The organism is Shewanella sp. ENK2 (assembly GCF_043568515.1).
Lineage (GTDB): Bacteria > Pseudomonadota > Gammaproteobacteria > Enterobacterales > Shewanellaceae > Shewanella > Shewanella japonica.
The window spans coordinates 2760487-2818157 of sequence record NZ_CP171406.1; the positions used below are offsets into that span (position 1 = coordinate 2760487).

Sequence of the window (57671 nt, forward strand, 5' to 3'; positions counted from 1 at the left end):
GACTTGATGATTGTCATTGACCTTCCATTTACCCTCTACTTGTTGCATTGCTCTAACAGGCAGTGAGAACTCAACAAATTCAGGGCCGTTTAATGTTCCTCCATTGAATAGCGGAGCTTGTGGAGCTGTTTTACTGGCACCTGTATAAACATTGAGATTATCAGGCGCTGCAGCACTGCGGCCTCTTGCAGGAAAACGCTCAATATCAAAATCATCTCGCCCCATACTGACGGTGAAAATCATATCAATACTGTTATCGCGATACATAGGTGTCAGTAGAGATTCAATCATACCGTCATCGAAATCAGCAAAACGAACTGGGATCATCACAGTTTCGATTTGAGCTTGTTTACCATTAACGTCGAACGTCATGCCATCAAGTGCTAATGCAGTTAATCCTGAAGGGTTACTTTGAGTGATGTCTTTGTCTAAAAAGAAAGGGTCAAAGCCAGTGACTAGGATCTTTATTCGAGTTTCTGGTTTAAAGTGAATATCGCTAAGCCCGCGAGATGACTTCTCAAATGCATTAATCAGAATGTCGCGTTGCCAAGGCACTATATTGTAACCAGCATCTGCTGTTTTTAAGGTTTTTCGCATTGCTAAGCGGCTCCAGTAGAGCGCGCGATCATCGTAGTTACCTGCTTTAACATCGGCGACTGCCTGTTGCCAAAGCTTGGTTCCTTGTGATGCCACCATTTGCGTAATGGCCAGTTCATCCGTTGATGAATTGAGCTTATTATCTAATTGTGTATTAAGGTTATCAAAGCGGTTAGCCACATCTGCCATCACTTCCATCACATTAGGAAGGCGCAATTCTTCTACATTTAGGCTGCTTGATTCATTTTGCGCATAGGCGGGATTAACACTGAGCAACATTGCTGCAGCTAATGTGCTTGTGATTAAGGGCTTGAACATGGCTATTCCTTTAGAATGTCTTTGTTATTGTTTAATTTAACACGGCTAGATCGCTAATTCATTATAGATTGTAATGATTCCTGACTACTATAACGTTTGGCGAAGAAGTCTAAAAATGCACTGATATTACTGGCTAGCTGGCGGCGGCTTGAGTAAACCCCATAAACTTTAAATGGTTCCATCGGCCATTCTTGCAACAGTGGCACTAATGTTCCTGCGGCTAACTCTTGCTTGCAACTGGTATTTGATAACATCGCAATGCCAAAGTCATCTTGAGCGAGTCGCTTAACCATACTGGCACTATTAACGCGTACTTTGCGTTTAAAGGTGGCCATTGTTTTACGGCTCCCTTTACCAACAGGCCATATTGGTGCTGATAAGCTTGTTCCTAATAATATCCCACTGTGCTGAGCTAGCTCTTGGGGCGTCGCTGGCGTGCCCGATTTTTTGAGATAACCAGGACTTGCGACTAAAATAGGTTGGCGCTCAAAAAGCAATCGAGCGACTAAGTCAGAGGATTCTAATGGCCCGTACTTGATGGCGATATCATAGCCTTCACCCACTAAGCCTACATTACTGTCGGTAAATTGAACATCCAGCTCAATGTTGGGGTAAAGACGCATGAAGCTACTACATAAGTTAGCAATGACTTCTTGAGAAAATGACACTGGAATTGCGATACGCAAAGACCCCGAAATATCGCTATGGGTATTTTCAATAATGGCCTTGGCAGCATCAATTTCTTGGCTAATCGAATCGCAATGCTGAAAGAATAATGCACCAACTTGGGTTAGGCTTAAATTACGCGTGTCCCGTTGCAATAAACGCACGCCAAGTTGCTCTTCTAATTGAGCTACTTTGCGACTTATGGTTGATTTTGGTTGTCCGATGTCTCGGGCGGCTTGCGAAAAGCCTTTTGCTCTAACTACTGCTGCAAACAGCATCATACCGTTTAAATCAGGCACTTTAGCCTCACTGTCTCAAAAATGGAACAAAGCGTCTTCGACAGTTTAATGGTAATTGGACAGCGAACAAAGTTATATTTACCGACTAAAAATTTTAGAGGCTATAAAAGCAGAGGATCTAAGGATGACTAGCAAAAAGCAGCCCGTAAACAAGACAGTACAACAAGTGGCTGATCCACTATTTTTACAAGCGGAACATTTAGCTAAAGATTTTTCGCTTTTCCCAGCCCATAGTAAGCAGACATTAGCTGAAGAAGTTAAAGGTCTACTTTCTGAAGATGCTATCCAATCGAATTTAAAAGAATTGTCGACACTTGATGTTGACAGTTATGTATCTAAGGTTATTCAACCGACTCAAGATAAAAACCGCCCTAGTGCCAAACGTGTGATTGCAGACCTTAAAGGTAAGCTGATCACTGAAGAGCATTTAGGCTCTTTTTACAGTGCTGAAATTGAATTAAATTTCGGATCTCGTACTCGTCGTGTCGGTTTTATCGCTCAAGAAAGAACCACATCTAATGGCGCTTGGATGCCAGAGCATCACTTAGCGGCATGTAAAGCGATTCGTCATTTTGCTGAATTATCAATGCCAATCGTATACCTCATTGACACTCCAGGTGCTGATGCGGGTGAAGTGGCTAACAGCCAAAACCAAGCACACTCGATTTCAAAAGCGATTGCTGAAAGTGCCAACGTTGATGTTCCAACCGTTGGTATTGTCATTGGTGCAGGTTACTCAGGCGGTGCAATTCCATTAGCTGCAGCCAACATCTTATTGTCATTACGTGATGGTATTTTCAATACTATTCAGCCTCAAGGTTTGCAATCAATTGCCCGTAAATACAACTTGTCTTGGCAGGAATGTGCTAAGTCAGTCGGTGTATCACCAGAAGAGTTACTTTCTGCAGGTTGTATCGACGGTATCGTCGATTTCTCACCATACGATAAAGATGAGCGCCAACATAATTTACGTCGTGCAATTATCAGTGGTATTGAAGCAGTAGAGAAAGCTGCAATTACTTTCGTTCGTGATTCTGATGATTTACGTGAGCATTATGACCGCAGTTTGTCGCGTTTCTTAGACCCATCTAAGAACTTAGCTGCACTGGAAAATAACCAAGGTTTGGCTGTGGCGAATAGCCCGACCATGCACCATAACTTATTTGGCAGTGCATATCGTTACCTACGTTATTTAACCTTACGTAGCCGTATTCATTCTATTTCTGTTGAACAGTATGGTCGCTTGTCGAAAGTCAGTGTGCCTGAAGGTGATTTATTAGCACGTATTCAACAAGAACAAGACAGTGTTTTCCAAGCATGGTTATCAACGCCAGATAAGCTAGTGTACGATGAAGAATTGAATAAGCTTTGGGGCACATTCGACAGTAAACGTAGCGAAATTTCAGCTGAACGTAACGTCATTACTCGTTTCATTCTTGGTGAGCCAAAAGAAAACTATAAAAAAGCACGTAAGGCATTGTTATTCAATATTGGTTGGTCGCTATATCATCGCTGGAAAAGCAATGCTGCGAACAACTTTAAAGGCTTAATCAAGTACCTTGAGTCTTTACCTGCTTCAACAACACAAGCGCCATGGCCTGAGCTTAATCAGTTAACCGTGCTTGATATTGTTGTTAATGATGAGCTGCGTGAAGACTTTATTTGGCAATGTCACAACGTACTTATCTTCAATGCGTTATATGACAATGTGGTTCAAAATTTAGCATCGATTTCTAAAGAAGCGATGATGTCTAAAAGCTTATCGCGTGAATCAGTTGATAAGCTATTACATACCTCTATCGACACTGCATTATCTACTAATGATGATGCCAATGATAAAAGTAAGTTCTACAAGTGGCTTAAATTCTTCATGGGTCAATCGAACCGTGCTGAACTGCTGACTCGTGTCGAGCAATGGAAGAGTGTTGGTTTCCCACAATTAAACGACAGTTTATTCGTGATCTTAACTTACTTCTTTGAACGTTTATTACCAGAATACTTTGACAGTGAAGAAGACCATTCTAAGTACACGGGTGCAATTAACCCTGTGCGCATTGGTCGTCGTAAAGACTTCTGGAACCGTTTGACTATGGGTTACCAAGATTTACTTATCCAAAAAGTTTTACGTGATGAAAAACGTCAAGGCAAAATGGGTTGGGAAAGTGTGATTGCTAAGTTCTTCACAGAATTCGAAGAGCTAAATGGCGACAAAATGTCGGCAAACCAACTTAACTTCCCTGGTTTCCGTTTATCTATTGAAGATGCATTAGATAAAGGCATTCGCCCATGTGGTTTAATCACAGGTCTTGCTGACTTTGAACATGGCGAAAGCAAATTACGTGTAGGTGTTGCGGTATCAAATATTGCATTCCAAGCGGGTGCATTTGATATGGCGAGTGCTGAGAAGTTCAGCGCGCTATTGATTGAATGTGCTAAGCGTAAATTACCTGTCGTTTGTTTCATCAGTTCAGGTGGTATGCAAACTAAAGAAGGTGCAGCGGCGCTATTCTCAATGGCTGTGGTTAATGACCGTATTACCCGTTTTGTTCGTGATAACGAATTACCAGTATTGATGTTTGGTTTTGGTGATTGTACTGGTGGTGCTCAAGCAAGTTTTGTAACGCATCCTTTAGTGCAAACTTACTATCTATCAGGTACAAATATGCCGTTTGCGGGTCAAATGGTTGTTCCTGCTTACTTGCCGTCTACTGCAACGTTATCTAACTACTTATCAAAAGTACCTGGTGCAATGACGGGGTTAGTGCATAACCCATTCAGCGACACACTCGATAGCCACTTATCAAGCATTGATCCATTAATGCCACTACCGACATTACATGCCCATGATGTCATTGCGAAAGCATTATCAAGCTTAGTGCCGGAAGTGAAAGCGATAGAAGAGAAAATCGTTCAAGACGATCCTCGTATGCTGATGAAGCCAATTGACAAAGTCTTGGTTCATGCACGTGGCTGTACAGCGGTTAAATTGATCCGTAAGGCACATGATAATGACATCAATGTTGTTCTTGTTGCTTCAGATCCTGATATGACCTCAGTGCCAGCAGATATGTTGAAAGTTAACGATAAGCTGGTTTGTATTGGTGGTAACACCTCAGATGAAAGTTACTTAAATGCATACTCTGTTCTGAAAGTTGCTGATTACGAAAACGTAGATGCACTTCACCCTGGTATTGGTTTCTTATCTGAAAGCCCGCAGTTTGCTGCATTGTGTGTAAACAATGGCGTTAACTTTGTTGGTCCTAGCGTTCATTCAATGACGACTATGGGTAACAAGTCGAATGCAATTAAGACTTCGCAAGCGCAAAATGTGCCTGTTGTACCTGGTTCACATGGTATTTTGACTAATGCTGAACAAGCAGTGAATGTGGCCATTGAAATTGGTTACCCAGTATTGCTTAAAGCGGTACAAGGTGGTGGCGGTAAAGGTATCCAGGTTGTGACTAAGCCTGAAGACATGATTGGCTTATTCCAAAAAACCTCTACTGAAGCGGCTGCAGCATTTGGTAACGGTGATTTATACCTTGAGAAATACGTGACTTCACTTCGTCACATCGAAGTGCAATTGTTGCGTGATAAGTTTGGTAACACCAAAGTATTGGGTATTCGTGACTGTTCAGTTCAACGTAATAACCAAAAAGTAATCGAAGAGTCTGGTTCAACCATGTTGCCTGAAGAATTGAAGCAACGTGTACTGGAGTATACGCGCGCTTTAGGTGATGCGACTGATTACATGGGCGCTGGTACGGTTGAATTTATTTACAACCTTGATGCTAACGAAGTGTACTTCATGGAAATGAATACACGTCTACAAGTAGAGCATCCAGTTACTGAAGCAACATCAGGTATTGATATTGTTAGCGCTCAGTTCGATATTGCTGCAGGTCGCTCAATTGAAGATTTACAGCCTGTTGAGCAAGGTTACGCGATGGAAGTGCGTGTTACTGCTGAAAAAGCAGCTTTAGACAGCGAAGGTGTACTTCAATTATTGCCAAACCCTGGCATGATAACTGAGTGCGTGATGCCAGAAGGTGAAGGTATTGAGATTATTTCTATCGCTGAAACTGGCAAGGAAGTATCGCCATACTACGATAGCTTAATCGCTCAAATCATTATCCGTGGTGAGTCACGTGAAGATGTTGTCTCTAAGATGTCTGCATATCTAGACAGTGTCGTTATCAAGGGTATTGCGACTAACATTCCATTACTGAAGCTAATTCTGAAAGATGCCACCTTTAACCAAGGTGTTTACGATACGAATTACCTGCCACGTCTAATGGCAGAGCTAGACGTACCTGCATTGGTTGCTGAAATGGAAGCGGCAGCTGAAACTGTTGGTTTAGATACTGAATCACTACGTGTTGCAGAGAGTAATGAACTTAAAGTACTCGCACAAGGTGCTGGTATCTTCTATACCTCTCCAGCGCCAGGTGAGCCTGACTTCGTTAAAGAAGGTGACATTGTCACTGTAGATCAAACTTTAGCGCTTACAGAAGCGATGAAGATGTTCTCACAAGTCACATTAGCCGGCTTTAACCGTCAAAATGCGATTCTTTACCCTGAAAATCAGAAGTACCGTATCGAACGTATTCTGAATGGTAATGGTCAGCAAGTATCACAAGGCGACTTACTGTTTGTTATTTTACCGATTGACGCTGAGTAATAATGGACAAGCCATAATGTAATGTTTATGGCAATGATATAGCAAAAATCCTCAGTTTATGGCTGGGGATTTTTTTATGGAAATTACCAGCAAGTTTTAACCAATAGCATGTTTGTTTTGATACAAATTGGCTTTTTTGTTGCTAATTGCACGAAATTTACCTCGGTTGAGCTAGCCGTTGTCAAAAATGCGGCGTTTTAACATAAAAAATTGAGTTGTTTGAAAAATAAACAATAACTTTTATTTTGTTGTTTTATTTAGAAATATTGTAATTAATGACAATTTTTTTATTCGAAATGTGATAAATTTTGCAAGTCTCATTTGCGCATTTGAAGGTTCCCACTTACAATATGCGCCTTAAATAACCAGATGTGCGGTGTGTCTAGCTTTTTTACATACTCCGTTTACCTCTTAACTAATCATTAAAGTTGAATCATGACCGAATTATCCAAATACAGAAACATTGGTATCTTCGCTCACGTTGACGCGGGTAAAACCACGACCACCGAGCGTATCCTAAAGCTAACCGGTAAGATCCATAAGATCGGTGAAGTACATGATGGTGAATCTACTACTGACTTCATGGAACAGGAAGCTGAGCGCGGTATTACTATTCAGTCAGCAGCAGTAAGCTGTTTCTGGAATGACCACCGTTTTAACGTTATCGACACTCCAGGCCACGTTGACTTCACAGTTGAAGTATATCGTTCGCTTAAAGTTCTTGATGGCGGTGTAGGTGTATTCTGTGGTTCTGGTGGTGTTGAGCCTCAGTCAGAAACTAACTGGCGTTATGCTAACGAATCAGAAGTTGCGCGTATCATCTTCGTAAACAAATTAGACCGTATGGGTGCTGATTTCTTACGTGTTGTTAAGCAAACTCAAGACGTTCTAGCTGCTAATCCATTAGTTATGGTTTTACCGATTGGTATCGAAGACGAATTCTCTGGTGTTGTTGACCTATTAACCCGTAAAGCATGGGTTTGGGATGAAACAGGCCAAGCAGAAAACTACAAGATTGAAGACGTTCCAGCTGACATGGTTGACATGGTAGAAGAATACCGCGAAATGTTAATCGAAACTGCTGTTGAGCAAGACGACGATCTAATGGAAGCTTACATGGAAGGCGAAGAGCCATCTATGGAAGACATCAAGCGTTGTATCCGTAAGGGTACTCGTACAATGGACTTCTTCCCAACATACTGTGGTTCTGCGTTCAAGAACAAAGGTATGCAGCTTCTTCTTGATGCTGTTGTTGATTACTTACCTAACCCAGTTGAAGTTGATCCACAACCTCTTACTGATGAAGAAGGTAATGAAACTGGCGAACACGCAATCGTTGATGCAGATGCTCCATTAAAAGCGCTTGCATTCAAGATTATGGATGACCGTTTCGGTGCACTAACTTTCGTACGTATCTACTCAGGTCGTATTAAGAAAGGTGACACTATCCTTAACTCTGCAACAGGTAAAACTGAGCGTGTTGGCCGTATGGTTGAGATGCAAGCAGATGAGCGTAACGAATTAGATTCAGCTCAAGCTGGTGACATTATCGCTATCGTAGGTATGAAGAATGTTCAAACTGGTCACACTTTATGTGATGTTAAACATCCTTGTACTCTTGAAGCAATGGTATTCCCAGAGCCAGTAATCTCTATCGCTGTAGCACCTAAAGATAAAGGTGGTTCAGAGAAAATGGGTATCGCTATCGGTAAAATGATTGCAGAAGATCCATCTTTCCGCGTAGAAACTGACGAAGATTCAGGCGAAACCATCCTTAAAGGTATGGGTGAGCTTCACTTAGACATTAAAGTAGACATCCTTAAGCGTACTTACGGTGTTGACTTAATTGTTGGTGAGCCTCAAGTTGCTTACCGTGAAACTATCACTAAAGTTACAGAAGATAGCTACACGCATAAGAAACAGTCTGGTGGTTCTGGTCAATTCGGTAAGATCGACTACGTTATCCGTCCAGGTGAGCAAAACTCTGGCTTCACTTTCAGCTCTTCAGTTGTTGGTGGTAACGTACCTAAAGAATTCTGGCCTGCAGTTGAGAAAGGTTTCGCTAGCATGATGAACACCGGTACTGTTGCTGGTTTCCCTGTGTTAGACGTTGAACTAGAACTTACTGATGGTGCTTTCCACGCAGTTGACTCGTCAGCTATCGCGTTCGAAATCGCTGCTAAAGGCGCATTCCGTCAGTCTATGCCTAAAGCCGGTGCACAACTTCTTGAGCCTATCATGAATGTTGACGTATTCAGCCCAGAAGACAACGTAGGTGACGTAATTGGTGACCTTAACCGTCGTCGTGGTATGATCAAAGACCAAATGGCTGGTGTTACTGGTGTTCGTATTAAAGCTGACGTACCGTTATCAGAAATGTTCGGTTACATCGGTTCACTACGTACTATGACATCTGGTCGTGGCCAATTCTCTATGGAATTCGCTCACTACGCACCATGTCCAAACAGTGTTGCTGAAAAAGTAATTGCTGAAGTTAAAGAGCGTGAAGCTAAGAAGTAATTCTTAACTAAACCCTTTAATTAAAAACCGCTGCCTTTGCAGCGGTTTTTTTATGCTTCAAAATTAATACAGACAGCTTATTTATTCGGTTTATGTTAAGAGTAAACATGCAAGTAACACTTATTGATTAAGAAGCTACCTAAAGCTTATTGGAACTTGTCTCTCATAACGCAAAATGTGGCTCAACAATTAATCAAGGAAGAAATATGATTAAGGTAAGGCGCTTTACCACAAGCGAAGTAAAGCCTCTATGACAGCTAAAACTGAAAACCATTCATAACGTTAACCGTCAGCACTATTTGTTAGCTGAGGTGACTACCTGGGCGCCTCATGAGTACAATGAACAGCCATAAAAAATGCCACGGTCATGGGACGGTGGCATTTTATTACGAGCAGTATTCTGACTCAATAAAGCTTAGTTAGTGTGAGTGTTACCCACTAACGCTTCTTTATTATCAGCTTGTGCAACGTGACACTGAACACAGAAGTAATATTTATCATCAAACTTACCGTCTGCACTTAAGTGAGACTCATGCACTGGTGTCGCTTTCATGCGAGCTGCTTTTTCTGTGCTGTGACAGGTTAAGCACCCATTTTTCTTGGTTGTTAGTTTATAAGAGTCTTTATGCGGAATGAGCGGCGGCATATGCACAAAATCTCTTTCTAAAGCTGTACCACGACTTGGGTAAGTCGCTTTAGCTTCTGCAGGTAACGTATCAGTAATGGCTACGTCTCCGGCAAGTGATTTAACATTTACTGGTGCGGCAGCTTCTTGTGCTTGTTGGCCTGAGCAAGCGCTAAGACTGAGCACTATCGCAGCAAGGCTGAGTATTTTCTTCATGATTTACACTCCGTCATATCCATTATGTTTCATCATCAATGGATAGAGAAAATTAGTGATGTTGTCATGCCTCAATATCGTTTAAAGAGGCATGACAGTCAGTCAAATTAGGCTTTAACAATCTTCACAGGACACTTCTTGAAATCCGTTTCTTTAGATAATGGATCAGTCGCATCGAGTAATAACTTGTTTACCAGCTGTCTAGCGTCAAAGAATGGCATAAATACCACGCCGACAGGCGGTTTGTTACGGCCTTTGGTTTCAACACGTGTTTTAACTTCTCCACGTGGAGAAATCACTTTCACTTCATCACCATTTTTAAGACCACGACTACTCGCATCTTTAGGGTGCATGAATACCTGTGCATCTGGATATGACTTGTGCAGCTCAGGTACACGTGCAGTCATACTTGCTGTATGCCAGTGTTCAAGAACACGACCCGTAGACATCCATAAGTCGAATTCTTCATTTGGCTCTTCAGCTGCAGGCTCAAATGGCAGTGCGAAAATAACTGCGCGACCATCAGGCTTACCGTAGAAGTTATAACCTTCACCCGCTTTAACGTATGGGTCACTGCCTTCAACGAAGCGACGAACTGTTTCAGTACCGTTAACAACAGGCCAGCGTTTACCGCGGTTTTCGTGATAGTTTTCAAAGGTATCTAAGTCATGACCATGGCCACGACCAAACTGTGCGTACTCTTCAAACAGACCCTTTTGAAGGTAGAAACCGAATGCATCATTTTCATCGTTGTAGTCGCCTTTACACTCAGAAGTAGGGAATTTATCCACTACACCATTTGCGAACAAGATGTCATATAACGTCTTTTCAGCGTATTCAGGTTTTTTAGCAATTAATTCAGCAGGCCATACTTCTGACACTTTGAAGCGCTTAGAGAACTCAACAAGTTGCCACAAATCAGACTTAGCGCCTTCCGGTGCTTTAACTTGCTGATGCCACATATGAGTACGACGTTCTGCGTTACCGTAAGCCCCTTCTTTTTCTACCCACATTGCTGTTGGAAGAATTAAGTCAGCGGCAGTTGCGGTAACCGTTGGGTATGGATCAGATACCACGATGAAGTTTTCAGGGTTACGGAAACCAGGGTAAATTTCATCATTGATATTAGGACCAGCCTGCATGTTATTGGTACACATAGTCCAGTAACAATTTAACTTGCCATCTTTAAGCATACGGCTTTGAAGAACGGCGTGATAACCTGGTTTAGGCGGGATAGTGCCTTCAGGTAATTGCCATAAATCTTCAGTCATCGCACGATGTTTAGGGTTAGCGACGACCATATCTGCAGGTAGACGATGAGCGAATGTACCGACTTCACGAGCGGTACCACATGCTGATGGTTGTCCTGTTAATGAGAACGGGCTGTTGCCTGGGGTAGCAATTTTACCGGTTAACAAGTGAATGTTATAAAGCATGTTGTTTGCCCAAACACCACGAGTATGTTGGTTAATACCCATGGTCCATAAGCTCATGATCTTGATGTTAGGATCAGCGTAAGCTTTTGCCATTTCCTCAAGATTCTCAACAGGTACACCACTCATTTCTGAAGCGTATTCTGCAGTGTATGTGCTAACGAACTTCGCGTATTCTTCAAACGAGATAGGCTTAGATTTACCATTACCTGGGTTTTTCGCTTTCTGCTCTAATGGATGCTCTGGACGTAAGCCATAACCAATGTCAGTGACACCTTCAGCGAAGTTTGTGTGTTTGTTAACGAAGTCTTTATTAACCGCATCGTTTTGAATGATGTAGTTAGCAATATAGTTCAAGATAACTAGGTCAGACTGTGGCTTAAATACCATTGCGTTGTCGGCAAGCTCGAAGCTGCGGTTTTCAAACGTTGATAAAACGTGAACCTTGCTGCCAGCATGGCTTAAGCGACGGTCAGTTAAGCGAGACCATAAAATTGGATGCATTTCTGCCATGTTCGCGCCCCAAAGCACGAAATGATCTGCCGCTTCGAAGTCGTCATAACTACCCATTGGCTCATCAATGCCAAAAGTACGCATGAAACCACCTACCGCCGATGCCATACAGTGACGAGCGTTAGGATCGATGTTGTTGGTTAAGAAGCCAGCTTTATGCAATTTAGATGCAGCGTAGCCTTCCCAAATTGTCCATTGGCCAGAACCAAACATACCAACTGAAGTTGGTCCTTTTTTGGCGATGCTTTCTTTCCACTTGTCAGCCATAGTGTCTAGAGCAACATCCCAACTAACAGGAGTGAATTCACCTTCTTTGTCATACTTGCCATCTTTCATTCTTAATAATGGCGAAGTTAAACGGTCCTTACCGTACATGATCTTAGAAAGGAAGTAGCCTTTAACACAGTTAAGACCTTTGTTAACAGGGCTTTCTGGGTCACCTTGAGTCGCAACAACTTTACCGCCTTTTGTTCCGACTAATACACTACAACCTACACCACAGAAACGACATGGGGCTTTATCCCATTTAATTTCTGCAGATTTCTCTTCTGCTTGAACCATTTTGATTGGTAAGGCAAGCCCAACAGCCGACGCGGCTGCAGTAGCGGCATTGGCTTTTAGAAACTCGCGACGGCTTATGCTCATGGTGTTTCCTCACTCTTTGCTGTTAGTTGATAACCTTGAAAGGTTAATCATCGTTTTATATGCCAAATAATGGCTTTATTCATCTCTATAATGTTGAGTTTAAACCTCACATTTATCATGGGTATACCTCGCAATGAGTATACTGATAGTTTGTTGTTGTAGATCACATTTTGTAACGTGATCTAAGACACATTTTAGAAGTTACTCAGTCACTTAATTAGGTGATGATAATTTAAGCGATACATTGATTCTAGGCCAAGATGAGAGAATTTGAAGGAAATTAGCGGGATAAAACACATTAAATTAATTGTTTTTATTTTATACAGAGTTTGATTTAAATATAAACATACATCCAATAAGCCCAGTGCCAAGTGGATGGCACATATTCATATCGTATTTGGTATATATTACATAGTGAGTAGTTAACCTAATAACCAGTTAACTCCATATAACCATTGCCTTTATGGCTACCAGAAACCTGAATCGGCCCCTCCCAGTAAGGGATTGAAAGTGACATATTACTGTCAGGGTTGAGTGCTGTTACTGTCAGATCGATTTGTTCGCTTTCAATAGAGAATTGCCAGCTAACGGGATATTTCCCGCTGTCAGTTTGCTGCCAGCTTATTGGTCTCATAGCAATATCGTTCGTTCTCTGGTTAGTGATATTTCGGCCACTACCGTCGGCAAACATTCTCCTAGCACTGAAAAATGCTGGTGTATTTTTGTCTGCTCCACGTAGCTGAAATACCATTAATGCAGAATCATCATCAAGACGGATGGAAAACCAATCCCAACCTTGTTGCGCCTTGGTCAGAAATTGCGAACTCCATTCTCTATCTAACCATGCTTTGCCTGTGACGGTTTCTTGTTTTCCGTTACGAGTAATCGTGCCAGTTAAATCAATAAATGGTTGGCTGTAATAATAAGAGGCAACTGCGCTATCAGCACTTTTTATGCTATAGCCACTTTCGCCCTGTAGTTGCATAGGTGCAGAGCTTGATAAGGATAATTGATAACTAAAGGTATCAGTTGCGACCTTGAGTGTTGCAGGAAACATTGCTGATGATTCACTCATCCATTGCCAATTATCTAGTTTCACTGTGAAAGGGTTTGCTGTTACATCGGCAAATTGGGGGTGACCTCGTGACCATTTTTCCGCGGCTTGATGAGTGTCAATTGATGTTAAAGCTGCATGGGACATGTACATCTGTGATGTTGCCCATTTCGAGTGGTCAGTTTGTTGCTGAAGTGGGGCGGATTCATTGGCTTGATCGTGGCTGCTTTTTACACTCACTTCTGCGTTAGCTATTGCACTCACTACCCCACTTGGCTCTTCACTAGTGAGCGCAATACGAAATTGAGTCCATTGTAGGCCAAGCTGTTCACCAGATTGAGTTTGCATATTGGCAGTTAAATACCACCACTCTTGTCGAAAATCATCATGGCCTAAATGATCTGCTGGGAATGTAAATTGATATCCCGGTTCGACCTTAGTGTATTGAGTCAAACTCGATGAAGCGTCTCCTAATATCCCGCCCATGTTAATTTGAGTCGATTCTGGTTCAGGCTGGCATGCGCTGAGCATTAAAATCGTCATACAACAGAGGCTAATTTTATGAGCAATTGAGTTATTATTTTGCTTGTTATCGTTCATCACAACGCCTCCTGCTGTAAGCTACTAATTAGCGGTTTTCTGGTTTGCCAATATAGTGGAATCGCAATGGCGATAGCGCTGGTTGTTAGTGCGATAGCGACCACTCGAAAATAAGCTGGCCAATCCCATAGCATTGCAATGCTCCAACCAAACGCTTGCAGTGTCACTTTATTAATGAGCAAGTAACCCAAAACCGCTCCTGTAGGAAGCGCAACTAAACAGGTTAGCAATACAATCAACTGCATTTGCACAAAGGTCATTAGACGTAACTCTCTTTTATTAATTCCTAGTGCGTAGAGCTTGGCGAGTGGAGCTTGCCTTGCCTGAATCAGCATTAAACAAGCGCTGAATAACCCTATGGCAGCAACAATCAGAGTTAAACTGTTTAGTACCATGGTTATCGAGAAGGTTTGCTTAAACATGGCAATGGCTTGCTGCTTGATTTTGGCTTGATTGTACATTTGGGCATTAGAGATCAATTTGCTTTCTAACAGCAATGATTCAAGTTGACCGATATCGCCTTGATAACTTGCTGCAATACTTTTGGGTTGCTGTGGTAATTGCAGTTGTTGCCATAAACTTCTATCTATAACGACTTGCCCCTTGGGATTACCATAGTCAAAAAAATGGCTCCAATCGTTGGAAGTTGATGTGTACTGGCATGATTGAAGGGGTCGATGTTGAAACTATCACCAATGTTTAAGCCATATTTTATTGCGATGGGTTCACTGATTAAGATTTGCTTACCCGCGACAAATTCTGACCATAGGTTATCCGTCTGATTCTTCAAAGAGCTTGTGACTTTGGTTGAATAGAGGTCTCGACTCACTAACTCAATTGGCATTCCTTGGTAGGTCGAGGCGATAGTCCACTGCGTGTAAATACCTGAAACCTTTTCTTGTTTTGATAACAAGTCTTGGATTTCAAGAATTTTGTCGCTTGCAGGGCGCATATACAAGTCTGCATGAAGACGACTTTCAAGCCAGTTTTTCAGTGTGATTTCAAAACTGCCCACTAATGTATTCATTGATATATTGGCAGTTAAAGCCAGTAGCATAGCCATCATAGCTAATGATAGCGGGCCGATTAGCTCTTTTGTTTCTGCAATCATGTAATGCCATAACCCAGTAGGAAAGAGGTTGGCCATCCATTCACTGATACGGTAAATCGTCAGTGGTAATAGCAGTGGAATCGCAATGATCACAATCCCCATTAACCCCAAACTGACCTGATACTGTTTAGCAAAGGGAAATGCTAATGCACAGCCAATTAATGCAATGCAGGCAATCATAAATTGCATACGATGGGTTTTGACCAAATGTGATACTTGATTGCTTTTGGCTATCATTCGAGCAAGTGGCTGGTTAGTGAGTTGGCGATAAAGAGGTAAACAGGCCAGTAATCCTGCAAATAAGGTTAATGCCATTGCTTGAACTAACCATTGCCATTGCCATGAACCAGGCATTAAGCGTGCACCGTATAGTTGTTCAAGTGTCATCGCAACCATAGGCTGCAACCAGAGACTTAACTGCAAACCGAGAATGAAGCCAACGACTGAACCGACAAGCACCAGAAAACTGAGCTCAACCACAAGTGCCAGTAATAACATGTGCTTTTGGACACCTAATTGCAGCAGTTGAACTAACAGTTTTTGCCGTTTCATCAAGCTATAACGCACACCGTTGTAGGCGATAAACAGGCCGACAACAAAGGCTAACATACTCATTGCATTTAAATTGAGATGGAAACTACGGGTTAACTCTTGGAGTGCCTGCCCTTGATCTTGTTCTGTTATCGTAGCTTGTTGTAATAATAATTGTGCTTGATTAATTTGAGTTATCAAGCTGCTGGGTTCGTCAAATAAGGCAATATAAGATAACTTTTGAGAATGATTTAGCAGAGACTGCGCAAGAGAGATATCAGCAACAATTGCATTTCCTAAGCCAAACTCATCGTCTAAGCCTACGACTTCAAGTGAAATAGGCGACCCTTGTTCATTTAATGGGTCTTGAAGGTAAAACAGGCCATCTGGGGCGACTTTATCGGCTAAGGATTGGCTCATGAGCAGAATATTTTTAGCGCCGAGTAATTTCGCTAAGGGGATATGTGGGTTAATTGCAGAATCTGTTTTCTGATTAGTGCCACTATGCTGCTGTAGGTTAATTGCTGCAAACAGGTCGCTACCTTGAAGTTGCCAGCGTCGTCCTTCACTATCGACCACTAACCCATTAATAACAGCGAGTGCTTGGCTTATTCCTGCTTGACGAAGGCGAAAGTAAACTTGCTCATCCAGATATTGTTCACCTGTATTAGGTGTGATGAGTAACGAGGCTCGTTGGCTTAAAAGTTCCGTAGCTTCACTGTAACTTCGGACTGCGTTTTCGTTGGTGGATTTAACCCCAATTAATAGCGTAACAGCCAAAATAATACCAAGTAAGATAGCACCAGCTTGTAAAGGTGCATGGCGATAATGCGCAGCAAATACGGCCAAACTATTGTATAAGCTATAGCCTGAAGCAGAGTCTTGCTCTAAACGATAATCAAGTTCGGTTGGTGTGCAGCTTATGGTACCTAGATTCGTACCTGCATCTAGTTGAGGCTTATTGTCTTGATTGCTTCGCTTATCATTCATGCACTTTACCTTGCTCAAGGTGCCAGCGCCTTTGCATAAACGCAGCACAAGTATCGCTGTGCGTTACCATAAGTACTGTTGTGTTAACGGCTTTGGCTAGGTCGCACAACAGTCCCATGACTTGTTGTCCTGCTTTTTCATCAAGATTACCCGTTGGCTCATCAGCTAACAGTAGTGCAGGCTTATGGATTAAGGCTCTTGCAATCGCTACTCGCTGCTGTTGTCCACCAGACAAGGTCTCAACGGGTCGGTTAATGACTTCAGTAAGTGTAAGTTTTTCAATGAGTTCATCACCCCAAATATTCCATTTTTGATTATTCAGCTGAAGCGGAAATCGAATATTATCAATGACATTAAGCGGTGTGAGGAGGTTGAACTGCTGAAATACGACACCTAATTGTTGGCGCCGAAATAATGCCCATTGGTTATCAGTCCAGAGGTGTGTGTCTTGTTCTAGCAGTGTTAACTGACCGGCATCAACACGCTCAAAGCCTGCAATAATGTTAAGCAGGGTACTTTTACCTGTACCACTAGGCCCTGTTAATGCAATGGTATCACCGAGATGTAACCTTAAGTCGACATCATTAAGAACTTGATGACGTTGCTCGCCGTCGGTAAAGCTTTTAGTGACTTGTGATAATTGACAGACAACAGAGGACATAACATGTTCCAGTAATTCTCGTAATAACATCATCATACGGTATTTTTAGCAGAATAGATCTTTATATGCTGCATGCGAGCTTTCGCTTTAGCTAAATGAATCGACATTAAGGTTTGCATGAATAAAAAATTGCAACTTAAGTTGTAGTGGCTGGAAACTCTTACTAGGCTTATAAGAGCGTTTACAAACAGATAAACGAGTCAAATTTAAACAATATTTACAATTGCATTCATAGGGTTAACCGTTATAGTAGAGTGGGTGTTTTTTATACAACGCCGCATCGTGATAGTGAACATGTGCTGATGAGGCTTGTTGCGCCAATGTCAGCATTGAATGTCAGGAAAGTGAAATGTCGTGATGAGCTAAAATTTGACTGAGTAAATGAGACTTATATTTATGGATAAAAATGAGCGCAAGTTACATAGTTTTCGAAGTCGAATATTGGCATATATTGCATTGCCATTAATCCTTATCATGGGATTAGTTTATGGTTTTCATGGCTGGATTAATTATCAAGAATATGAAAGAGATACCTACCTTCGCTTAGAGCAACAAGCCGTTTTATCTGCCAATCATCTTAACTTTGTGATGGACTCGATTCAAAATAATACGCGAGGCCTTTCTGACTATCTCACCTATGTCGACAGCGATGATTTATATGACGATGTTCATAAAATAGAAAACCTGCTTATCAATCGCCTTGGACGCAATCCGAGTATTTTTGGCAGCGCCATTGCCTATCGTCCTAACTTTTTAGCAGAAAAGCTACGCTACGCACCTTACGTTTTTCGCGATGGCAATGAAATAAGCATGCTTGATATTGGTGCTGAGGCTTATGACTATACCGATGGCAGTTGGAGTTGGTGGAGTGATGCAATAGCCAGTACAGAAGGTGTATGGTCAACGCCTTACTTTGATGAAGGTGCGGGCAATATTCTTATGATCACCTATTCAAAAGCGTTTGGTGAAATAGATGATCGCATTGGGGTCGTCACTGCCGATATTGCGTTAGATAACTTACCTAGGTTGATGCAAATTCCCAGTAAGAATTTAGTGGTACTGGATAAAGATGACCAAGTCATTTTTTATGACTCTGAAAATAGTGACTTAAAAGGCAGTAGTGATAAGTGGCTGTCTAAAAGTGGCGTTAATAATGAACTAAGAAACCTGCTGGAAAATAATCTAACAGGCCAAACTAATGCCATTACTGAATCGGGACATCGTTTTTTAGTCAGTGTTGCTAATGTTCCAGTATTAGGCTGGCAGGTGGTTATTGCGACAAGTGACGAAGAGCTAAGTCAGTACTTCTTAACGAACATATCAAGGCTCGCCCTTATTTTATTATTACTATCAATTGCACTGCTTCTAACAAGTATTATTGCTTCTAAACGCTTAAACCGCCCGCTTGAAAACTTAGCAAATGGCATTATTGCATTTGGTGAAGGTAAGGTTAACCGATTAGATACCAGTGGCAATAATATTTTTGAAGTTGCAACCTTAACCAATAAATTCAATCAGCTCGCTGAGTTACTGGCTGAAAGGGAACTCGCATTAAAAGATTCAACCGGAAGTCGCTTTGCCAGTCTCATTGATGGTATGAGTGATAAATCATTTTATTGTTCTTTAGATCCTCAAGGGCAATTAGCGCAAGTGAGTGACGGTGTTCAAAAAGTATTAGGTGTTGACGTTGATACGTTAAAACGAAAATACCAACGCATGTTTACCAATGATCCAATCAATGAACAAAATTGGCATTACACTGAACAAGCATTAACAGGTAAAACCGTTCCGGCTCATCAAGTTGAAATGCTTGCCGATGATGGTCATATCAGACGGCTCGATGTGTTTATGCAGCCATTAATTTCAGATGCTGGCGAATTAATTTCTGTTGAGATGTTATTTACTGATGTGACGGAGCAATTTTCTGCTGCTTTATGGTCCAATGCGGTTATTGAGTCATCACCACAAGCGATGCTAATTGTCGATGAATTAGGGAATATCATCTTTACCAATAGCCGCTGCCAAGAGTTGTTTGGCTATAGCGCTGAACAGATTTTAGCCCTCAATGTTGAGTTACTTTTTCCTGAACGATTTAGGAAAAAACATGAAGCTGTTCGAACTGTCTTTTTAGAGCAAGAGTTAACCCGATTTGCCACCCCTAAAGAAGGCTGGGTAGCTTTAAAGTCAGATAACACCGAAATGCAGGTTGAAATAAACTTAGCATTGTTACCAATACGCCATGAAGGTAGAAAACAAATTGCGGCGACGATTCGAGATCTTACCAGCCAGCTAGCTATCGAACGTAAAATAAAAGACAGTGAAAGCCGTTTTAGAGGGCTGGTGGCTAATATTCCTGGTGCGATTTACCGTACTCGAATCGAAGACCATTGGATAATGGAATATGTCAGCGACAATATCGCTGATATGACAGGTTATTCAGCCATAGATCTCATTGAGAGTAATAAGCTTAGATTTAACACCCTTATTCACCCAGACGATGATGCGGCTTGTTTTACCGCAATCAGTGAGGCGATTAAAACTCAACAAAGTTTTGATGTCGAATATCGAATTTATCATCGAGATGGCAGCATTAAATGGATACATGAGAAAGGTAAAGCCAGTTACGATGAGCAAGATAATCCGCTGTGGTTTGACGGTAGTTTACATGACGTAACAGACAGCAAGCATGCATTGGAAGCGATTAAAAACTCCCAGAAACAGCTCGAAAATATCACCGAGTCATTACCCAACTTAGTTTATCAAATGATTTGGCACTCTGATTCAGAGCGCGAATTTAGCTTTTTATCAGAGGCTTGTGTCAGCATTATTGGCTTCCCTCGTGACATGCTAATGCAAAACTTTGATTTGCTCATTGACAGAATTGTAGATAGCCAGAAACAAACGATTTTGGATGATTTAGCCGGTAAAGGTGTTGATGGCTTGCAATGGGTGACAGAGTTTCAATATCTGCATCCGTCAGGTGAGACTATCTGGTTAGAAGCTGGTGCGAAAGGGCAGTCATGGAATAACGATTCGATTATGTGGAATGGTTATTTAATGAATATCACAGATAGGAAGCAAGCAGAAACACGCTTAGCAGATCGTGAAAAACATTTAAGAGCATTATTAAATACCGCCGAAATGGGCATAGTAAATATTGATGCTTACGGCGTGATTTTGAATTGTAACGAGCACTTTGGCCGCAATATCGGAATAAATTCACATGCGCTAGAAGGAAAATTATTCTTTGAATTTATGGCGCCTGAAGACAAGGTACTAGCAAAAGAGCAGTTTAATAAACTGATCAATAATGAATTTGAAAACTTTAATATTGAACCAAGAATACTGAGCCAATCAGGTGATGTTATTTGGATGGATATGACCTTTGCAGCGCTCAATAATGACCAAGGTGAAGTGACCTCAGCAGTTGTGTCTATGGCCGATATTACCAGCTTAATGACGGTTTCTAATGAGTTAAAAATTGCTAAAGATGAAGCTGATGCAGCAAGCAAAGCTAAAAGTGATTTCTTGGCTAATATGTCCCATGAAATACGCACTCCTATGAATGCCATTATTGGTATGTCACATCTTTGTCTACAGACCAATTTAGATAAGAAACAACATAACTTTGTGGAGAAAATTGAACGTGCATCTAAGTCATTGCTGGGCATTATTAATGACATTTTAGACTTTTCAAAAATTGAAGCTGGCAAAATGGAAATCGAAATCGTGCCATTTCAGCTTGATACATTGTTAGAAGATCTCAGTGATATGTTCGCTGTAAAAGCGGCCGATAAACAGTTGGAGTTATTGTTCTCTGTCGCACCTAATATTCCTAGTCATTTAATGGGCGATCCCCTTAGATTAAGCCAAGTGCTGATTAACTTAATGAACAATGCCATTAAGTTTACCGAGCGTGGTGAAGTCATTCTAACTATCGAAACTTTAGTTCAACAAGGTGATGAGATAGAACTCAAGTTTAGCGTAAGAGACAGTGGAATAGGTCTTACCCCAGAACAATGCAATAAGCTTTTCCAATCCTTTAGCCAAGCTGATAGTTCAACAACCAGAAAGTATGGCGGTACTGGTTTAGGTCTTGCTATTTGTAAGCAACTCGTCGAGTTGATGGATGGACAAATAGGAGTGGAAAGTAAGCGTGGAGTCGGAAGTACATTCTACTTTACTGCGCAGCTCAGCCAAGCCGATGATCTACAGCTAAAGGCAACTCAAGAGCTAGAAGGGATGGAGCTTTTAGTTGTTGATGATAACCAAACCGCACGGGATATTTTACAGACCATGCTTAAAGGTATGGGCTTCAGTGTTTCCTTGGCAAAAGATGGGACTGAAGCAATCTCCATGTGTCATTCAAACAATTACAAATTGGCCTTAATTGACTGGAAAATGCCGGGCATGGATGGTTTGGAAACGGCTGAAACCATAATGAAAGAGAGTGCGAACCCTCCGTTAACGATTATGGTATCAGCTCATGCGACTCCTGAGTTTACTCAGTCAGTAAATGAGCTAGGAATCAACGGTTATATCACCAAGCCCATCAGCGCTTCACGACTACTCGATGCCATAATGTCGGCATTTGGTAAGCAAGGACACATGCCAGTTAGAGCAAAGCCGACCAGCTTAAATGCAGAGTTGCTTGAACAGCTAAATGGCAAAAAAGTGTTATTAGTTGAAGATAATGACATGAACCAAGAAGTCGCAGCAGAGTTTCTACAGCAAGTGGGTATTGAATTAACTATTGCTGATAATGGCCAAATCGCTTTAGACATGGTAGCGAAACAAGATTTTGACTTAGTGCTAATGGATTGCCAAATGCCTGTAATGGACGGCTATACCGCAACAGAGCAAATTAGATTACAGCCAGAATTTGAAAATCTGCCGATTATTGCGATGACTGCTAATGCCATGGCCGGTGATAAAGAGAAATGTATTAACGCTGGAATGAACGATCATGTCGCTAAACCAATAGAAGTCTCTCTTTTATATCAAACCTTGCTTAAATATTTAGGGTCAAACATAGCAACAGAAAACCTAACATTCACCGCAAAGGGTTCAACTAAGACCGATGAAACTTGGCCTCAGCATCCTGACGTCGATGTCGATCGTGGTTTGCAATTAGTGCAAAACTCAGCTCGCCTATATCGCAAAATATTGACCCGATTTGTAGAGGGTAAGCGTCACATTGTTAAAGAGATAACGAATGCTATCGATAGCAATGAACGAGAAGATGCTATCAGGTATGCACATACTCTTAAGGGGTTATCCGGTAATTTAGCTTGCGATAAGTTAACCGCTCAGGCAAAAGAACTTGAAAAGAACTTGATTGACGAAACTGAGCTTTCAGATGAACTTAGTCAATTAGATAGCTTAGTTAGCTCAATTTGCGAAGCTATCGATGTTTGGTTAAATAACAATGAAACTGGCGATGAGGCCACTCAGCTTGAACTTATCAGCGATGAAGTTTTTGCGGAATTACTCGATAAGTTATTGGCGCTGTTAGACGATGGCGACGCATCAGCTACCGATATGATCGACAATCTACAGTTACAGGTGAATCAGCAAACTTGGGCTAAACTTAAGCCCGTAGGTGCAATGATTAAAGGTTACCAGTTTGAAGATGCTGTCGAACATATTGAGAAAATTCGTAAGAGTATTGGTTGATGTGGTTTTTACAGCTTACCGAAAAGTATTTTAAGTCATATTCACTAGGAAGAGTTATAGGGATTTAACATGGAAAAAGCGACGGTGCTGATAGTTGATGATACACCTGAAAATATTGACATTTTAGTTGGTATTTTAGGTAAAGATTACAAGATCAAAGTCGCAATTGATGGTCCTAAAGCGTTAGCTTTGGCTGAAAAATCGGCTCCAGATCTTATTTTGTTAGACGTTATGATGCCTGGCATGAACGGCCATGAAGTTTGCCAGAAACTCAAAAGTGAGCCACTAACCTGCCACATTCCGGTGATATTTGTTACGGCATTATCTGAGACTGAAGATGAAGCACAAGGCTTTGAGTTAGGCGCCGTGGATTATATTACTAAACCTGTCAGCCCCGCAGTGGTAAAGGCGAGAGTAAAAACCCATCTATCTTTGTATGATCAAAAACGCTTACTTGAATCAGAAGTCGCCCAACGTACTAAAGAATTGAGTGAAACTCGATTTGAAATCATTCGCCGTTTAGGTCGAGCAGCAGAATACAAAGATAATGAAACCGGATTACATGTTATTAGAATGAGCCACTACGCTAGATTATTAGCGATTGCATCTGGTCATTCTTCTCGGTTTTGTGAGTTAGTCTATAACGCAGCGCCTATGCATGATATTGGCAAAATAGGCACGCCAGATTCGATATTAAAAAAGCCGGGTAAGTTAGATGCCGATGAGTGGAAAGAGATGCAAGCGCATGCGCAAATCGGTGCTGAAATTATCGGCGATCATGACGACCCTTTATTGCAAATGGCTAAACGCATTGCCATTAGTCATCATGAAAAATGGGACGGCAGTGGTTACCCCCAGGGTTTATCTGGTGAAGATATTCCAATAGAAGGACGTATTATTGCCATTGCCGATGTATTTGATGCACTGACTTCAGCAAGGCCTTATAAAAAAGCGTGGACGGTTGAAGACACGATGGCGCTAATTGAGAAAGAGTCAGGCAAGCATTTCGATCCTGATTTGGTAAAACAGTTTCGTTCAGTACTCGATGATGTGAAAGAAATCAAAGCGAAGCACGAAGAAACTTTTTAATACTGCCGCTATTTAGAATATAAAAAGGCTGCTAACCCTTATTGGATTAGCAGCCTTTTCTATATCACGTTTGATTAGAGCAACTACTTATGCTGTTACTCATCGTCTAATGAATAAGGTAGTGGTACAACTGAAAGTAGGCTATGACTGTCATCGCTAATACGAAGTACAGCATCATTATCAGTGTCGTTTGCTAGGATTGCGGTAAGCAATACTTGGCCATTATACTGAACTGACTCAATGACTTTACCTGCACGGCGATAGTCACCATCCATTTGAACTTCGATTTGAGTTTCGCTATTGACGGTATCGGAGGCTGTTCCAGATAAAATATACAAGGCACGTTTATTACCACCTCGGTATTTCATTCTGGCGATAGTCTCTTGACCCATGTAACAGCCTTTTTCAAAACTAATCCCATTTACAGCTTGTACATTACACATTTGTGGCACAAATTCAGCGCTATGATTAGCGTCAATGTTGGCATAACCCGCTTTTATCTCTAGTGCTTGCCAAGCAGAAGCATTAAGTAATGGCTGCTTAGAAGCTGCAATGACTTTGCTTGCTATATCTTCGTTTAGAATCAATATAAATCGGTCATTATCTTTTAAAATAATCGAGTTATCGACGACAGTTAATTCGTCATTTATCACACCAAATTCTTGTTCAACGAACTGGCTTGCTGTGTTACCTGCTATCCCTATAATACATTTACTCGCACTGATATCAGTTAATTCAGCTTTACTGAAAACAGCATATTTTTGCCACTGAGCCAGACTTAGCGGTAATGCGGATGCTGTGTGAAGGGTGAATAAGCTGTCATTGCATGAGAATGTTCTGAAGCTTGAGATCATTTTCCCTTTTGCATCACAATGAGCTCCCCAACGCCATTGCTGGTCTGTTAGTGAGGTGATATCAGTGGTGACTTGGCCGTGAATAAAGGTTTTACCTTGCTCACCAGTAATTTCAATTAAGCCTAAATGCGTGAGATTGGCGACAAATAAGTCAGGGAAAGTATGTAGAAAGTCCCAATCAGGCTGTGTTGTTGCAAGTGTCATAAACTGATCCTTAAGATGACCATCAAAAGATAGACAGTGAGTGTAACGGAATTCATTAATGCTCAAAAGAAAAAGCTACCTTCAATTGAATGAAGATAGCTTTAGTTCACAATATTTTCGTGATGTTATTGGTCAATTCGTCATCAAGTTTAAATGGGCTGATTGACCGTTTAACTTAACGATTAAAACAATACACGAGTACGAATCGTACCATCAATCGCTTTCAATTCACCAAGAGCTTGTTCAGCTTGATTAGAGTCAACTTCCATCACTACATAACCAATGTCTGCTGTGGTTTGCAGATATTGCGCTGCAATGTTGATACCTTTTTCAGAGAAGGCTTGGTTAATTTTGATCAATACGCCAGGGCGGTTATGGTGAATATGCAGTAGACGTGAAGTGCCTTTGTGTTGTGGCAACGTCACTTCTGGGAAGTTAACTGCAGATACAGTTGAACCATTATCTGAGTATTTAGCTAACTTGCCAGCGACTTCAATACCGATATTTTCTTGCGCTTCAGCGGTGCTACCACCAATGTGCGGAGTAAGAATCACGTTATCTAAGCCTCTTAATGGGCTAACAAATTCATCATCATTAGATTTTGGTTCTACAGGGAATACATCAATCGCAGCACCAGCAAGGTGACCAGACTTTAATGCCTCAGATAGCGCTTCGATATCAACAACGGTGCCACGAGACGCATTAATGAATATGCTTTTTTCACGCATTTGAGCAAACTCAGTAGCGCCAAACATGTCTTTTGTTTGAGGCGTTTCAGGTACATGCAAACTGATTACGTCAGCTTCATTCAATAGGGCTTCTAATGAGTGAATTTGACTTGCGTTACCGAGTGGCAATTTGTCTTCGATATCAAAAAATACGACTTTCATGCCTAAGGTTTCTGCAAGAATACCTAGTTGAGTACCGATATGACCGTAGCCGATAACGCCTAAGGTTTTACCACGAACTTCGTAACTGCCAGCTGCACTCTTCAACCACCCACCACGATGTGCATGAGCATTTCGTTGCGGAATGCCACGCATCAACATGATGATTTCACCCAATACTAATTCTGCTACACTTCGCGTATTAGAAAATGGCGCATTGAATACAGGCACACCTAACTTTTCAGCGGCAGCAATATCGACTTGGTTAGTACCAATACAGAAACAGCCAATAGCCACTAATTTCTCAGCATGATTTAACACATCAGCAGTTAATTGAGTACGGGAACGCAAACCGACAAAATGGGCATCCTTAATGGATTTTAATAGCTCATCTTCTGGTAACGAAGCTTTGTGATATTCAATGTTTGTGTAACCTGCACGCTCTAGTACATCGACCGCAGTTTGGTGGACGCCCTCCAACAGCAGGATTTTGATCTTATCCTTGTCAAGCGAGTGTTTCGCCATGATATGGGTACCCTCTTATCAATAGTTATGCTTATGTTATGCTGATAGTAATGCAAGACCAAAATAGCACTTTTTTAACTGGTTGTAGAGGGCTAGATGGCTAAAGTTAATATTCTAATTCTAGAACAATATCATCTAAGAGGGATTTAGTTTGAATAAGAAAGTTATATGGCTAGTGATTTATTGCAGCGTGCTCTGTTGGTCTGTTATCTCACCTAAGGATATGTTTACTTGGTGGCTTGAAGCGCTTCCTGCGTTATTGGCTATTCCTATCCTATTTTTTACTCGAAATAAATTCCCCTTAACCTCACTGTCTTATCTGTTAATTTTAATCCATTGCTGTGTGCTGTTGGTTGGCGCTAAATACACTTATGCAGAGGTGCCGTTATTCGATTGGTTAGCACAACTGATGGATAGTGATAGAAATAACTACGATAAAGTTGGCCATCTCGCGCAAGGTTTTATACCTGTGATGTTAGCCCGTGAAGTGATGTTGAGAAATCATGTATTACAACCAGGCTATTGGTGCCAGTTTTTATCTGTGTGTTTTGTGTTGGCGTTTTCAGCTTTCTACGAACTCATAGAGTGGTGGGTTGCTTTATTAACGGGTGAAGATGCAGAAGCCTTTTTAGGCACTCAAGGTTACGTTTGGGATACCCAATCTGACATGTTTATGGCATTAGTAGGAGGAATTAGTGCATTAGTGTTGCTTACTGGACTACATAATAAGCAGTTAGCATCACTTAATCGTCACTAATTTTTAGGTAAATAAACTAAATTAGGCAGTGCGGAAAGTTTTTTTATGCTATTAATAGAGGACTTTATAAGGACTTAGATGATTAATTCATACATTAGTATTGCAAAAATACCTTATGGACTAGTTAAAATATACTATCATTGAACATTGTTGTTACATCTTTTCAGCATTTCAGGAAGAAACTCGCTAACGCGAGATGTGATGGATACTTTTCAGGGAGAAAAGTGATGAATTCAAATATTGATGAATTAGTTTTTCTGCACCAAGTCGCAGCGCCATGTCATTTGGCCATTTTAGCTGAGTCTATTGGTCTCAAAACTCGCATAGTTAAACATGCGAGTGAACTAGAGGTTGAGAAAAATACCAATAGTTTTTATCTAATCGCTCAAAAAGGAGCGGCTTTAGACAGTAAAGGTATCCCTTTACTGGTTTCTCGGCTCGTCAATCATGTCCCTGTTGCTTTATATCAAGTTGAGCGTGGCTCGCTTGATCAAGAGTCAGCGCTATTGTTAGGAGTAAGAGGCTTACTTTATGCCGATCAGCGTATGGATCTGATGTTAACAGGGCTGAGAAAAATGGTCGCAGATGAGCTTTGGTATGATAGACCGCTAATTAGTAAGATTTTCCGCAGGCTGGTTCAGAAACTGGATGCAAATATTGATATTCCGCCTGATACGGTTGCTATGCTACAAATGCTAACAAGCCGAGAAAGAACGATTATTCAACTTGTTTCTAGCGGTGCTCGTAATAAAGAAATTGCCCACAGGTTGTGTATTAGTGAGCATACAGTCAAAGCCCACATTTCATCTATTTTCCGTAAAACGCAATCACGCAATCGGGTTGAGTTATTGCGTTGGGCGCAAACTTATCAAGCTCACTTTGAGTTCGCTTAAATCTGTATACTGGTAGAAGTTACAGTTACTGATTTTCCAATAAAATTGCATTCAACAAGTTTGCATAAAAAGGGAGCCAAATGGCTCCCTTTTTCATCACTATATCTACAAATTATTTGTAAAAAGCAATAATTAGTTTTGGTAAATAGTTGCTGTATTAAAGTCGCCAGACTGCGATACATTGATCATATCGTTACTGCCTACTTGCATACCCGTTACTAAGTTATCATTGCCTAGTTGAGAAATGGTTAAGCTGTTGTTAGTACCATCGACAAGGAAATAGCCGTCATCGCCACCAACCCAGTTACCAGCGCCTTCTTGTGCAATATCGATGATATGATCTTCACCAAGAGACACAACATCAGCTAAATTAAATTCGCCTTCTTGTACGATATCAACACTTTGGCCAATCCCAACGACGCTCACAGTGGCTTCGTTGTCAGAGCCGACTTGTTCAAGTGTCGTGCTGTTTTCAAAACCAAAGGTATCTGAATAAGCAAAGTTAGTGTCGCCTTCTTGGCTAACTGAAACTGTATTTTGATCAAGTTCAACAAACACAGCAACTTCATTACTGTTACCTGTTGAGCTAATTTCTACCATGTTATCAGCACCATATGTACCTGAAGCAACGTAGTTATCTTCGCCATCTTGAACGACACTAATCACGTTTAAATCGCCGATTGTTTCGAACTCGGTTAGGTTTGCAATACCTGACTGATCAATATCAATCATGTTGTCATTACCAGAAATTACAGCAATGTTGCTATCACCAACTTGGTTGCCTGTACCATCTTGATAGATGAATACTTCATTACCATTGCCAGTAGCAAACTCAATAACGGCGCTGTTCAAGTCACCGCTTTGATCGATAACAATATCGTTATCTGAGCCCGTTAAGCTTGCAACAACCCCTGTGTTAGCAAAGCCAGATTGTACGATTTCAAAACTGTTATCATTACCTGTGACACCTAATACAGCGCCAAAGTTTTCATCACCTGATTGGTCGACAAATAAATCGTTGTTATTACCAACGTTTGTACCACCTGCAGCAGATACTAAGCCAGCTTGGTTATTGTTACCTTGCTGAGAGATAATGCCGTCATTGTCATTACCTTCTACACGAAAAATTGCCAAGTTAGTTTCACCAACTTGTGTGGTTTGAGTTAAGTTGCTGTCACCCACTTGCTGGATAATGCTGTTGTTTCGAAACCCGTCTTGTACTGTATCAGCGATATTAGATGCGCCTACAGAAGTGGTTTCACTTGTATTCCAAAACCCTGATTGGTCAACAGTAACTTGGTTGTCATTACCATTCACACTTACGTTTGAAATATGCCAGTCATCAACCTGATTGGTTAACACAATATTACCATTACCTTCAGAAGTAATGTATGACTCCTGCCAATCACCTGTCTGTATCACTTCAGCAATTTGGTCATCACCAACTTGAGTGACCTCTGCAACATGACGAGTACCAGATTGACTAACTAAAGCATCTTGCCCTAATCCAGTTTGAACAACAGTCGATTGACTGTTAACTGCTGCAGCGACTTCTGCTGATTTTTCTACAGCAGTGACACCAGGCAGAGATAGGCCAGTAGCGCTGACCGGTAAAGCAAGACTTGCTGTAATAGCGAGAGAAATTAACGATAATTTTGTTTGCGACTTCATTAGACGCTCCCTGTTTGAATATTGATTCAAGTGATAGTGCTGGTAACTACCTTCTCAATAGTAAAATTCGCTTCCTAGCACAGATAATGCATACAGAATTAACCGCTGCAGAATGAGTCCTGACTGCGAGCATGAAGTGAACTTGGTACCCGTACATTTCAAAAAGTCTGTTTGAGAAAATGTCGAAAAGTCCGCATTGAAATCTTCCGTCTTTCTTTGCAAATCTTTGGCATTCTCGTGAACCTTGATGACTTCCTTTATATGAACTGAAACAAGCTACATGGGTTAACTTACGGACAGATACTTGATAGCTCAATCGGAAGAATGGCTACTTTTATTTGCCCTGTTAACAACAATACTTTAGTGCTATTTGTGTTTAAGTTGATGTTTATAAAAGATTTAATTTGTAGTCTTTGGCAGGTTGATATTTTATCTAGACTAATAGGGTTAGTAGTTTATTACTATTTCACGATTCGCCACTTTTAAAACTCCTTTTGCTATGACAACAATCACAATGCAACAACAATTCCGGGTTTCACTTAGTGGAATGTCAACTCGCTTATAAGGCTAATGGATAAGCTACCAGTGTTGAGGTACCGGTTCTGGAATTAATAATGGAAGATAGGAAGCCAGAAAATGATCAAGAAAATGTCACCAATTGCAATCGCAATTACTTCAGTTATGGCGTTAAATGCCGCCCCTGCAATGGCAAAAAATACCGTTGAATATAAAAAGGATCAATTGCTCGTTGTTTATAAAGACAACGTGACTAAATTTGAAAAGTTATCTGCTCAACGCTTAGTTAGCGGTACGTTAACCGATAAAAATTTAGATGGTGTTGATGATAAATTTCAGCATTTATTATCAGGTCGCCTTGCAAAACTGCAACTAAAAAGCGGTAGTGATTTAGATGCTGCAATCAAAATGATCAGCAAGCATCCAGCGGTAAAATATGCAGAGCCAAACTACACATACAGAGCCTTAGGCATGCCGGATGATCCTAGCTTTGTAGACCTATGGGGCCTGCATAATACTGGTCAATCTTCAGGCACCGCAGGGGCTGATATTGATGCCGTTGCTGCTTGGGATATTACTACGGGTAGCGACAGTGTTGTCATTGGCGTCATTGATACTGGTGTTGATTATAATCACCCAGATCTTGTCAGTAATATGTGGGTTAACCCTGGTGAAATTGCAGGTAACGGCATAGATGATGATGGTAATGGGGTCATCGATGATGTACATGGTTATAACCCGATAACTGGATCTGGTGATCCAATGGACGGCAATGGTCATGGTACACATGTTGCGGGTACCATTGGTGCAACAGGTAATAACGGTGTCGGTGTCGTGGGGGTCAACTGGGATGTAACGATGATCGGTTGTAAGTTCCTATCGGACAGTGGTACGGGAACAACCGAAGATGCAATTGCTTGTATTGATTATTTCACAAATCTCAAGGTTAACCATGGCGTTGATGTTAAAGCGACCAATAACTCTTGGGGGGCGGTGGTTTCAGCCAAGCATTAAAAGATTCTATTGATTCAGCTGGTGATCAAGGCATTTTATTTGTTGCTGCAGCGGGTAATGACGCGATTGATAATGACGTTAACCCGCATTACCCATCAAGCTATGACTCTGATGTTGTCATGTCTATTGCGAGTACTGACAGAAATGATGCCATTTCTAGCTTCTCACAATGGGGTTTAACCAGTGTAGATATGGGCGCGCCAGGTTCTGCGATTTTATCTACTTTCCCTAATGATTCGTACGGCACTATATCAGGTACTTCAATGGCGACCCCTCACGTTACGGGTGCAGCTGCTTTAGTATGGTCGGTTGAACCAGATATTACCCCGACAGAAATGAAACAGTTGCTAATGGATTCGGGTGAAGTTAATGGTGATTTAACTGGTATCACGGTTGCGGGTACAAGATTGAATGTGGCTGATGCGTTAGCGGCAGCTGATCCAGACCCATCATTTAAGTTATCAGTGACACCAGCTTCACAATCTGTTGAAGCAGGAAGTGCTGTAAGTTACGACTTCTCTGTAGGCAGTATTGCAGGCTGGAATGATCAAGTAAGCCTAACGGTATCGTCTTCACCAGCGCTTGATGGTGTGAGCTTATCAACAGACACAGCGATGGCTGGTGATGACTTTACATTGGATGTTGCTACCCTTGATGACGCTGCTTGGGGAGACTATGTATTAACTGTTTCTGCTGATGATGGCGTATCTGTTAAAGATAAAGCGGTTGCGCTTACTATTTATCCTGCTGGATTGAATGATTACAGCTATGGTAATGATTCACCTGTTGATATTAGCGATAACAGTCTAATTACCAGCACGATTGAAATTGTAGATCCTGTTCAAATCTTTGATTTAGCTGTTAGCGTTGATATCAGCCACACATGGATTGGCGATTTAATTGTTAGCTTAACATCGCCTGATGGGACTGTTGTGGTATTACATGATCGTGAAGGTGGTAGTGCCGATGATCTTGTTAAAACTTGGAGTCTATCAGACTTTAACGGTGATATAGCAGCGGGTACATGGACACTATCTGTATCAGATAATGCCGCTGGCGATACGGGTACACTTAATAGCTGGGGATTAGATATTTCAGCATTAGGTGAAGCGGCTCCAGCTGCACCTGTTGCCGGTTTTGAATATGATGTTGATGGGCTAATGGTTAGCTTTACGAACACAAGTTCAGATATCAACGATGATATCGTTAGTTATGAGTGGGACTTCGGTGATGGCAGCATGTCATCAGATGAATCTCCAGCATACATGTATGCTGCTGGTGGTATCTATAATGTCTCGTTGGTTGTAACTGATAGTGAAAACCAATCTGACACTGTATCTATGGATGTAGAAGTATTTGATTATTCAATTGATGCAGCGGTGACTCGTACAATGAAGTCTCGTCGAGGTAGTGCTTTAGTTGATCTAACTTGGAGTGGTGCAGTTGGTGACAATGTGGCGATTTATCGTGATGATGTCATGGTAGCGACAACAGCGAATGATGGCCGTTATCGCGATCGCTTTACTAATGCTCCAGCTGAAGTGACATATAAAATCTGTGAAACAGAAACGAGCTTATGTTCTGATCCAATTGTTGCAGCATTTTAATCAACACTAAACAGTAAGATTACTGTAGAAAAAGGGATGGCTTGCCATCCCTTTTTGTTGTTAAAAACTTTATCTGTAAAAGCGTTGATATTAAAAAGCGAGCCAGTAGACTGAAGACAGTTTTTTGATATGGATGACAAGATGAGTATTTGGTTTAGAGAAGTTACCTTAGAGAATTGCGCCAAAATGGACAGTGGGCTCCATGGTAAAGGCACCTTAATGAAAACGTTAGGCATTAAAATTACCGAAATTGGTGATGATTATATGGTTGCAACGATGCCAGCAGACCCTGCAGTTCACAATCCCTTAGGTATTGTTCATGGCGGAGCTAATGTCGCATTGGCGGAAACAGTTGCAAGCTATGCTGCTAATTTTGTTGTCGATTTTGAGAACTTTTATTGTGTGGGCCAAGAGATAAATGCCAATCATTTAAAAGCATCGCGTAAAGGTGAGCTGATTGCTACAACCAAACCTGTTCATATTGGCAAGCGTAGCTCAGTCTGGGAGGTTCTTATAACCAATAGTGCAGGCGAGTTGTGCTGTATTTCTCGAATGACAGCTGCTGTTGTAGCAAGAAAGGCAGGCTAGCAGCATAACTTATGAAGATTAGCTACACTGAAGTAATAAAGACAATTAAGGATTAATGAATGGAATCTGCAACAATATGGGAGTGGGTGGGTTATTTAGCATCTGTAGTGGTGGCTATTTCACTCATGATGTCGAATATTAAAAAGCTTCGCTGGTGGAATTTAATTGGTGCAGCTTTGTTTGTCGCTTACGGACTCGCAATTAGCGCTATACCTGTGGCATTAGTGAACTTTTTTATTGTATTGATTGATATTTATTACTTAGTGAAACTGTATCGAGAGCCCGAACCTGCTTCAAATGATAAGGCCTGATAAGGCAGGATGAATCAACTAGCGTTCTTTTGGCATTGGTAGTGGTGTTACTTGCGCCTTTGATTTGAAACAAGCTTAAGCCTTTTCAGTACCTGGAAAGGCTTTCTTTATTGAGCCAGCGTCTTGGCTAGTTTAAACCATAGTTCCAACTACAGTTCAAACCACAAAAGATTACTCTACAGTCAAATTACACCAGAAAACTGCGTGGTATTTGAGTGGGATTATTAAGTTAAACTATCGCATTTTTTCTGAATCATTTTCGGCAATCTTCTTAGCACATTTTAAGTTTTTTCTTTGTCGGCTCAGAGGCGCCTATTGAAGGAAAAACGCAGCTATTTTTATCAAAACTTTCCTTTTTAATGTGAATGAATCTCAATTACAAACTAATTTACACACTTTTACTATATAAATCAGATATTAATCTTGAATCGTTAATTTCTATTGTTATTATCGCATTTAATCGCTTTAGTTAATTAATTTTCGTCACTATTATTGATTTATCGCAATAAATACTGAGCCAGGAGAGAGCATCATGGCAACCGTCCACGATTTAATTGAAATGTGGCTACAGATAACTAAAAGGAATAAATAGAGAATGACTACTTCACATTATTTAACTAGCCAAAGTGGCGCACCAATAGCTGACGATCAAAATGCATTAACAGCAGGAGAACGAGGCCCCGTTTTACTCCAAGACTGGCATTTAATTGAGAAACTAGCTCATTTCAATCGTGAAAGAATTCCAGAGCGTATTGTTCATGCTAAGGGAACGGGTGTTTACGGTAAATTTACCTTAACCAAAGATTTAAGTGACTACACCATTGCTGAGCACTTCAATGGCGTTGGAAAAGAAACTGAAACATTTGTTCGATTTTCAACAGTAGGCGGTGAGATGGGATCTGCTGATGCAGAGCGCGATCCTCGTGGCTTTGGTTTACGTTTTTATACCAAGCAAGGTAATCACGATATTGTGGGTAACAATACGCCAACTTTCTTTTTAAGAGATGGTATTAAATTCCCTGATTTTATTCATACACAAAAGCGTAATCCACATACAAACCTAAAAAATCCACAAGCCATGTGGGATTTCTGGTCATTAAACCCAGAAGCAATGCATCAAGTGACAATTTTAATGTCAGACCGTGGGATCCCGGCTAATTATCGCCAAATGCACGGCTATGGTTCGCATACGTTTTCTTTCTGGAATGCCAAAGGTGAGCGTTTCTGGGTGAAGTTCCACTTTAAATCGCAACAAGGTGTAGTTAATTTAACTGGCGAGCAAGCGGATAAATTAAAAGGGATTGACCCTGATTCGTCGCAGCGTGATATGGTTGCCGCAATTAACGATAAAAACTTCCCTAAATGGACTGTAAATGTCCAGATTATGCCGGAAGCTGAAGCGAATACTTATGCGATCAATCCATTTGATCTAACAAAAGTATGGCCACATGCTGATTATCCTTTGATTGAAATTGGTGAACTTGAGCTCAATCGCTTACCTGAAAACTACTTTGCAGAAGTTGAGCAAGTGGCTTTAGCACCAAGTAACCTTGTACCAGGTGTGGGCGCGTCTCCAGATAAGATGCTGCAAGCCCGTTTATTTGCTTATGCAGATGCACAGCGTTATCGAATTGGTGCCAACTATAATCAACTTCCAGTTAACTGTCCGCATGCAGCGAAGGCTAACCACCATCAACGTGGCGGCGCGATGGCAGGAACGCAATGCCCTTATAACGGTAACCAAACAGGCGGCGATGCAACACCTAACTATGGTCCAAATTCAGTTGACACGGGCCTACAAGATGCGAGCCAATTTGCTGAGCCACCGCTAAGACTTGACGGGGAAGCTGATAGATATAGCCGTTATGACCAAGATGATTATACTCAAGCAGGTAATCTATATCGCATCTTCAGTGAGGAAGAAAAACAACGCCTTGCGGAAACGATTGCAGGTACACTCGGTCAAGTGACTCAAGATGTTCAGCAAAAAATGCTGGCACATTTCACTAAAGCTGATGCTGACTACGGACAACGCATTAAAGCATTGTTAGAAGCGTAATCATGCCCTTTAATCTTGTTAATGCTTAAATAGTATTAAACAGAGTGTTATGTTCAACATATAAGGGAAGGCAGATGCCTTCCCTTTTTTGCGTTTATTTTTCATTTCTAAGCTGTTAGCCTAATTGTTCTATTCCTTAACGTCATTCCTCTTAGTTGCTTCACTTGTCTTTTTATGCCGATTTAGTGTAAATATTGATTGTAGCGGCGTAATGCTACGCCATTGCAATATTATTGCATTTAAGTTTTTAAATTAATGTTGCGTAATTGTTTATTAACAGGCTTGTAAGCCTTTATATAACTAAGTGTCTTGCTTGTTACAAGAAGCATCTGATACTGTCAAAACAGCTCGATGAAATGTTATACACACTTTCAATCTAGCCAAATAACGACCAATAAATAAAAATTAAACGGGACTCATGTTTTGAACTTAAAAATGCTTGGCTCAATAGCCATTGTTGCAGGTACTGCAATTGGGGGAGGAATGCTAGCGTTGCCGCTAGCGACTGCAGCATTAGGGATTATGCCTGCGATTATGTTACTGGTTGTCATTTGGGGATTATCGGCTTATACCTCTTTACTCATGCTTGAGATTAATTTACGCGCTGGTGTGGGTGATAATGTTCACGGCATAACGGGTAAAACCTTAGGCAAAGTGGGTCAGTTAATTCAAGGTGCTTCATTTTTAAGCCTGCTATTTGCGTTGACAATGGTGTATCTAATGGGCGGTTCTTCATTACTTGAAACCCGTTTAGAGCCGTTATTAGGTGTGGATTTAAATAACCAAGTCTCAGTATTGCTATTTACTTTAATCTTCGGTGGTTTTATTGCTATCGGCGTGACTTGGATTGATAAGGTTTCAAGAGTCTTATTCACCGCTATGGTGGTGTTGCTTGTACTTGTGGTTGCCTTTTTATTGCCAGAAGTGAATATTGTTGCTTCATTGACTAACTTCTCTGCCAATGTCGCTGAAGGCGATAAATTGGATCAACTTTGGTTAGCTGCGATACCTGTGGTATTTACCTCATTTGGTTTCCATGTATGTATTGCAACGATCGTCAGATACCTAGATGGCGATGCGGTATCGTTACGTAAAATATTGCTGATTGGTTCTACAATACCGCTGTTTTGCTACATATTGTGGCTACTTGTGACGCTGGGTACTTTAGGTGGGGAAACCGTTCATGGTTTTGCTGGTTCTTTACCTGATCTCGTTAATGCTCTTCAAGGTGTTGCTCAGTCAGCTATCGTAAGTCAGTTTATCGACTTATTTGCTAACCTTGCGTTGATTACATCATTTTTGGGTGTGACCATGAGTTTGTTTGATTATGTGGCTGAATTAACTCGTGCAAGAGATGATAAAGCGGGCCGAGCTAAAACATGGTTAATCACGTTTGTTCCACCATTGTTATGTGCGCTTTACTATCCTGATGGGTTCTTCCAAGTGTTGGGTTTTGCGGCTATACCGCTAGTTGTCATGATCATATTCTTGCCGATTGCAATGGCATTGAAGCAACGTAAAGCGCAAATGGGTGGCTATGAAGTCGCTGGTGGAAATCTTGCGCTGGGCGTAACAGGGCTCTTAGGTGTGATGATTGTGCTAGCGCAATTAATGGTCGCACTGGGCTAAAATGTAAACGTCAGTTAACGTTTTTTAGAAAGGAATGTAACTGAGTTTGTCTAAGGCTATTATTCCTTTGTTTCAATATGATAAAGTCAGGCTATATGCCTGACTTTTTTATTGGCCTAAAAGTAAGTTTAGTGGTCTGCTTTTGTTCATCTTTTTGCTATTAAATAGGTATAACAAACAACACACTCACTATTGTGAATCAAATGGAATTAACAACATGAAAAAATGGTTATTAAGTGCCGCAATCTTGGCATCTTTTTCTGCACAAGCTGATGAGGGGATGTGGCAACCTTATCAATTACCAGCAATGGCTGATGAACTTAAAGCAAAAGGGTTAGAAATTGATGCAAAATCAATCTCTAAGTTAACGGAATTTCCAATGAATGCTGTGATAAGCCTTGGTGGTTGTACAGCATCATTTGTGTCTCCTAAAGGCTTGGTTGTAACCAATCACCATTGTGCGTATGGCTCAATTCAATACAACTCTACCCCTGAAAAAACCTGCTAAAAGAAGGCTTCTTAGCGAAAACTTACGCAGAGGAATTGCCAGCAACCCCTGGTTCACGAATTTATGTTACCGAGGCGGTAACTGATGTGACTGATAGAGTGAAGTCAGGTCAAATGAATAAAGTCGGTAATGAGTTCTATAAAGGTATCGAGCAACAAGAAAAAGCATTAGTTGCTGAATGTGAAGCTGAAGATGGATATCGTTGTAAAGTTTATAGTTTTCATGGTGGTCTAGAGTATTACCTTGTGAAACAAATGGAAATTCGTGACGTTCGCTTAACCTATAATCCAGCGGGTAGTGTTGGTAAATATGGTGGTGATATCGATAATTGGATGTGGCCTCGCCACACGGGAGATTACTCTTTTTATCGCGCATACGTAGGTAAAGACGGTAAGCCTGCTGACTTTAGTAAGGATAACGTTCCATATGAGCCTAAAAGCTTTTTAAAAGTCTCTGCTAAAGGGGTTAGTGACGGTGATTTTGTAATGGTTGCTGGTTATCCAGGTCGCACTAATCGTTACCGCACTGCTAATGAAGTTGAAAACCAATTTGAATGGGCTTACCCAGAAGGGAAAGTACTTCGTGAGCGCCTAATTGAAATCATCAAAGAGACTGCGCCAGAAGGCAGTGATGAACGAATTAAGTATGAGAGTGCTATCGCTGGGTTAGCTAACTATGCGAAAAACTTTACCTCAATGATTGAGTTTTATGGCAAGTCGACCATGCTTGATGATCGTAAAGCGCTAGAGTTAAAACTGTCGCAGTGGATAAAGGCTGACAGTAAGCGTAAATCACAATATGGCGAAGTCTTAGCACAACTGGATAAGCTAATTAAGCAAAGCCAGCAACAGCAAGAGCGCGATTTAATCATGAGCTATATGGGTTACAGTTCAATGATGTCGACAGCTGAACGTTTATATCGCTTAGCGAACGAGAAAACGCTGGCTGATATGGATCGTGAACCTGGGTATCAAGAGCGAGATATGACTCGCTTTACTTCTGGTATGGAGCGTATTGAGCGTCGATATGCTGCCAGTGTTGATAAAGCAATGTTATTAGACTTAATGAGCCGTTACGCAGCATTACCTCAAGCTGATCGCTTACCAGCATTTGATAAAGCATTCGCTATTGGTAAAAGTGCCGATAACGCTAAATTGAGCAAGACCCTTGATAAGATGTATGCCAAAACTGAACTTTCAGATAAAGCGGTTCGATTGGCGTGGATGGATAAGTCTGTTGCTGAGTTTAAAAAGTCAAAAGATCCGTTTATTCAATATGCTGTTAGCACTTATGATGAAAGAATGAAGCAAGAAAAGGCACGTAAACAACTTGCTGGTGATTTAATGAAGGTGCGCCCTCAATATATGGATGCAATCATCGCGTACAATAAAGAGTTAGGTAAGCCAGTATATGCTGATGCTAACTCAAGTTTACGTGTGACTGTAGGTAATGTGAAAGGTTACAGCCCACAAGATGGACTAGTTGCAGTGCCATTTACTCGCTTAGAAGGTATCCTTGCTAAAGACACTGGTGCAGATCCGTTTGATGCACCAGCTAAACAGCTTGAGCTAATCAAAAACAAACAATATGGCGATTACTACGTTAAATCGTTAGATTCTGTTCCGGTTAACTTCTTATCGACGCTTGACACCACAGGTGGTAACTCTGGCTCTCCAACACTAAATGGCCGTGCTGAATTAGTCGGTCTGTTATTTGATGGTGTGTATGAATCAATTATTGGCGACTGGGGTTACGACCCACAAACTAATCGCTCAATTCAAGTTGATAGCCGCTATATGCTATGGGTGATGAAGTACTTAGATAATGCTGAAAACTTATTGGAAGAGATGGAAATCGTCCATTAAGCAAGTCTTATTTAACAGGCATCTACAGCTTAAGTTGATGCCTTAATAAGCTAATTTCTGCGGCCTCTAATGGCCGCATTTGTTTTTCTGGCAAGTCTAATAATTCACAATTCATCATGCTTAATCTGACCAAATCAATGACAGTATAACCTAAGGCCTTAGCCATTCTTCGGATCTGACGATTCAGCCCTTGAGTCAGTGTGATTTTAAATTGGTTGATTGAAACTGCTTCTACATCGCATGGTTTAGTGGTGACGTCTTTGTAGCTCACCCCATTTGCCATTTTTTCAATAAACTCAGCTGAAAAGTCTCGATCTACAGTAACCAAATACACTTTTTGATGCTCGTAGTCTGGGTGCATTAATTTATGGGTAAGCTCACCATCATTAGTCAGCAATAACAAACCACGGGAATCCTTATCCAATCGTCCAGCAGGATACAGTCTAGGGGCTGCTGGTAGAATATGAATCAGGCTGGAAGGTAAATCGGGTAATAAACGACAATCAATACCAACCGGTTTATGGTACAACCAATATTGCTTGGTTTCGATGGGAGCGATAGGGGCGCCGTCTAATAAAATATTCGGATTGATAGCGTTGGCATTGACCCTATCAAGAGGGCTAGCTAATTGACCATTAAATGTCACTCTTCCTGCCGCAATGAGGCGCTGAGCCTGGCGACGTGAACTGACGCCGCAATGAGCTAGATATTGTTCTAAACGCATGTTTACTGGCAAGGCTAGTTACTCGCAAAGGTCAGTGTAGAGAGCTGGCGCTGCTGCGTTTTTATCATTTTTCGCATAGTTAATCCAAGCAGTACACACCATAAAATATTGGCTTGAGTGAGCACCCACATGACCAGTGAGACCCAACAAATTTCATGAGCCTTATGAGAGCATGGGTCAAAATCCAATGTAGACCAATTCAGTAAATACATCAGTGCGACTGAAAAAATCAGGCCGATGATATTGAAAGCAAATAAGGATGCGGAAAGAGAGCTACTCTTGCGGAAATAATCAATAAAACAAAAGCTGTGTAGCACAAAGGTGCAAATCAAATATCCGGTAGAAAAGAACCGATGTTGTTCTAAAAAGTTGATCGGAAAGATACCAATTAACACAATGAGCACGCCTAATGTCGCCCCGGTTACGGTGATTGTACGGCTATAAAAGTCCTCAAAAACATAATAGCGAGCTAACATAGATAGCATTAAGCAAGCGCCACCAATGACCAAGCCCATATTATAAACGATTGCTAAAGGGGAGGTCATATAATCGCCCAAGGTGTCTGCACGTATACTTAACGGACTGACGCCCAATCGTGCCACTTCAGCGATTAATGCGGTTCCAATTCCTAGTCCACTGATCACAGCCGTCGCTAACGACATGAAAATAATCATTAAATGAAGGTCGTAATGTTTATTTGATTCGATTGAACTTGACATGGGGCCATTGTTAACTAAATGTTTAACTCAGAATATCACTGTTTACGTATTTTAATCAGCAAAAATAACGAAAAAAACCTGATATTGCTCCAGCGTTGCGGCAGCGATATCAGGCTTTAAAGATGTATTGTTGACGTGTATTAGATAGTTTTGATTAAGCTCGCTTACGCAAAATTACAATAGCGATAGCAACAACGGCTAAGATCATGCAGTACCAAGCATTTGAAATTGCAGAAAGTGGACTAATGGCAAACGTCGATGCTATTAGTAGTGCTTGAGCGCCATGTGGAATTAAGCCTTGAATAATACAAGCAAAGATATCCAGTACACTTGCTGCACGTTTAGGCGCAACACCATGCTTTTGAGCAAGCTCTTTAGCAATATCACTGGCGACAACAATCGATACGGTATTGTTAGCAACACAAGTGTTGGTTGCTGCAACAATACTTGCCATCCCTAATTCTGCCGCGCGGGTTGAAGTGCCGCCTTTTGCCTTTGAGAAACGTTTAATCAGTGCTTCGATTTTCTCGCTAACAAACTTCAAGCCACCTTGTTGTTGCATTAACGCAGCTAAACCACCAACTAACATTGAAAGAATGAAGATTTCTTGCATGTTAGTAAAACCAGCATAGATATCTTGACCGAACTGGATAACGCTGTAATCGGCGATAAACAGTCCAGTTGCACCAGCAAGCAATATACCGACAGTTAGCACGACGAAGACGTTTACGCCTGCGACAGCTAAAAATAAGATAGTTAAGTAAGGAATGACATTGATTAAGTCGATTTCTTGTGGCGCAACTTCTGCTTGTCCTTGGCCTGCAAAAGCAAATAAAACCAATGTAATTATCGATGCAGGCAAGGCAAAGATTAAGTTTTCACGGAACTTATCTTTCATCTCACAACCCTGAGTGCGAGTTGAAGCAATTGTAGTGTCAGAAATAATCGATAAGTTATCACCAAATAATGCGCCAGACATAACAGCACCCGCCATTAAGGCATAATCAATTTGTGCTTGGTCGGCAACGCCTAAAGCAATAGGTGCAACGGCGGCAATGGTGCCCATTGATGTACCCATTGCGGTTGCAATAAAGGCGGCGATAACAAAAAAACCTGGAAGCAACATGCTAGATGGGATCATCGAAAGCCCCAAAGCAACAGTTGCATCAACGCCGCCCGTTGCTTTTGCAACAGAGGCGAATGCGCCAGCAAGCAAATAAATAAGACACATTGCAATGATATTGCTATGGCCGATACCCGCAATAAAGGTATCAATAGATTGGTTTAGTTTCTGCTTAGAAAGCAGAAGCGCCAGAATAATCGCTGGTAAAATGGCGATTACACTTGGTAGTTGATAAAACGCAAAGTCTACACCTTGGCTTTGAAAGTAAACGCCCGCGCCAATAAATAATGCAAGAAAAGCAAATAGAGGCAATAAAGCAATAAAGGAGGCTGGGCTCGTTGTTGTTTGTTGTGTCGTCAAGGTTGTCTCTCTTATTGTTTATTTAGTGTCAAAACTGCAGTGTTCTAGTCTTTCGAAGTTCAAAGCTACTTTAGCAAGCTCTGTATTAATAATCAGTATTATGATGACTTCTTAAGTTCTGGCAAGCATAGGAGATCTATAAATCAGTGTCAATCTAGACGTCTAGACTTCTTTGCTTCTCTGGCGACTTTTACATTGTTCGTTATGTTTTGTTTAATTGGGTTAACAATTGAGTGCAAAAACTCAGCGTGGCGATGCTAATTTGAACATAAATTCGTAGGAAAAAAAGCTCGCACTGTGGCGAGCTTTTAAATGAAGACTTAGACAGTCAACCTTATCTTTGAATAAGATTAATCCGCATCGCCTAAAGACAATAATGTCGCATTGCCGCCAATGGCAGTAATGTTATTAGTACGTGTTTTCTCAGTGATAAAGCGAGTAAGGTAATGCGGTCCGCCTGCTTTAGGGCCAGTACCAGATAAACCTTGGCCACCAAAAGGTTGTACACCGACGACAGCGCCAATCTGATTACGGTTGATATACACATTACCCACATCAACTTTATCCGCTAGATTCAGTGCATGGCTTTCGTTACGGCTGTGGATCCCTAAGGTTAACCCAAACCCTGTGCTATTAATTTCATTAATTACCTCTGCAAGGTTGGCAGCCTTGTAACGTATAACGTGCAGTATTGGTCCAAAATGCTCTTTATCAAGTACTTTAATTGAATCAATTTCAACCGCTGTTGGTGCAACAAAGTAACCATTTTCTGTGCCTTCAGGAAGTTGATTTTTCTTAATCAATTTGCCCACTTGGCTGATATGATCAATATGCGCATTGAGGTTAGCTTGAGCTGTTGCATCAATCACAGGCCCTACATCGGTTTTAACTGAACTAGGGTTACCAATACTGAGCTCTTCCATTGCCCCTTGCATGACATCAAGCACACGGTCGGCAATATCTTCTTGTAAGAACAGCACTCGTAACGCTGAGCATCGTTGTCCGGCACTGGTAAATGATGAAGCAACAACATCAGCAACCACTTGCTCAGCCTGTGAAGTAGAATCGACAATCATGGCATTTTGGCCACCAGTTTCAGCAATTAATGGAATAATTGCGCCTTCACGATTTGCTAAAGTACGATTAATTAATTTTGCAGTGCCTGTTGACCCTGTAAAACACACACCACCAATACGTTCATCAGAGGTAATTGCTGCGCCTACCGTGGCGCCTGTACCCGGTAAGAATTGTAAAACATCAGTCGGAATACCCGCTTCGTGAGCTAGTTGTACTGCGCGATAGCCGACAATTGATGTTTGTTCAGCTGGCTTTGCAACTACAGTGTTACCTGCAGCAAGTGCTGCTGTTACTTGGCCTAAGAAAATCGCTAAAGGGAAGTTCCATGGGCTAATACAAACAAAAATTCCACGTCCTTGAATGAATAATTCATTTAGCTCACCCGTTGGGCCAGGGAGTAGTTCTGGTTTAGCCATCATTTTTTTAGCTTGAATGGCGTAGTAGCGACAAAAATCGACGGCTTCACGGACTTCATCAATCCCGTCTTGAATACTTTTTCCCGCTTCGCGGGTACAAAGTGCGATTAACTCTTCACGATTTTCTTCGAGCAAATCCGCCAGTTTTTGAAGAGCGTTGGCACGTTCTTCAACTGGAGTGTGGCTCCAGCTGTGGAACGATGCTTGAGCGGAGCTTAGTGCTAATTCAACGGCTTGGTTATTTGCAAAGGCCACTTTACCAACAGCTTGGTTAGTATCAAAAGGACTGACAACATTAATCGTTTCACCCGTTAGCGTCTCGCCATTAACTAATGGGCCAGCTTGCCATTGAGTTTGACTAAATTTTTCAATTCCTGTGAAAAATGGCTCGGATTCGGAGATGATATTCATGTTGAGTCCTTTAGAGTTTTTACGTTCTTCGCCGAAGATATCTTCCGGCAAGACGATTTTATTATTGGCTAAAGTTTTATAGGATTTGAGTGTGATAACAGGGTGAACCACTAAGCTGTCAATAGGGGTTTTAGGGTCAACTAATTTATGCACAAAAGAAGTGTTGGCACCATTTTCAAGTAGTCTTCTGACTAAGTATGGTAAGAGATCTTTATGCGCACCGATCGGTGCATAAATTCTGACAGCTTTAGCGCCAGCTTCAGCAAGCATGGTGTCATAAAGCTCTTCGCCCATGCCATGTAAACGCTGATATTCATAGTTTCTATCACCGGCCATCGCACTGATACTGGCTACAGTTTGTGCATTATGAGTGGCAAACTGTGGGTAAATAGCTCCACGAGTGGCTTCTGACAATAAGTATCTTGCACAGGCAAGGTATGACACATCAGTACCTGCTTTACGGGTAAATAGTGGGTAACCGCCATCGCCTGCTTGTTGAGCCCATTTTAATTCACTATCCCAGTAAGCGCCTTTTACTAGACGTAATGGGATTTCATCTCCTTGTTCACGAGAAAGCTTCGTCAACCAACATAGAACGGGCAGAGCACGCTTAGAGTAAGCTTGGACGACAATACCTAATAATCCCCATCCTTTAATTTCTTCAGCGTTATACAACTTTTTAAATAGCTTTAACGATAACTCTAAGCGATCCATTTCTTCTGCATCGATAGAAATACCAATATTTAGCTCACGCGCTTGAACACAAAGTTTAATCACAGTGTCATAAAGCTCGCTTAATACTCTATCCTCGTTGGCGACTTCATATCGCGGATGAAGAGCTGAAAGCTTGATCGAAATAGTCGGTAAAGGTGTATTTGATTCTTCATACGACTGAGCGCCTAATTGACGAATGGCATTGCTGTAGTCGAGATAATATTTTTGTGCATCTTTAGCTGTGAATGCGGCTTCACCTAACATGTCGTAGCTGTGGGTATAGCCTTGTTGACGTTTAGCTGTGCTGTTTTTAAGGCCCTCTTGAACGGTTTGCCCTAAAACAAATTGCTTACCCATGATTTTCATTGCGGCATTCATGGCTTGACGAATAACAGGTTCACCTGCGCGATTGATGAGTCGATTTAATAAACTGCTTGGCTTACCATCAATATTCTTATCGAGCTTAACGATTTTACCTGTAAGCATTAATCCCCAGGTGGATGCATTGACTAACAATGAATCGCTTTTCTTAAGGTGTAAATCCCACTTAGCACCAGAAAGCTTATCTTCAATTAACGCATCGGCAGTCGCTGCATCAGGAATACGCAACAGTGCTTCAGCAAGACACATTAAAATAATGCCTTCTTGTGTTTCTAAACTGTATTGCTGCAAAAAGGCATCAATGCCTACCATTAAGCCTTTCTTTTCGTACTGACGAACTTTAGTGACTAATTCATGGGCTCGATTCGTTACTTGTTTAATATCGGTGTCAGATGACGGTACTATCTTCAAGAGTTCAGTAAGATATTGCTCTTCATCAACGATGTAATTATTTGTTATGGCTGAGAATAGCTCATCTAGGCTGGCATTGTCGTAATGGCCGTTTAGTACTTCACTAGCTTTAAACATAATTTTCATTCCGTCTTTAGCTGTTTACTACCTGATGTAAACAAGTTGTTTTATTATGATATTTTTTATTTTGTATACAATGTACGAAAATCGAGGCGATTATAATATTAAAATGTGACATTGAGCAATGTTTGCAAAGAAATGTGATTGTAAATAAAAGTGTCGACTGTTTTATGCTCAATAATTCGGATGATAATGGCTAAGATCCCATCAACATTTTTAGGTAAATGCATCAGAGTTGAGTTCATTGAGGCCTGCTAAAACACGTTAAAAGACAATCAATTACTTTGCGCTGCAAGATATCAAAGCTCGCTTCTTTACGGCTTTTTAGCGTGTTAGTTACTATCACCCGATAGCATGTTTTGGTACAGAGGACTTTGGTCGTACAACCCGTTGAACAGGAATAATGGTAGTGAAATGTAAGGTGGAAAGTTTCAAGATAACTATTTTTAATAGAAATTTACCAGAGGCAAGCAGGAGACAATAAGCAATGCAAAAGTCTCATGCTGTCTACAAATAAAAAAACCAGTGCAAGCACTGGTTTAATCGTTGATTGAATCTAGTCGAGCCGCTTGTCGTAATATAAGCCTGGAGCAATAGATTTCATTTAGCCGTTAAAACTTACATCCAGCGGCTTTTTTGTTTGCGTTGTGGTCTTGGCAAGTAAACCAAGATAATACCAATCAAGGCGCCTAAACCGGCAATCATTGCACCTTGCTGCCACATCTTTGACTGGGCGTTATCTTTCATTGATTGCAGTTGTTGATTACTGCTATCACGCTCATTTATCACTCTTGATAATTCAGACTGTAAAGAAGCAATCTGATTGTTAGCTGATGTCAGTTCCTGAGCAACAGACTCTGAACTTTGATCAAGTTGAGATAAGGTGGTTTTAGTTTTTGCTAACTCAGCTTCTAGTAGCGGTAAGCGATTTCGTAAACTCGTTCCTGTTTCAATTAATTCAGACTTTACCCAGCCTTCACGATTTTTATGATCACGAATTTTACTGTATTCATTTTGAGTTTCATTTAATAAGGTAATCGTTTGACCAGCCTCAATGCTGCCTAAAATACGATATTGGGTACCTGGACCACCGTGGATGTAAATAAACACATCGTCAGTAATGTAATGCGTCTGAGCCATTAAACCTTTTGAGAGCAGTAGCAAAGCTACTATTGTAAGCATTCTGAACACGTTATTTTTCCATACCATTAGAACTATCCGTCATGCTATTTATTTACTGTCTTGATTGCAAGGAAGAACCGCAAAGTCTTATTTAAATAAGCGGGATTACTGATTTTTTGACGACTTTTACGTGTAAATTGCTGCAAAAGTGTCATCAATTAATAACTGGGTGGATTTTTTTATGCTCCATCATCTGTTCGGTTTGTTTTAGGCAATAAAAAGCCAGTCACAAGGACTGGCTTTATTTTGGCTATCTATCTCAGCAATCTTAGCTGAATACACCTTTGATGGTGAAGAAGAACAAGATAGATAATGCAGCGCCGGCTGGTAACGTTACTACCCAAGAAATAACGATGTTACGAACTACACCGATATTAATTGCAGCAATACCACGTGCCATACCCACACCTAATACCGCACCAACTAATGTTTGAGTTGTTGAAATGGGTAAACCAGTACCAGAAGCAATTACCACGGTTGATGCAGCAGCTAATTCAGCGGCAAAACCACGGCTTGGAGTCAAATGAGTAATGTTTTTCCCAATGGTTTGCATGACACGCTTACCAAAGATAGCTAGACCCATTACGATACCGATAGCACCTAGAGGAAGAATCCACCATGCAAGTGCTGCTTTCGATTCAATTGCACCGCCACTATTAACAACAGATACAACTGCAGCTAATGGGCCAATTGCGTTAGCAACGTCATTTGAACCATGAGCAAACGCCATACAACATGCTGTAACAACCATTAAGATTGCGAAGACTTTTTCAACGTTTGCATATTCAGTTTGGCGATTAATATCAGTGCTCATGTTTAAGCGACCAATAGCGACTTTACCGAAAATACCAACACCAATAGCAACAGCAATTGCTAAGCCGTACGCTTCAACGGTTGAGAAGTGTAGACCAACATGTTTTAGACCTTTAGTAATGGTAACAAGTGACATAACGAAGCCAGCAAGTGCCATATAGAAAGGAACGTAACGTCTTGCATTAGCTAAAGGGTCGTCAGTATTAAAAATTAACTTTTGAACACTTTGAAAAATCATGAAAGCAATAAAGCCGGAAATCGCAGGTGTGACCACCCATGAACCGATAATGCCAACAACTTTACCCCATTCAACCGCTTCAGTACCTACACCTACTGCAGCGAAACCAACAATCGCACCAACAATTGAGTGAGTTGTTGATACTGGCCAGCCTAATGCTGATGCCGCAACTAACCATAGACCCGCAGCGAGTAGTGCGCCGATCATGCCGTAAACCAGAAGTTCTGGTGAATCGACGAAGAAGCTAGCGTCAATAATCCCTTTACGAATAGTACTGGTAACTTCGCCACCGGCTAAATAAGCCCCAGCGAACTCGAAGATCATTGCAATAATAATTGCTTGTTTGATTGTGATGGCGTTGGAACCTACTGAGGTACCCATAGCATTAGCAACGTCATTCGCGCCAATACCCCATGCCATCAAAAATCCAAATACAGCCGCAATACCAATTAGCATTGGGCCATTGGTGACTAATACATCAACCATGTTGTTTCCTTGATAACTTTTTTAGTTATGAACTGCGAGCTAACATTAGCTCTAGGCGAGAGCCTACACGCTCAGCTAGATCAGCCAAGCCTCCAACCCATTCGATGATCTTGTACATAAACATGACATCGACAGGATTCAAATCTGCTTCCAAGCTTAGTAGTAAACGACGTACTTGGATCTGCAAATCATCAGAATCAGCTTCAATTAGATCTAATTCATTGATCATCTTGGCTACTAATTCGACTTCACGACCACGGAAACCTGTTTCAAGAAGGTCATCGAGTTCGTTAATTGCTTGCTTAGCAAGAGAGACAGCATCTAAACAACGTTTGAGGTAAGCATTAAACGGTGCTTGAACTGGTTGAGGGAACACTAATTGGCGACCGATAATACGGCCTGAGATGTCTTTAGCTTTGTTGGCAATTTTGTCTTGCTGAGTTAACAACTCAAGCAAGTCAGTACGCTCAACTGGCATAAACAACCCACTAGGAAGGGTGAGACGGATTTCACGCTTTAGCGCGTCAGCGTCATTTTCTAATAAGCTAATTTGCTTACGAACACTTACAGCTTTATCCCAATCTCCAGCAGTGGTTGCTTCAAAGAATGGTACGAGTAAAGATGCACATTCGTGCACTTTATCTATATGCTGTTCTAATGGTTTAAGGGGTGATTTTGCAAACACACCTAAAATAGAGTTTACTGGCATTGCGGTTAACCTATTTAATGATTCCAATGTTGGAAAAACGGGCGCATGTTACCTCAAGCGTCCGCATAATGAAACTGTGTTTTTAATTTAATCTACAGTTAATACGGCTCAGTATATAGAACTGAGTTGCGCAATCCTAAGGGATTTTTATGACAGAAATGTGACATTGTGAATTTATTATGACGCATTGATGAAGATTTAATGACAAGATGAGTAGAAAGTCAATGGACGCAGAGATTGAACTTAAGCTGTTTATGCAGTCGCAACACAATGATTTGCTTGTTAAATTACTTAACGGAATGAGTGATTCAACACCACAAAATATCACAAGTTTAACAAATAAATATTTTGATACAGCCAAGTTACAACTTCGCAGCTGGAAAATGGGCTTGCGTATCAGAAAGGGTGAAAATTTCACCGAGCAAACCATTAAAACAGCTGGAACAGTTTCGGGGGGATTCACTCTCGACCTGAATATAATGTGCCGATTTCCCAAGATACACCCGAGTTGGCGCTTTTTCCGAAAGAAGTATGGCCTGAAGAAGCGGATATTGATGCGCTACAAGCTGAGTTAACCTGCGTATTTGAAACGAACTTTACCCGTCAGGCATGGCACATATACATTGAAGGCAGTTTAGTTGAAGTGGCGTTTGATGTTGGAAAAGTGATCGCAAATGGAGAGGTTGATCCGATTTGCGAGATTGAGTTTGAATTACTGGCTGGAGAGACATCGGCGTTACTGCACCTTGCAATTGAAGTTGCTAAGCATATACCTGTCCGTTTAGGTAAGGCGAGTAAAGCGCAACGCGGCTATCATTTAGCAGGACACCTGCCAGCCATAGCACTAGAACAGATTGATTATATTTGTTTGCCTACTGATAAAAGCTTATCTAAAACATTAGAGGTGTTACTTGAAACTGGTATTGAGCGCTGGCAGGTTATAGAAGCCTTACTTATTGATACCAATGATATTGTTCAACAAGCAAAATTATGGAGCCAGCTCAGAGCATGTGTCAGGTTATTAAGATTAACCTTGATGCAATTTGGCTTACTTAATAGCGATGTATTAACCCAGTTTGATGTGATTGAACAAAAATTACAATTTATCGAGCCACTGCAAAGTTTGAGCTTATTACTCGATGAGCCACAAAAGTTGCTGGGCAAACGCATCGATAAAACTCAAATCATTCCACTCGTGCAGCAAAGCGTCAATGAGTTGGTTTTAAACCAACGATTAAGCTGTTTATGGCAACTGCCTGAATACGGCCAATTACAATTGGCACTGGTTGAGTTGTTACTAAAAACCGCGAATGGGAGCCACCAATTAGTTGATTATCCCGAATTAGGTTTATTTGCTAATCATCTTCAGCAGGACTCTTGGCAAAAAATTGTTGATTTAATGCCAATATCTGCGGCAATGGACAGTTTAGATTATCAACAAGTCGCACAAGGGTTAGATGAAAGTATTTTGGTCGGTTTTGCTTATGGCGAGCTGTACCAATCTGATGATCGAGAAGCATTTAGAGCGCCATGGCAAGATCTGGCATTAGGTATTCAAACGTTAGGTTGCTATCAGCTTTTAGCTAAATTAACTGAGCAAAGTGAAGTGGATATCAGCGATTGGCTTCAAGACAAAGAAGCCAGTTTACTCTTTGCAATGGAGCACTCACGTAAAAGCGCGCTTAATAATCAGCCTTATTGGTAAGCATTGGATTAGCGCCCAAAAAAACCTATCATTACGATAGGTTTTTTTATGTCACTTGCGCTATTCACGAGTCTTGTTTTGTTGATTAAGTTCTTCCCGTAATCGACTGATTTCAGCTAACATGACTTGCTGGTTTTGCTCCATTTGCTGCTGATTTTCTTCCATTCTCAATAAGGCTTTTTCAAGTTCAAATTTAATTTCTTTCTTATTATTCTCGCTTCGTTCATGGTCATCTGGTGCGACAAAGACTGAGGCCATGTAGCCCGATATCACACCAAAAAAGCTTACGCCACTCATAATAACAAGGGCGCCAACGACATGCCCCACAGTGCTTACAGGGTAGTAATCTCCATATCCCACGGTTGAAATGGTAACCAAGGTCCACCAAATGGCTTGTTCAGCGGTCTCTATATTAGCGCCTTCAGTACCTGCTTCAACCAATAAGATGACAATAGAGGCAGTGGTTAAAATGAAGACCATTGCTAACAACAAGCTCGCTAAAGTGGTTTGTTTGCGTTGTCTAATCAGTGGAATAATTAAGGTGCGACTAACACGTATTAAGCGTATAACCCGAAGAATTTGGAATACACGCGCAATACGCAGTGCTTCAATGGCGGGAATACTGGCAACGAAGTCAATCCAATGATGTTGAAGATAGAATTTTTTGTTGTTGGCTTTTATGAGACCGTAAAAAAAACGCGACATAAAAATCATACAAATACTGAGATCGATAAACAGTAATAGCCTGCGTGTTTCTGCGTCAACGTTTCCAAATGTCAGGATTAGCACCACGATGACAGAGAACAGCGACAGGATCATCATAGCTAAGTCAAAAGGGCTCGGGCCATTTAATGCTTTTAGTGACCAACGTTTTTTTCGATCATAGTAAAATCCGTTTCGAGAATATTGCGTTGTGGTGATGCTAACAATGTAACCTTTTAGAGACAATCTAAAGGTATAAAAAAACACGCCAAAGGGCGTGTTTTGCGTTTAGCTTGGTTGTAGTGCTTATTCATCAACAAATTGAACTAAATCATCTAGCACACGTTTTTTGATTTCTAGCTGAGCATCAGCTTCTAAACCATATCTGTGTGCCAATATTGCATAGTCATCTTGGCTTAATGACACTGTTAACCTTGGGCGCTTAGGGCGTTTAGTCACTTCTAAGCCTAAGATTGAGCGAATTTGATCTGAAGGGCTAACACCTGCATCTAGCGCTGCTTTACGAATTAAGTATTGAAACTTTTCATCGAGGTCAAAAGCCACTTGTGTCGCTTTTGCTGCTTGCTGATTTTTAATCCATGTATCTGGTAATGATTTACCTTTACTCATGTCAGGTGTTACTCCTTTATACTGCCAGTGTTAACTCGCTGGCCAAAACTCACGAATGTCAGTTACTGGGCGGTACAGTGTTAACATGACATCGGTATCGCCACCTTCGTAGACCTCAATATCGACAGCCTGAGAATCTTCATTATTGACTAAAGAATAGCTTTCAAAGGCATTTCCGCGATGTTGGCTGCTATCATCTTGAGGTGGTTTTTGGCCACGATAATCTTCACGGTGGAAGTATCCAAAACAACCAAACTCTACTTGATGGTATGCGCTAGCAAGCCAACGTCCGTATTCGCTATCTAACTCATTCGACAATGAAAGTGTCGTGAGCTCTGCATTGCCAGGTTCTTCAAATATTTGGCTAAACTGCTCCAAGTCAAACAGCTGCTCTACCACCGCTCGGTTTACTTTGATTGAAAAACTCAAGTAAGCCTCATCTTCTTGATGATACGAGAGATAAATTGCAGTACCGCTGTGGCCTCTAAGTAACCACTCACATTGCTGAGAGCGTTCATACTCATAAGTATGGACTTCTTCAACTTTAAGCTGCTGCCCACGTAGTTGCTCAGGTAAAGCAAAGCTATCATCAAGGGAGATCATGTCTCCCTTGAGTAGCTTGTTCACATGGTCAAGCTGACGTTTTGGGGCTTCTTTTTTGCCGAAAAGGCCACTTAGAAATCCCATAGCTTAATTAACCTTTTTTCGCTTTAAGGCGATCAAGAACAGCATTAGCACTAGACTTTTGCTCACCAATGCCTGCTTCAGCTAGCTTGGCATGTAATGACTTATCGCTGTTTTCTTCAGCTAATGCTTCAGAGGCTTGTAAGCGATCATCGAATGATTGCTGACGTGCTTTGATGCGCTCTAAAGAATCTTTTGCATTCATTAGCTTCGAGTTACTTGACGCAAATGAGTCAGTAATCGTGGCAGTGGCTTTTTGAACACTTTCAGTGGTTTTCACCATGCTTAGCTGACGCTGGTAATCCGTTAACTGACGTTCAGTTTTTTAACTAAATCTTTAAGGCGAACGGCATGAGCAGAAAAGCTTGCGTTAGCGGCTTCTTGGTCAGCGAGTTCTTGGTCCAGTTGAGCAATCTTTTCAGCAACTTCGATAGCCAAAGCTTCGTTGTCTTTTTCAAGCGCTTGTGTAGCGTAACCTTCGTGCTCAGTGATGCTGCGCTTTAAGCGGTCAACTTCACGGCTAGCTTGCATCTCTTTCGCCATTACGTCAGTTAATTCACGCTTAGCTTTGGTTAAATGCTTTTCTGCATCACGGATTTCTTGTTCAAAAATACGGGTAGAATTTGCATCGACAATGTTTTGGCCGACTTCATTAGCACCGCCGCGAAACGCCGTTAAAATTTTATTTAAAATGCCCATGTGTGGCTCCTTACTTCAAAAATTCGACGAGTTCGTCGATGACTTCTAAACAGTTATCAGACAATACTGATAATTCTTGTTCAATCTCTTCCATGCTTGAGGTGACTGAAAGTGCACCGTAAACCACATATTTATCGTCAATTTTTGCAAACGATGATAGTGGCATTGGAATGTTTAACTCCAACATGGTTTCAAACATTTGAGTGCGAGTTTCTTCTTTCACTTCGCTCTCATCCCATAAGTAACTGATACACAAAACTTGGTTGTCAGTTACTGATACAAATACTGGTAACTCTTCGCGACCAGCAACGTTGACTTGTAACACCTCAACATCACCATCAATTGGGAAACAATCAAACTTCAACCCTGTGTGGCTCTCATCGCCTAGTTCAGTTAAGTGGTTAGCAATCTTATGGATATTCATATTTGTCCTTATTGACATATTATGTCTTAGGTTTCAAAGATAGCACTTAGACATATTATGTCAAGACTATTCTTTATTAGATTAAAAAAGATTCATCCCTTGGTTATCAGACCAAGACGCTAAGTGATAATGGTAAAGCTGTAATGAGCCAATTTTATTGGTCTTAATCTTATCTTTATCGTCATAAAAGTTGCCAGGAAACTCAAAAGCACCATGAATTAAGCCCGGTGTTAACCAGTCTTCTTCTATTGGCAGTGGCTGATTATGGGCTAAACGAGACTTGGCATCTTTTCCTGCGCGCGTTGCGATACTCCAGCCCCATTCACCAAAACTTGGCACATTATGATGATATTGCTGTACGGTAAAACCAGCCGATTCTATGGTTTTTCCGACAGAAATGAATGCCTGCTGCGCATGGTATGGCGAGGTAGACTGTACTGTCATCGCACCATCGGCGCTCAATAATTCAGCGAGCTTTCGATAAAATAAATCAGAGTATAGTTTGTTGAGATCGGGATGACTTGGATCTGGAAGATCCACGATGATGACATCAAACTTCTGATTCTCTTTAATCAGGTTATCTACGCCATTAAATGCGTCATCGAATACCAAGTTGACTCTCGGGTCATTTAACGCATTGCCATTAAGTGACAGCATAGCTTGGCTGACATGGGCTGGCATTTTTTCATCAGGGGCTGCAAATAACTCGACTAATTTCTCGTCTAAGTCCATTAAGGTGACCGACTTAGGTTGCCATTTGAACACTTGCTTAAGGCCTAACCCATCTCCACCACCAATGATGAGTACCTTGTCTTGTCTAGCACTGGCTGCCATCGTTGGGTGTACTAAGAAGCTGTGATAAATATGCTCATCAATGCTGGAGAACTGCAAACGGCCATTAATATAAAGAGAGTAGACAGGTTCTTGGCCATTACCACGTAGGCGTTCAGTAAAGGTTAATTGCTGAAAACGAGTCGCTTCGGCATAAACAACCTTGTCTTTGTACAATAAATTATTGAAGTTTTGTTCCCAACTTGGGCCGTGCATCGCCAATAGCACCAGTACACCACTGGCAACAAAGTGACCAATAAGAATCAATTTAGCCCAGCGAATTTGTTGCCAAAAACGCCATATAAAAACAAACCCTGCCAATAAGTTAACACTGGCAGTTAATGCTGCTGCTAACTGAATGTCTAGCGAGAGCATAAACATTACCCATATTGCAGCGCCTGCACCAGCGCCGATGTAGTCAGCACCATAAATGGTACCAGCATTATGGAGAAGGTGTTCTTCAGATAGGGATTGGCGAACTCGAGCGATGAGTGGAATTTCCATACCAATCATCAAGCCTAAAATGACGCCCCAAATATAAGGTAAATACTCACTGAGATTTTGTAGTGTCCCGATAAAACCGCCATCAGGAATATGATCGGGTGGCAGGCCTAATGTATTGGCGATTATCAAGGGTAATTGCTGGCCAAAACCAATAACGGCCGCTGTGATTAAAATGGCGAGCGAACCGCAAAAAGCGACGGTGAGTTCAAGCAAGGCGAAACCGGTAAACGCACAGCGAATTTTACGGGCGGCAAAAGCGCCAATACCCATAGATACGATCATAATGCCAATCATGGTATAAATCGCAGCTTCTAGTGCGCCAAGAATGCGGCCGGCATAGTGAGATAATAGGTATTCGTAGATAAGACCGCAGCCTGCAAGTAGCGCCATGATGCCCAGTAAAAGGGCATCATCGAACCATGCTAAGCTGCGTTTAGAAGGACTGCTTTGCTTGTTGCTGCCCTCCTGGCCATGTTCAAGCAAAGTATTATTCATCGAATTAAGCCATTAATGCCGCAAGAATAAGTGCGATACCAATACTGATAGCAAGCTCTACAGCTGCTACGCCAACGTTATGCTGCTTTTCAACTTCATCTGTGAGGTTAATTTGCGCTAACACTAACTTTTTGACGATGGCTAATAATACTGACAGTGCGATAAGCATGATCACTGAGAATGTCAGCCAGCCGACAATATTCATTAAATAAGCAGTCGGATCATAAATGATAAAGTGACTTGCAGCATTAAAAGTAAATGCCATCGCAATCATGTAACCACTGTGACGAACAGCAATAGCAACTTGACCTTGCTCTAACGCCTTTTGCATTGAATCACCCTGATTACGCTTAGCGTACTGGTGTTCACGGAATCGAGTTAGCAGCACTAGCATTAATTGAGAAATCAAGAATGCAGTGAAAATTGCGATAAAGGTGTCAACCGTAATATCTTCAGCCCACATTAATACTGAGCGAATAATGATAGCGGTTGCTATTGCAGCAGCCGCATCTACGATAGCAACAGACATATTGCCATTAACAATTTGGCTGTTTTTATCAAATTCATTGAGTGCCACTTTGTCATGTAAAAAACGGCCAAATTTAATTAGTACTAAACCAAATACGCCGTAGCAGGTCATGCCTATTGCTTCCATTGCGTATGAATTTGCTGCTTCACCTGTAATGGCGCCAGTTAACACAATGCCTAAGGCTAATACTGCACCAGCGGTGCTAACACCAAAGGCAAAATTATCACGGTCTGCTAATTCTGCACGGCTGTTAACACGCACACTCCAACCTTGTAAGTAGCGCATTAATGCTAACAAAATTACAGCAATGGTAATGTCGATAGCTAAAATAATCGCTAAGTCTAGGGTAAGTCCGAAGTCACTTAAAAATGTCATGATTGTTCCTTATTTGCCTCGGCGTACACCGCGAGTTGTGCGGCTAGATGAATTACGAAAACTGCTGTCTTTTGAATAGGTCGAACGGAATTTACT

The 57671-nt window shown here is 41.3% G+C and carries 34 protein-coding genes and 5 pseudogenes (2 of these 39 only partly in view); 13 read left to right on the forward strand and 26 right to left on the reverse strand.

Annotated elements, in window-relative coordinates:
- Both ACGEDC_RS12095 and ACGEDC_RS12100 read right to left on the reverse strand, forming a co-directional pair.
- Positions 1–915: the 5' portion of a hypothetical protein gene (locus ACGEDC_RS12095; protein WP_394493465.1), read on the reverse strand. It extends 255 nt beyond the left edge of the window; only the first 915 of its 1170 coding nucleotides appear in the window; its start codon is at positions 913–915; its stop codon lies off the left edge, out of view.
- Between the two features lie 53 nt (positions 916–968).
- Complete coding sequence (locus ACGEDC_RS12100; protein WP_055022654.1) at positions 969–1880, reverse strand: LysR family transcriptional regulator; 912 nt, start codon at positions 1878–1880, stop codon at positions 969–971.
- Positions 1881–2004: 124 nt separating this feature from the next.
- Between ACGEDC_RS12100 and ACGEDC_RS12105 the strand changes: the two genes are divergently transcribed.
- On the forward strand, positions 2005–6561 hold the full coding sequence (locus tag ACGEDC_RS12105; protein ID WP_394493467.1) for a biotin carboxylase N-terminal domain-containing protein: 4557 nt from the start codon (positions 2005–2007) through the stop codon (positions 6559–6561).
- A gap of 435 nt (positions 6562–6996) precedes the next feature.
- A complete protein-coding gene (gene fusA / locus ACGEDC_RS12110) occupies positions 6997–9081 on the forward strand; it encodes an elongation factor G (protein ID WP_055022652.1) in 2085 nt (694 codons plus the stop codon).
- Positions 9082–9496: 415 nt separating this feature from the next.
- On the opposite strand, the gene ACGEDC_RS12115 is transcribed toward fusA, so the two are convergent.
- The 5 genes and pseudogenes from ACGEDC_RS12115 to ACGEDC_RS12135 all read right to left on the reverse strand — a co-directional run bounded on the left by ACGEDC_RS12115 (position 9497) and on the right by ACGEDC_RS12135 (position 17460).
- Positions 9497–9922, reverse strand: coding sequence for a nitrate reductase cytochrome c-type subunit (locus ACGEDC_RS12115; protein ID WP_055022651.1), 426 nt, complete (start codon positions 9920–9922; stop codon positions 9497–9499).
- 107 nt (positions 9923–10029) lie between these two features.
- The gene (gene napA / locus ACGEDC_RS12120; protein ID WP_211030446.1) at positions 10030–12513 is read right to left on the reverse strand and encodes a nitrate reductase catalytic subunit NapA; all 2484 of its coding nucleotides are present in this window, start codon (positions 12511–12513) and stop codon (positions 10030–10032) included.
- Between the two features lie 427 nt (positions 12514–12940).
- Positions 12941–14167: a lipocalin-like domain-containing protein gene (locus ACGEDC_RS12125; RefSeq protein WP_394498328.1), complete on the reverse strand. Its 1227-nt coding sequence runs from the start codon at positions 14165–14167 to the stop codon at positions 12941–12943.
- Positions 14167–16799 (reverse strand): annotated as a pseudogene (locus ACGEDC_RS12130) (FtsX-like permease family protein). The gene ACGEDC_RS12125 and the pseudogene ACGEDC_RS12130 overlap by 1 nt, the downstream one beginning before the upstream one ends.
- On the reverse strand, positions 16792–17460 hold the full coding sequence (locus ACGEDC_RS12135) for an ABC transporter ATP-binding protein (RefSeq protein WP_394493471.1): 669 nt from the start codon (positions 17458–17460) through the stop codon (positions 16792–16794). Before ACGEDC_RS12135 ends, ACGEDC_RS12130 begins: the two are co-directional and overlap by 8 nt.
- 396 nt (positions 17461–17856) lie before the next feature.
- On the opposite strand from ACGEDC_RS12135, the gene ACGEDC_RS12140 reads away from it, so the two are divergent.
- The gene (locus ACGEDC_RS12140) at positions 17857–23136 is read left to right on the forward strand and encodes a PAS domain S-box protein (protein WP_394493473.1); all 5280 of its coding nucleotides are present in this window, start codon (positions 17857–17859) and stop codon (positions 23134–23136) included.
- Between the two features lie 69 nt (positions 23137–23205).
- Entirely contained in the window at positions 23206–24225 is a 1020-nt protein-coding gene (locus ACGEDC_RS12145) for a response regulator (RefSeq protein ID WP_394493475.1), read from the forward strand.
- Positions 24226–24320: 95 nt separating this feature from the next.
- On the opposite strand, the gene ygfZ is transcribed toward ACGEDC_RS12145, so the two are convergent.
- Together ygfZ and serA are read right to left on the reverse strand one after the other, a co-directional pair.
- Positions 24321–25283, reverse strand: a complete 963-nt coding sequence (gene ygfZ / locus ACGEDC_RS12150; RefSeq protein ID WP_394493477.1) for a tRNA-modifying protein YgfZ — start codon at positions 25281–25283, stop codon at positions 24321–24323.
- 182 nt (positions 25284–25465) lie between these two features.
- Positions 25466–26695, reverse strand: coding sequence for a phosphoglycerate dehydrogenase (serA, locus tag ACGEDC_RS12155; RefSeq protein ID WP_065109814.1), 1230 nt, complete (start codon positions 26693–26695; stop codon positions 25466–25468).
- Positions 26696–26846: 151 nt separating this feature from the next.
- Between serA and ACGEDC_RS12160 the strand changes: the two genes are divergently transcribed.
- Positions 26847–27452 (forward strand): DUF2238 domain-containing protein, encoded by a 606-nt coding sequence (locus tag ACGEDC_RS12160; protein WP_055022644.1) that lies wholly within the window; start codon positions 26847–26849, stop codon positions 27450–27452.
- A gap of 227 nt (positions 27453–27679) precedes the next feature.
- Complete coding sequence (locus tag ACGEDC_RS12165) at positions 27680–28345, forward strand: helix-turn-helix transcriptional regulator (RefSeq protein WP_055022643.1); 666 nt, start codon at positions 27680–27682, stop codon at positions 28343–28345.
- Positions 28346–28477: 132 nt separating this feature from the next.
- Here ACGEDC_RS12165 and ACGEDC_RS12170 read toward each other — a convergent pair whose 3' ends face one another.
- Positions 28478–30016, reverse strand: coding sequence for a curlin (locus ACGEDC_RS12170; RefSeq protein WP_394493480.1), 1539 nt, complete (start codon positions 30014–30016; stop codon positions 28478–28480).
- Between the two features lie 636 nt (positions 30017–30652).
- Here ACGEDC_RS12170 and ACGEDC_RS12175 point away from each other — a divergent pair.
- From ACGEDC_RS12175 to ACGEDC_RS12200, 6 genes and pseudogenes are all read left to right on the forward strand, one after another.
- Positions 30653–33153: pseudogene (locus tag ACGEDC_RS12175) on the forward strand (S8 family serine peptidase).
- A gap of 141 nt (positions 33154–33294) precedes the next feature.
- Positions 33295–33741, forward strand: coding sequence for a PaaI family thioesterase (locus ACGEDC_RS12180; RefSeq protein WP_055022640.1), 447 nt, complete (start codon positions 33295–33297; stop codon positions 33739–33741).
- 59 nt (positions 33742–33800) lie between these two features.
- The gene (locus ACGEDC_RS12185; protein ID WP_055022639.1) at positions 33801–34052 is read left to right on the forward strand and encodes a YgjV family protein; all 252 of its coding nucleotides are present in this window, start codon (positions 33801–33803) and stop codon (positions 34050–34052) included.
- 595 nt (positions 34053–34647) lie between these two features.
- On the forward strand, positions 34648–36111 hold the full coding sequence (gene katB, locus ACGEDC_RS12190) for a catalase KatB (protein WP_394493483.1): 1464 nt from the start codon (positions 34648–34650) through the stop codon (positions 36109–36111).
- Positions 36112–36534: 423 nt separating this feature from the next.
- Complete coding sequence (locus ACGEDC_RS12195; protein WP_080914913.1) at positions 36535–37740, forward strand: amino acid permease; 1206 nt, start codon at positions 36535–36537, stop codon at positions 37738–37740.
- Between the two features lie 217 nt (positions 37741–37957).
- A pseudogene (locus ACGEDC_RS12200) lies at positions 37958–40113 on the forward strand (S46 family peptidase).
- 22 nt (positions 40114–40135) lie between these two features.
- On the opposite strand, the gene ACGEDC_RS12205 reads toward ACGEDC_RS12200, so the two are convergent.
- From ACGEDC_RS12205 to ACGEDC_RS12240, 8 genes are all read right to left on the reverse strand, one after another.
- Positions 40136–40837 carry an RNA pseudouridine synthase gene (locus ACGEDC_RS12205; RefSeq protein WP_394493486.1) on the reverse strand — a complete coding sequence of 234 codons (702 nt, stop codon included), beginning with the start codon at positions 40835–40837 and terminating at the stop codon, positions 40136–40138.
- Between the two features lie 14 nt (positions 40838–40851).
- The gene (locus tag ACGEDC_RS12210; RefSeq protein WP_082972416.1) at positions 40852–41499 is read right to left on the reverse strand and encodes a hypothetical protein; all 648 of its coding nucleotides are present in this window, start codon (positions 41497–41499) and stop codon (positions 40852–40854) included.
- A gap of 211 nt (positions 41500–41710) precedes the next feature.
- Positions 41711–43039 carry a Na+/H+ antiporter NhaC family protein gene (locus ACGEDC_RS12215; RefSeq protein WP_394493488.1) on the reverse strand — a complete coding sequence of 443 codons (1329 nt, stop codon included), beginning with the start codon at positions 43037–43039 and terminating at the stop codon, positions 41711–41713.
- Between the two features lie 350 nt (positions 43040–43389).
- Complete coding sequence (gene putA, locus ACGEDC_RS12220; protein ID WP_394493490.1) at positions 43390–46566, reverse strand: bifunctional proline dehydrogenase/L-glutamate gamma-semialdehyde dehydrogenase PutA; 3177 nt, start codon at positions 46564–46566, stop codon at positions 43390–43392.
- A 107-nt stretch (positions 46567–46673) separates the two neighbouring features.
- Positions 46674–46814, reverse strand: coding sequence for a hypothetical protein (locus tag ACGEDC_RS12225; protein ID WP_156669182.1), 141 nt, complete (start codon positions 46812–46814; stop codon positions 46674–46676).
- Positions 46815–47187: 373 nt separating this feature from the next.
- Positions 47188–47709 (reverse strand): TIGR04211 family SH3 domain-containing protein, encoded by a 522-nt coding sequence (locus ACGEDC_RS12230; RefSeq protein ID WP_394493493.1) that lies wholly within the window; start codon positions 47707–47709, stop codon positions 47188–47190.
- A gap of 310 nt (positions 47710–48019) precedes the next feature.
- Positions 48020–49288, reverse strand: coding sequence for an inorganic phosphate transporter (locus ACGEDC_RS12235; protein WP_055022632.1), 1269 nt, complete (start codon positions 49286–49288; stop codon positions 48020–48022).
- A 25-nt stretch (positions 49289–49313) separates the two neighbouring features.
- Positions 49314–49997: a TIGR00153 family protein gene (locus ACGEDC_RS12240; RefSeq protein WP_055022631.1), complete on the reverse strand. Its 684-nt coding sequence runs from the start codon at positions 49995–49997 to the stop codon at positions 49314–49316.
- A gap of 254 nt (positions 49998–50251) precedes the next feature.
- Here ACGEDC_RS12240 and ACGEDC_RS12245 point away from each other — a divergent pair.
- Positions 50252–51702, forward strand: a pseudogene (locus ACGEDC_RS12245) (inorganic triphosphatase).
- Between the two features lie 60 nt (positions 51703–51762).
- On the opposite strand, the gene ACGEDC_RS12250 reads toward ACGEDC_RS12245, so the two are convergent.
- The 8 genes and pseudogenes from ACGEDC_RS12250 to ACGEDC_RS12285 form a co-directional block, all read right to left on the reverse strand.
- Positions 51763–52623 (reverse strand): ion transporter, encoded by an 861-nt coding sequence (locus ACGEDC_RS12250; RefSeq protein ID WP_394498330.1) that lies wholly within the window; start codon positions 52621–52623, stop codon positions 51763–51765.
- An 87-nt stretch (positions 52624–52710) separates the two neighbouring features.
- Positions 52711–53034, reverse strand: a complete 324-nt coding sequence (locus ACGEDC_RS12255) for a hypothetical protein (protein WP_055022628.1) — start codon at positions 53032–53034, stop codon at positions 52711–52713.
- 30 nt (positions 53035–53064) lie between these two features.
- The gene (locus tag ACGEDC_RS12260; RefSeq protein ID WP_055022627.1) at positions 53065–53721 is read right to left on the reverse strand and encodes a hypothetical protein; all 657 of its coding nucleotides are present in this window, start codon (positions 53719–53721) and stop codon (positions 53065–53067) included.
- Positions 53722–53728: 7 nt separating this feature from the next.
- Positions 53729–54417 (reverse strand): annotated as a pseudogene (locus ACGEDC_RS12265) (PspA/IM30 family protein).
- A 10-nt stretch (positions 54418–54427) separates the two neighbouring features.
- The gene (locus ACGEDC_RS12270) at positions 54428–54841 is read right to left on the reverse strand and encodes a YjfI family protein (protein WP_055022625.1); all 414 of its coding nucleotides are present in this window, start codon (positions 54839–54841) and stop codon (positions 54428–54430) included.
- A gap of 81 nt (positions 54842–54922) precedes the next feature.
- Entirely contained in the window at positions 54923–56671 is a 1749-nt protein-coding gene (locus tag ACGEDC_RS12275; protein ID WP_394493497.1) for a polyamine aminopropyltransferase, read from the reverse strand.
- Between the two features lie 4 nt (positions 56672–56675).
- Complete coding sequence (locus ACGEDC_RS12280) at positions 56676–57575, reverse strand: DUF350 domain-containing protein (RefSeq protein ID WP_055022624.1); 900 nt, start codon at positions 57573–57575, stop codon at positions 56676–56678.
- A 9-nt stretch (positions 57576–57584) separates the two neighbouring features.
- A protein-coding gene (locus ACGEDC_RS12285; protein WP_394493500.1) for a hypothetical protein crosses the window boundary here: on the reverse strand, positions 57585–57671 show its 3' end. Its footprint extends 882 nt past the window's final position; the window shows 87 of its 969 coding nt (coding positions 883–969); the start codon falls outside the window, past its right edge; the stop codon is at positions 57585–57587.

What these genes read in the sequence shown, in the direction of transcription:
- ACGEDC_RS12105 (WP_394493467.1), top strand. Translation starts at nt 2,005, where the DNA reads ATGACTAGCAAAAAGCAGCCCGTAAACAAGACAGTACAACAAGTGGCT.
- fusA (WP_055022652.1), top strand. Translation starts at nt 6,997, where the DNA reads ATGACCGAATTATCCAAATACAGAAACATTGGTATCTTCGCTCACGTT.
- ACGEDC_RS12115 (WP_055022651.1), bottom strand. Translation starts at nt 9,922, where the DNA reads ATGAAGAAAATACTCAGCCTTGCTGCGATAGTGCTCAGTCTTAGCGCT.
- napA (WP_211030446.1), bottom strand. Translation starts at nt 12,513, where the DNA reads ATGAGCATAAGCCGTCGCGAGTTTCTAAAAGCCAATGCCGCTACTGCA.
- ACGEDC_RS12125 (WP_394498328.1), bottom strand. Translation starts at nt 14,167, where the DNA reads ATGAACGATAACAAGCAAAATAATAACTCAATTGCTCATAAAATTAGC.
- ACGEDC_RS12135 (WP_394493471.1), bottom strand. Translation starts at nt 17,460, where the DNA reads ATGTCCTCTGTTGTCTGTCAATTATCACAAGTCACTAAAAGCTTTACC.
- ACGEDC_RS12140 (WP_394493473.1), top strand. Translation starts at nt 17,857, where the DNA reads ATGGATAAAAATGAGCGCAAGTTACATAGTTTTCGAAGTCGAATATTG.
- ACGEDC_RS12145 (WP_394493475.1), top strand. Translation starts at nt 23,206, where the DNA reads ATGGAAAAAGCGACGGTGCTGATAGTTGATGATACACCTGAAAATATT.
- ygfZ (WP_394493477.1), bottom strand. Translation starts at nt 25,283, where the DNA reads ATGACACTTGCAACAACACAGCCTGATTGGGACTTTCTACATACTTTC.
- serA (WP_065109814.1), bottom strand. Translation starts at nt 26,695, where the DNA reads ATGGCGAAACACTCGCTTGACAAGGATAAGATCAAAATCCTGCTGTTG.
- ACGEDC_RS12165 (WP_055022643.1), top strand. Translation starts at nt 27,680, where the DNA reads ATGAATTCAAATATTGATGAATTAGTTTTTCTGCACCAAGTCGCAGCG.
- ACGEDC_RS12170 (WP_394493480.1), bottom strand. Translation starts at nt 30,016, where the DNA reads ATGAAGTCGCAAACAAAATTATCGTTAATTTCTCTCGCTATTACAGCA.
- ACGEDC_RS12180 (WP_055022640.1), top strand. Translation starts at nt 33,295, where the DNA reads ATGAGTATTTGGTTTAGAGAAGTTACCTTAGAGAATTGCGCCAAAATG.
- ACGEDC_RS12185 (WP_055022639.1), top strand. Translation starts at nt 33,801, where the DNA reads ATGGAATCTGCAACAATATGGGAGTGGGTGGGTTATTTAGCATCTGTA.
- katB (WP_394493483.1), top strand. Translation starts at nt 34,648, where the DNA reads ATGACTACTTCACATTATTTAACTAGCCAAAGTGGCGCACCAATAGCT.
- ACGEDC_RS12205 (WP_394493486.1), bottom strand. Translation starts at nt 40,837, where the DNA reads ATGCGTTTAGAACAATATCTAGCTCATTGCGGCGTCAGTTCACGTCGC.
- ACGEDC_RS12210 (WP_082972416.1), bottom strand. Translation starts at nt 41,499, where the DNA reads ATGTCGTTAGCGACGGCTGTGATCAGTGGACTAGGAATTGGAACCGCA.
- putA (WP_394493490.1), bottom strand. Translation starts at nt 46,566, where the DNA reads ATGTTTAAAGCTAGTGAAGTACTAAACGGCCATTACGACAATGCCAGC.
- ACGEDC_RS12225 (WP_156669182.1), bottom strand. Translation starts at nt 46,814, where the DNA reads ATGAACTCAACTCTGATGCATTTACCTAAAAATGTTGATGGGATCTTA.
- ACGEDC_RS12230 (WP_394493493.1), bottom strand. Translation starts at nt 47,709, where the DNA reads ATGGCTCAGACGCATTACATTACTGACGATGTGTTTATTTACATCCAC.
- ACGEDC_RS12235 (WP_055022632.1), bottom strand. Translation starts at nt 49,288, where the DNA reads ATGGTTGATGTATTAGTCACCAATGGCCCAATGCTAATTGGTATTGCG.
- ACGEDC_RS12240 (WP_055022631.1), bottom strand. Translation starts at nt 49,997, where the DNA reads ATGCCAGTAAACTCTATTTTAGGTGTGTTTGCAAAATCACCCCTTAAA.
- ACGEDC_RS12255 (WP_055022628.1), bottom strand. Translation starts at nt 53,034, where the DNA reads ATGAGTAAAGGTAAATCATTACCAGATACATGGATTAAAAATCAGCAA.
- ACGEDC_RS12260 (WP_055022627.1), bottom strand. Translation starts at nt 53,721, where the DNA reads ATGGGATTTCTAAGTGGCCTTTTCGGCAAAAAAGAAGCCCCAAAACGT.
- ACGEDC_RS12270 (WP_055022625.1), bottom strand. Translation starts at nt 54,841, where the DNA reads ATGAATATCCATAAGATTGCTAACCACTTAACTGAACTAGGCGATGAG.
- ACGEDC_RS12275 (WP_394493497.1), bottom strand. Translation starts at nt 56,671, where the DNA reads ATGAATAATACTTTGCTTGAACATGGCCAGGAGGGCAGCAACAAGCAA.
- ACGEDC_RS12280 (WP_055022624.1), bottom strand. Translation starts at nt 57,575, where the DNA reads ATGACATTTTTAAGTGACTTCGGACTTACCCTAGACTTAGCGATTATT.